The following is a 57,671-nucleotide window of genomic DNA, read 5'->3' on the forward strand; positions in this document are numbered from 1 at the left end:
ATTGCGGTAGGAATTGACAAAGAGGTTCTACAATTTGCCAATACCCGCACTAAACTTATAGATCTTAAAGGCAAACGGGTAGTCCCAGGGATCAACGACTCGCATATCCACTTAATCCGCGGTGGTCTCAACTATAATTTGGAATTACGTTGGGATGGAGTCCCTTCCCTAGCTGATGCTTTACGCATGCTCAGGGAGCAGGTCGACCGCACCCCACACCCGCAATGGGTACGCGTAGTTGGTGGATGGTCCGAGTTTCAATTTGCCGAACGACGGATGCCTACCTTAGCCGAGATCAATGCCATTGCTCCCGAAACACCAGTTTTTATCCTGCATCTCTACGACCGGGCACTTTTAAATGCTGCTGCACTCCGTGCCGTTGGCTATACCAAAGATACACCAGCACCTCCAGGCGGCACTATTGAACGTGATAGCCAAGGCAATCCAACAGGTTTACTCATCGCTTCCCCAAATGCCATGATACTCTATTCAACCCTGGCAAAAGGACCTACACTTCCTTATGAAGAACAAGTCAATTCGACACGTCACTTTATGAAGGAATTAAACCGTTTTGGCATCACCAGTGTCATTGACGCTGGCGGTGGTTTTCAGAATTATCCCGATGACTACAAAGTCATCAGTGACCTCCATCAGGCGGATCAGCTTACCGTCCGGATTGCCTACAACCTATTTACACAAAAGCCAAAACATGAGTACGAGGATTTTCAGCAATGGATAGATACTGTGACACTACGTCAAGGGGACGACATGTACCGTCACAATGGTGCTGGTGAAATGCTGGTCTTTTCGGCAGCAGATTTTGAGGATTTTATACAACCAAGACCCGACCTCAACGAAAATATGGAAGCCGAACTTGAGAAAGTCGTCCGATTATTAGTGAGCAACAGATGGCCCTTTCGCCTACATGCAACTTACAATGAAAGTATCAGTCGCTTCCTAGACGTATTTGAAAAAGTCAACCGCGATATTCCATTCGATGGTCTTGCCTGGATCTTTGATCATGCCGAAACCATTGATGAACGTAATATCGAACGCACAAAAGCACTGGGCGGGGGTATTGCCATCCAAAGTCGTATGGCCTACCAGGGTGAATATTTTGCCGATCGTTATGGCTCTACGGCGACTGAACAAACACCCCCGGTCAAAAAAATGCTCGAAATGTCGGTACCTGTCGGAGGGGGTTCCGATGCAACACGTGTCAGCAGTTACAATCCCTGGGTCTCTATGTATTGGCTGACAGTAGGAAAAACAGTAGGTGGTCTTCAAATCTACCACGACAGCAGATTGGATCGTATGACAGCCTTGCAACTTTACACCCAGGGCAGTGCTTGGTTTTCGCAGGAGCAGCAGCAAAAAGGGGATATCGCTGTAGGGATGTTAGCCGATCTAACAGTGCTTAATAGCGACTATTTCACGGTAGCTGATGAGGCTATTAAAGAGATCGAATCAGAGTTGACCATCGTAGCAGGAAAAATCGTATATGCTGATGGTGATTTCAGTCCGTTCTCCCCACCTCCGATTCCCATCCTCCCCGATTGGTCGCCAACAAAAAGCTATGCTGGCTACTATCGTATTTCCAATTTGGCTCGGCAGGACAATATCAATACTGCGGCCGCACAAAGCAGCGTCATGAATACCGTACATCTTTGTAGTGGTAGCTGTCAAGTACACGCACACAACCACAATCACGCCCGCATGAGCAATATTGCTATTAACAATTATACTGCATTCTGGGGAGCTTTGGGCTGTTCATGTTTTGCATTCTAATCTCTTAGGAAATGACAGAAATACTCCAAAAACTATTTTATACCGATTTGGGCAGCAGCCTTAACAACACGGCAATACTCGTTTTCCGGTTACTGTTCGCCTGGGAATTGCTTACAGTGCATGGCCTCAAGAAGATACAGAAAGGGCCACAGGCTGAGGCTGAGCATATTCCAAACCCCTTACAGCTACCTGAAAAGCTCAATGCAACTGTCGCACAGTTTGCAGATACCATAGTACCTTTCTTTATCGCACTTGGGCTATTCGGAAGACTTGCTATATTACCGACCATTGGCGTTACTGCAGTGGGCTATTTCGTTGTCCATCGGCGCGATTCGCGCACAGTCAGGGATATTCCCTTTATGTATACCCTATGTCTGTTATTGCTTCTTTTGACCGGCCCAGGCACCTACTCCATTGATCATTATATTTATCAACTTTTAACAACTCCTTAAATACATGCAACCACACATCGGAATAAAAGAAACCTATTTAACCGAATCAGCACATATTCTCGCTAAATTGTTAGCAGATGAATACCTGCTATATACCAAAACCCGAAACGCACATTGGAACATCGAAGGCCCGGATTTTTATAATAAACATTTATTTTTTGAGCAACAGTACAATGAACTGAGTGAAATTATAGATGCGCTGGCTGAGCGGATCCGCACCCTAGGCCATTACGCACCAGGGAGTTTAAAACAATTCTTGCAACTGACACAACTCACAGAGGAGAGCAGGCAGGTCAACGATAGTAAAGGATACATCAGCGATTTACTTGTTGATCATGAAAGCATTATTATTTCAATACGCGAAAACATCGACCATCTTGCCCTACAATTAAAAGACATTGGAACAAGCGATTACCTCACAGGAGTAATGGAAAACCATGAGAAAATGGCCTGGATGTTACGTGCACATTTAAAATAAAATTATGGAAAATCAAAACAACGCGCATATCACCACTTTAGTTCTTACACTTGTAGGTGGTTATTGCGATACCGTAACTTTCGTGGCTGCCGACAAAATCTTTTCTGCCCATGTCACGGGCAACTTCATTGTTTTTGCTTATCAACTTATCAATGGAGGTGACACCTCGGCTTGGATCAAGTTAGCCACCTTCCCTGTATTTGTCGCAGCCGTCATGGCCGGTGGATGGTTGACCTCACGTTCACAAAAGAAAAACACCGTTCTTTTTGTGGAAGCCCTGCTACTGGCAATAGCTGGCTTATTGGCGATCCTACTTCCCGTCGAAGAATCCAAAACAGTGATGTATGGACTCGTGATGATCATTGTATTTGCTTTAGGCATGCAAAATGCGTTCGGGAAGTTATTTGCCAAAGCTACACATGGACCTACAACCATGATGACCGGCAATGTGACCCAGGCTTCGCTGGACCTATGTGTGTTGATTGCCAATAAATTCAAAAACCCTGATATCAATGTCAGTTTCGGCAAACAGCTAATTACCCTGTCAGGATTTTTCATTGGATGTTTAGCTGGTGCTTATTTCGGTAAACAACTTGGACTAAGTTCTATTATATTTGCAGGCATAGCGATGCTGATCTGTTATTTTCTTTCCAGAGATAGCGAACGTTAGCCATCAACAAGCTTTAAAACAATAAAGGCGCAAGCGTCGGATAACCCGTCGTTTGCGCCAATTTAATTTCCACCTGGATGAAAATCAAATTTATACTGAGCATATTTCTCTTTTGGATCAACAGTGCTTTTTGTCAGGACGACAGCCTGCTTTATCGGTACATGGACAGTTTATCCCATGAGCAGGAGACCGGACGCAAAGCCCATTTTTTATATGAGGCCGCAAAGTATTATCTGGAAAAGCCCGGTGAATATCAAAAAGACCTCGACAGTGCGCAGTCGCTCAATAAGCGATCTCAAAAACTTCATTTAGCGGCCAACCGCAAAACCGAAGCAGCCATGAACATGCTGCTGGATGCCCGTATACAGGAAGAGATGGGCAAACCATCGCTCGCAAAGGACCAAAAGGAAGCCAGCTTACGTTTTGCCCAAAGTCACCATCTTAATAAGGCCGCCGCTATAATCTACTTATCCATGGCAAACGACATTAAAGATATAGCGTTTGACCAAAAAGAGGGCATTTTTAAACAAGCTTTGCTGCAGGCAGCAAAAACAAAGGATAAGCTGCTTGAATCCAAAATCCTGATGGAGCATTCCAGTTATCTTTCCAGCTATGGTGATTACACTGGGGCTGTAAATACGGCCCATCGCGCTGCCACATTAAAAAAACAAGCAGGGGATCAAAATGTCAGCCAAGAGCTTGTATCCGTAGCCGGCAATCTTCGATTACTCCTACGGCTCAAAGAAGCGCTTAAATATGCTCTTCAGGCGCGCCGTATTGTCGAGAACGAAAATACAAGGACAACACGGGATGATATGGCTGCCGTTTATAATATTGTTGGACTCATCTACTATGATCTTAAATCCAATAAAGAGGCACTTGCTCATTATCAAAAAGCATTTGAAATCGCTAAGGAAAAAGATGATCGCTATGCCATCCATACCATAACCCTTAATCTAGCGACCATATTATCCCGTTTAAACCGTACGGCAGATGCGCTCAGCCTGCTCAATAATGTCACTAAAGATTATATTTCGGATACCTATGCTATACGTTATGCTTATCTGTACACCATGCTTTACAGCAAGACAAAGGATACAAAAAAGGCACGTCCCTATTATCAGCAACTCTTAAAATATTACCATACAGGGAATATCACCGGGCAGGAAAAACATATTATGATGATCGGGATAACAAGCTACCTTTTTGCTGATGGCCAGATCAACGAAATGTACCCATATTTAGCAGAGATTGAGCGTTCTCTGACCAAAGAGACAAGTTTACTGCGTGTATCCGAATTACGCAAACTTCGTTATCTAGCCGACTCCGCCCGCGGAGATTTTAAATCCGCTTTTAATAACTTCGCAGCGTTCAAATCCATCAATGATTCCATCAACAGCGTAGACCGTGCCAAAGAACTTACTGCCTTGCAATTGGACTATGATACAGAAAAAAAAGATCACGACATTGTACTGCTTAAACAAAAAGGACAATTGCAAAAATCCCTACTTGAGCGCGAAGCAATTATTCGAAATGTTTTTATAGGAAGTCTAATTATCCTGATCATCTTTGTAGGATTTTTATATGTCCAAAATACCATCAAAAAAAGAAGTAATGAAAAGCTGACGCTTAAACAGGAGGAAATCAACAGACAGAACGACAAGTTAAGACAATTGATTGCCGAAAAAGAATGGCTTCTTAAAGAGATCCATCACCGTGTCAAAAACAATATGCAGATCATTATCAGCCTGCTAAATACACAATCGGCCTATCTCGAAAATCAAGATGCCATTAGTGCCATACAGAATAGCCAAAACCGTATGCACGCCATGTCCCTGATCCATCAGAAACTGTATCAAACCGACAATCTCTCACGCATTGACATGAAATGGTATATCCAGGAGCTTACAGATTATCTCAAAGATAGCTTCCAGTCCGAGAAATCAATTAAATTTGAAATTCAGGTCGATGAAATTACTCTTGATGTATCCCAAGCTGTACCTGTTGGACTGATACTCAATGAAGCAATCAACAATGCGATCAAACATGCTTTTGATCGACGTGAAGGTATAGTTTTCATTAGTTTCAAGCGGGTTAAAGCAGTACCTTTCGACCTGATTCTCAGTATAGCTGACAATGGCATCGGGCTTCAAAGAGACCTTTCCAATGGTGAAAGTGACTCTTTTGGCATGAACCTCATGCATGGACTGACCTCCCAGCTCGATGGCGAATTTAAACTGGTATCAGACCAGGGGGTTTTTATTACCATCCAATTTCCACAAAAAGAGGGTGAAATTTAAGACAAACTTTATGCAAAAAGGTAACAAGATCTTAATTGTAGAAGACGAATTTATCGTCGCCAACGACCTTAAGATGATTCTCAAAAGAAATGGCTATCAGGTGATTGGTATCGCATCTTCCGTCTTGCAGGCCACCACAATTATCGAAACCCAAAAGCCCGACTGGGTATTATTGGATATTATACTAAAAGGAACTGAAACAGGGATCAACCTCGCTGTACAACTCAACGAGCGACATACGCCATTTCTATTTATATCAGCAAATACTAACCAAGGCATCCTAGAAGCGGTCAAAGAAACAAAGCCTTACGGTTTCTTGACCAAGCCATTCCGGGAAAAGGATCTTTTAATCATGCTCGATATTGCCAAAGAAAGATTTAATACAGAAAAAAAGGACCAGAAACCACTTGTAAAAGCGACCGAAAGTAAGTACGGTGAAGAAGCGATCGTAGGATCGAGCCCAGCCTTAAAGGAAGTCTTATCCCAAGTGAGGCTTGTCGCTCCGACTGACACATCCGTCCTGCTCTTAGGAGAGAGTGGTACAGGCAAAGAAAGGGTTGCACAATCCATTCATCTGCTATCATTGCGCCAACAACAACCTTTAGTTGTCGTCAATTGCGCAGCGATCCCCTTATCATTGATCGAATCTGAACTTTTTGGACATGAGAAGGGTGCTTTTACGGGAGCACAAAACCGACGCATCGGCAAATTTGAACAAGCAAGTGGAGGTACAATTTTTCTGGACGAAATCGGTGAGCTACCATTAGAAGCCCAGACCAAATTGCTCCGCGTCCTTCAGGAACAGGAAATCGACCGCGTTGGCGGTGATCTACCGATTAAAATCAACGTTCGCATTATCGCTGCGACCAACCGCAATCTCGAACAGGAAGTCGCAATGGGAAACTTTAGATTGGACCTCTACTATAGGCTCAATATTTTCCCCATTGCTATCCCACCGCTCCGTGAACGGATCGAAGATATCGAAATCCTGGCCAACCACTTCTTGGCGTTATATGCCGCCAAACTCAAAAAAAATATAACCGGCTTTACGCGCGATGCCATAACACAGATGCAAGCCTATTCATGGCCCGGTAATATCCGTGAGATGCAGCATCTCATCGAAAGAACAACTTTACTCGCAAAAGACCCGCTAATCAATGTGTTGGCGTTTACAGACCACATGGATGGACAAGTCAAAGTTCCAGGTCATCACTCCCCTAAATTAGGATCACTGGAGGAAATGGAACGGGAGCATATCTTACGTGTGCTCGAATCCTGCAATGGCAAGATTTCAGGACCTGGCGGAGCAACGGAGATTTTACAGATCAGTAGTTCTACCTTGTATACCAAAATGAAAAAATACGGTATTAAATCAGACTTTTATTGATAACGAATAATTCATTTACCTCTTCTTCAACTGCTAAACATGACTTCAGCAACAGATGCACAAGCAATATACGAACGTCTACGAAAACGGGAAAGCGAACAACTTTTGCAATTAGCACTCAGCCAAAAAATGGCCCCAATATGTGCAATAGCGGGTTTTGACGCTCTCCAACCAGATCTACAAAATTTTTTGGGCCAAGATAGTTTATTTATCTTTGTTGCTGACAAGAAAGAGTCATGCTATAGTCTGCTTTTACAGTTTAAAAAAGGTGTGCAAATATGCTACAGTAACCTGTGGAGTTGTAAGGAGCGTTTTTTCCAGGATTGCATCAATTCAGGGGAGCCCGTCCAACATAGTCCCGAGGAACTGTCAAAAGCAGGAAGCAGCTACCCCAGCCCTCTTGTTGAATCCATACGAAACGGTAATAAAACAATTGTATCCATGGCATTTCGAATCCATGGTCAATACTGGGCGATATTAAGCCTGGGATACAAAAAGTTAGCTCATATCGATTCCCAACTAGTCTACCGCATCAAAAGCATTATCCCGCAGCTCAACATTACACTAGGAAATATCCTGATCAATGAGCAATCTATGCATTTTACCGAGGTCAAAAATCACATTTCGCAATCCGCTTCCCATTCCCTTTCAACCGTGTCTGGAAATACAAATAACACTTTAAGACCTCAGATTATCGGAAACAGTGTGCATATTACCAGCTTAAAGTCACAGCTCGCGACAGTCGCCGGTTCGGAAATGACCCTGCTGATACAAGGAGAAAGCGGAACAGGTAAAGAAATTGTTGCTCAAAACGTTCATCACCTTTCGGCCCGATCACAGCATCCCTTGATTAAAATTAACTGCGCTGCTATCGCACCTACATTAATCGAAAGCGAGCTTTTTGGTCATGAAAAAGGCAGCTTCAGTGGTGCCGTGAAACGCAAGATTGGTAAGTTCGAGCAAGCTAATCACGGGACACTTTTCCTGGACGAAATTGGCGACCTCCCATTAACTTTACAGGCAAAGTTACTCCGTGTACTACAAGAAAAAGAGTTCGAACGTGTCGGTGGCAATAAAATAATTTCCATCGATGTACGCATCATTTGCGCAACACACAAGGATCTACAGGCAGAAGTGCGGGCTGGTCGCTTTAGGTCAGATCTTTATTACCGTATTAGCGCATTCCCAATTACATTACCTGCTTTGCGCGAACGCCAAGAAGATATTCCCCTATTGGTTCATCATTTTCTTGAAAAACATGCCGGAAAAGCTCCGCCAAAACAAATGGGGAAAAAGATACTAGAACGTCTAAGACTACATTCGTGGCCAGGCAACATTCGTGAACTTGAACATGTCGTGGCACGCGCGATACTTTTGTCAGAAGGTCCAACCATTAAAAACATAACATTATCAGCCGATACAGGTTTTACTGGTCCAAGTAAAACGCCGGATTTTAGTTTACAGACGTTAGCAGACTTTGAAAAAAAATATATACTGTGGGTCTTGCGGAGCAGCAATGGACGTATTTCCGGCACAAATGGCGCTGCGACCATCCTTGGCATTCCTGCTACCACCCTCCAGTCAAAAATGAAAAAGCTTGGTATCAGTAAGAAGTTCATATCCCAAAAAGATTAAACAAAAAGACCATCCCTTAAAAAGAATGGCCTTATTACTATTTAGAAACTATTTTTAGCTGAAAAAGGCGGCTTATTTTGTGATAAAAGCCAGAATATCTTTATTGATCGTTTTTGCTTCGGTTGTAGGCATTCCATGCGGAAACCCTGGATAAGTAATCAAGGTACCATTTTTCACCAATTGAGCTGCTCTTCTACCGGTAATATCAATAGGCACGATCTGATCATCTTCACCATGCAACACTAACACAGGGATTTCAACTTGTTTAAGCTCTTCTGTAAAATCTGTTTCGGAAAAAGCCTTGATACAATCATAATGTGCTTTAATTCCGCCCATCATTCCCTGGCGCCACCAGTTGTCCATCACCCCTTGCTGTACATTAGCTCCTTCTCGGTTATAGCCATAAAAAGCGAGGGTAAAGTCCTGAAAATACTGCTGTCTTCGGGTTGCAGTGTTCAATCTGATTTCATCGAACACTTCCATGGGTACCCCGTCAGGATTGGTTTCACTCTTGGCCATTGTTGGCGTCACTGCGCTGATCAATACTGCCTTAGCAACGCGTGAAGTACCATGATTTGTGATATAGCGAATCACTTCACCACCACCCGTAGAGTGTCCGATATGGATTGCATCTTTTAAATCCAGTGCTTCAGCCAATTGAGCGATATCCGAAGCATAAGTATCCATTTCATTTCCCTGATCAGTCTGTGTAGAGCGTCCATGCCCGCGGCGATCGTGAGCGATCACACGGTATCCTTTTTCTAGGAAATACATCAGCTGTGCATCCCAATCGTCACTTGATAAGGGCCAACCGTGATGGAAAACAATTGGTTGCCCTGTACCCCAATCTTTGTAGTAAATTTCAGTTCCGTCTTGAACTTTAAATGTTGCCATGATGAATAGTTTATATTTTTTAATTTATTGGTTATGATATTACAACAACTTAACCATAAAACACAAAACCCTGTATTTAAGCAATTTAAAACAACAGGTCACAAATTAAAAACAACGATATTTCGTTATTTGCGTACCATTTTGTAGCGGTTATGGTTCGCGAATGGGCAGGATTAGCTCCCGGTCGCCGCGGCCCATATCCATGAAATAATTATACCAATCAATTTTCATGTAGCATCTGGACAAGACCTTCCGCGCCGCCGTCAAATTTTTGACCATTAACAAAAAATGTAGGCGTTCCATTGACACCGCTCATCATGCCGCTTTCAAAATCTCCCTCCACTTTTTCCTCCAAACTTTCTGTTTGCATGTCGCTCTTAAATTGGTCGACATCCAAATTTAGCTGTTCGGCAAGGTCTATAAAGAAACGTGTGCTTAGGATCTGCTGGTTGTCATAGATAGCATCGTGCATCTCCCAAAATTTCCCTTGTAGTGCTGCAGCTTCCGCGGCGAGCGCCGCCGGACGTGCATATTCATGCATTTCTGAAAGCGGAAAATTGCGGAACACAAATCTGATCTGAGATCCTAATTCAGCCATCATCTCTTTCAATATTGGATGAGCAGCCCCGCAATGTGGGCATTGATAATCTCCATATTCGACGATCGTTAAATCCGCACTGTTATTTCCTTGGATATGATCCCTATCGCTGACTTTTGGTTTTAATGACATAATTTCCGCTATTTAAGATTTTCTAATGCTTCTATGATACCATCCGCGCCCGGATTTACTGCTGTTGGCGATAAGTAGCTCCATTGAATAACGCCCTCTTTATCAATCACGAAAAGTGCGCGCTTACATTCTCCTTCATCGTCATCATACACCCCGTATTTTTTGGCGACCTCACCCTTCGCTTCAAAATCCGCTAGCAGCGGAAAATGTAATTTTCTGGACTGCGCAAAAGCCATATGGCACCATTTGCTATCCACCGATATACCCATAATCTCCGCATCATATTTCTTAAAATATTTTAGCATTTCATTATAAAGGGCCATCTGGTCACTGCATACTGGGCTCCAGTCAGCGGGGTAAAAAGCAAGGATCACATTATGTCCTTTAAACTCGGACAATTTGATTTTCTGATCGGGAGTCGCATACAAGGTAAAATCCGGTGCAACATCGTTTTTCTGTAACATACAAACGTATTTAAAATTTAACCATTATCCAGAGTCTCAATTTGGTTTAAGCGATTCTCACTAAAGACTCTTCCTATAAACAAAGTGTTGTAATGGAAAAATTGTTTTATTTACTTCACGAACGATTAAAATTCCCCTCTTTAGCCACTTATCAGCTCTCTCCACAAGTTGTCAACCGAACAGTTGATCACTTATTTAACCATCTACGAATGAGCTTGGTATAATTAGGCATTACCAGATAAACCATTAGAAAAACGATACAACCTGAGATCAGCAATCCATCGGTAAGACGATTTTGAGGAATATGAAAATACCGGAGAACGGGTAGCAGGATCATGGGCATGATCAATGATAGGGGGTAAATTGCAGACCAAGTAACAAGATATTGCTTCCAGCGTCGCGGTATCTTACTGGCCTGCTCTGGCGTTTCAAAAAGAAACTCTAGGCCAGACCTGATCTGATAACGGTCCTTTCGAAATAAGGGGCTGGCCCGTTCAATCATTCTTTTGCGCGTATCGGACTCCATCCAGATTTTTAGGTTGTCCACCGTATCAAACCTGATGATTACCGTATAGACAAATGTTAATTTGGGGATAGGTCGAATGATCTGGAGGTCAATAAACCCTTTCGCATGTTTCGTGAGCGGAACAATTTCCGCGAGCCACTGGTCGTATTCGAGTTGCTTGTTATCCAAAATGTGATGTGTTATTACGACAGACGCGCCCTGGTTTTCCATAATTATTTTTTGTTTAAATTGCACATTCTTATCAAGAGGTCATCCACTTCCTGGCTTTCTTTTTTCTCCACTCGTTATAGTGCGAAATAAAGATTGCACTTCGAAAATACAATTATCGTTAAAAACATCAAAACCACGATTTGGCTACGAAATCCGTGGATCTGCCTACATCATACCAATACCAAATCATCACCTTTGTAACATCAATTTATTTTAAACTAAAAACACAATGAAATCACAAAAAGTATGGTTTGTTACCGGTGCTTCAAAAGGACTTGGTTTAAACTTGGTAAAAGAACTCTTGGCACAAGGTTATCATGTTGTCGCAACTTCACGAACAAAACGAGCACTGGAAGATGAAATCGGTGAAAACGAAAATTTTCTACCACTCGAAGTAGACATCACCGACAATGCAGATGTCAGTCGGGCAGTACTATCGGCAATTGATTATTTCGGGTGTATCGATGTCCTCGTCAACAACGCCGGATACGGGCAAACAGGCACTCTTGAAGAACTCAGCGATTCCGAAACCCGGCGCAATTTTGACGTGAATGTCTTTGGCTCGCTCAATGCTATCCGACATATCGCGCCTCATATGCGCCATCAGCAATCGGGTCATATTTTCAACATTGCGTCCATTGGTGGACTTGCAGGTAATTTCCCAGGTTTTGGAATCTATTGCTCCACAAAATTTGCCGTAGCAGGATTTACAGAAGCGCTGGCAGTCGAAATGCAACCCTTCGGTGTACACACAACCTTGGTTTACCCTGGTTATTTCAGGACGGATTTTTTATCCGACGGATCTATACAAACTGCATCCAATCCTATCCCAGCTTACATAACTGCGAGGGAAAATGAGACCGCACATCTGCAACATATCCATGGCAATCAAGCAAACGATCCGCAAAAAGCTGCTACTTTGCTGATTGAGCTAAGTACATTGGAGCATCCACCAGTACATTTTTTAATGGGTGAAGATGCCTTGGAATTGGCCAAAAACAAAATCAATATGCTGACTGCGGAGATCGAAAGATGGAAAAGCTATACGGTATCCACAGGTTTTGAACAGCCTGTTAAATAGCCGGGAAAAAGTAAATAGTATAAAAAGTAGTAGGCAACATTAAAATAAGTAAATTTACACGTATGGAGAATACATTTCGCTTTCATTCCCTTTCGGAATTTCACAGCTTTTGCGGACTACCTAAACCCGAGCATCCGCTAATCAGTTTGATTGACTATAGTCAAGTGCACTACCCAGTGAATGACAGTAAATTAAATTGGATACAGCATTTTTATTCGATCGGTTTAAAACGAAATGTAAATGCCCGGTTCAATTATGGGCAGCAACAGTATGACTTCGACTCGGGTGTTTTGACTTTTATATCGCCGTTACAATTTCTAAAGGTAGAAATCAATCAAGAGGTCCAAGCGCAACCTAGCGGCTGGATCCTCTTGATTCATCCTGATTTTTTGTGGAACAGCGAGCTTGCCAAGCATATCCATAATTACGATTTTTTCCAGTATGAAGTCAATGAAGCACTTTTTCTCTCAGACAAGGAGGAGGCAGTTATTGTCGACATCCTCCAAAATATCGAAAAAGAATACCAGTCCAATATAGACAAATTTAGCCGTGAGCTGATTCTCAAACAGATCGAACGCTTGCTCATTTATGCTGAGCGATATTACGAACGTCAATTTATTACGCGAAAAAAGTCAACTCAGGAACTGGTTACACGATTTGAGCAGCTGCTCACAGCACAATTTAATCAAGATAGACTCCTCGCTCAAGGTATTCCAACGGTCAGTTTTTTGGCGCAACAGCTCAACTTATCCCCCAATTATCTGGGCAGCGTCCTCCGAGTCTACACGCAACAAAATACGCAGCAGCATATACAACATAAAATGATTGAATATGCCAAAGTTCGTCTGAGCACCAGCTCCATGTCAATCAGCGAAATTGCTTACGAACTTGGATTTGAGCATCCACAATCTTTCAGCAAGGTATTTAAGAAAACTACTCACCAGAGTCCTGTTGAATTTAGGCAGCTGTTTCATTAAATCTCCTCGCAAAAAACAAGTTCATGCGCATCCACCAGTTTTACTTTAGCTTTTTCTCAGCCTAAGTATACTTAAATTCTTACGGTAAAAATCAATACTAGCCGCTGTTTTATTGACCCGAATAATATCCTTTCACGCCGATTCCTATTGTCCAGAAGAATTTGGATTTTTCCAGGTCTTCGAGCAACATATCCACATTATCTTCATACTCACCCTCAGCCTTTATTGCTTCGATGTCTTCCTGGATATCCTCTTCGGTCATCTGTCGCCAGACACCAACTGAACTATTCAGAAAGGTATAGCAGTATCCCGCTTCCGAATCATCAACGGGTCCGCTGTTCTTTTCACTCAGTATATTAAGCAGTTCATCAGCCTCCACCTTAAAAGGGTTCAGCCCATAGATGCTGATCTCCGTTTTTTCCGGAAATGGTCCGTTAATGCTTTCGATAAATTCGAGTTGCCCACGATCATTGAAGTCCAGCCTCAACTCGAGTTCATCATAATAATACTGACCATCCAGTGCATCCGAAGGCGGCCCAAGAATAGTTTGCACCTCCATCTGCCCCGTTCCCAAAGCCACTTCCCCTATATCCTCAATGTCAATCCCGACAAGCGGGATAAGTTCGATCTTTTTCATAACTACCAACCGTTTGCATGTATATCGTATAGAACATAAACTGTTAAATTAAAGTTAGGAAAAAATTGTAAAGAACAGGCCAAAACACAATCCAGATTACAATCCGTTTCATTTTTTCTCTTCGTAAAATTTCTGAATTTTCTTTAGATAGGTGATCGATTTAGGAGGTGAAATACTATCACCATACTCTTCATACACACTATAAACGGCACTATTTTCACCAAGTTCATAAGCCCTGAGCAGATAAAATAATGCTTGATTTCTTGATATACTATCCTTACCTGCAAGCTCAATGCCATCTATCGTACCCTCCCAGGTAAGCATATCATATAGGTTCATATAAGCTTCTGGACATTGATGTTTATTCGCCATCAATAGCGCATAATAATATAATTCAGGATCTTTTAAAACCAGCTGATAGTTCATGGACACTTCATGGTAAGCCTTAAAATCGCCCTCATTAATAGCTTTACGCCAAAGTGAATCGGCCACTTTCTTCGGCAATTCCAGATCTTTAGGATCGTCAATGATTCCCTCTTGTTTTTTTTGATTACAGCTTATTAAAAAAAGGCCAAAAAGAATGACAAACAATCGCAGTAGTTTCCAAATCGACATACATCAAATTTATTCCATAATTAAATTAGCAAAAATATCCAACAATCTGAGGGAATAAATCCGCCTGCAAAAAAAAAGCCTCCATCCGGAGGCTCTCTCATTATATATTATTTGGTGGTTTTTTTCTACCAATTGTCATTGGACTTGCTATCGTTGATGCTCTTTGAGAATTCAGTGATATACTTATTGATGAATACATCTAATCCCTCCTGTAAACTCTTCCTAGCGACTTTGCCACTGCTCCCATACAGCGCATTTTTTGACATAAAGTTGTTTCGGCCATTCAGCGGATATTCGATTCCACCAGGCGACACAAAGTATTTGTAATTAGGCGCAAACCTTACTTTCCCATCCTTGAAGTCCAAGGTAATTTTATAATAAAAATCATAGTACGTTTTAGCAGCCAGATATGTGGTGTAGACAGCTTTCTGCTCCATGGCATCTATCACGATCTGCTCACCTTCGATTTTCGTCGTAACTTTCTCAGGATTATTATAATATGAATTCACATATTTTAGCACCGTTTTATAGAGATCATTCTGTGATCTACCGGCAAAATTCAACACAACATAGTTTTTGGACTCATCGCTAGCATCTACAAAATCCTTCGGTGTTATTTTCATTGATTGCGCCTGCACAAATGCTGCAACGATACAAAACAATAAAACGGCAAAAAACTTCTTACTCATTACTTCTAGTCCTTTTCTCAATTTAAGATTAGCTATATTAATATATATTGCTATGTCAACAGATATTATGCCAAAATCGTTAATCGGCATTTAAATAATCATTTTAATCTTTATCTTTTAAGATAGATGAATAAATCGGCAAGGGATACGCTCTTTAGACCAGACGGGTACCGTCCATATGAAAAAGTTACACTGCTAGCCGAAGGAACAACTTCCCCCACATGGGATGGCCTTGACGTAGATGGTAATCGCTATACGTCAAAGCAGTTTGATGGTAAAGTACAACTACTTTTCTTAAGCGACATCAATTGTCCAGCAAATCAGCTGTCCATTTCTATGCTGAACAAGCTGGCAGATCACTATAAAAACCAAAATGTCCAAGTCATAGGCGTATATCCCGAAAACAAGAATAACCAACAAATACCTGTTATCCAACCCACTAAAGTTCCCGTTACTATATGATGGTGGCTCCATTAAAAAATCATACCACGCTCCCAGCGCTCCCTTTTTCTATATTATTGATCCAAGTGGCAAAATCATAAAAAGTGTTTCTGGGTATTCAACAGACTCACAACAACAGTTTACCGAGATTATTGATACGCTGTTGATCAAGTAGAATCGAATTATGTATTAGCGCAGGCAAATTAAAACATATCCGACATACAGATTGTATAAAAGTTTATGAAAAATACATTTTTTTAAACTGAATTTTCTATTGCTGTCCCTGCTATTTTTTTATCATGCACACAGCAAGATAGACATACAGATGTTGCTAACTTAAATCATTCCGAAAAAAGTGTTACGCACTGCCCACCAATCGTGTCCAAATTTGGGCAGTGCAACGATCTAAGCTTTTACTTTAGGATCAATCCAGTACACCGCAGCGTCAGCATGGCTAAAAAATTCCATGGGTGTCAAGTGGCAATCCATGGTATCCTGCAGTCCCCCATCGGTGTAGCTAACCACTTCTTCGGAAGGTATCACCATTCCGGTCACGATCGCATCTTCGTCAAGGCAATTTAAATCGGACAGCAGTACATTAATATGGTTGGCCGTTACCCATTGTTCCATCTCCTCTTTGCTTACCTGCCGCACACGTTCGGCAAGAAATTTAGCTTCCTCAACTTCTTTTTCGACACTATTCGGGTAAAATAAGCGTAAGAACGCTTCGTACTTATCAAATGATTTCAACCGGATGGCCTCATTACGCAAAAACTGCTTCTCACCCAATTGCCCGTATTCCTGAGCGTATTTTCGCAACTCGATCTGGTGCAATTCGTGGTCGGCACATTTCGCCAGTTCGGATAGCGCATAGACATCCGTACCATGGCCATCATGATTATTCAGATATTCCCAGAGATCACCCTGGACGACTTTGGGTTTCTTATGTTCCAGGACATTATATCCTTCTGCAATCCATTGTTCTATTTGTTCCCTTCTCATACTGTTACTTTTTTAAATGCGTAAAACCCATGACCAAGCCATAGGCGGCGACACCACTGATACCAGTGACGTCCTGTTTATAGTTAAACAAATGCACGATAGGGAAAGTTTCCGATTTAATAGAAAAAGGCCAGGACACCAATAGGAACCTGACCTTTTACAACTAAGTTATCCAAACAATGGATACCTATAGGACAATAAATTAGTGTAAACAGTTTGCCTATTTAGCTATTTTCTTTCGCCCATTCTGCTGTTATCTAATGAATTTAATACACAAAAAGTGTTCTCTATTGCCGGATATCCAAACTCCTTTTGCTTACAGGAAATACACAGGAGCAAGATCAGGTTAAAAATAAACAGTAGTCTTTTCATCATTAATCGTTATCAATTTTCGCGTTTCGGCATGCTTCCTCTGTCTTGCTGTTCTTTGATTTCCCTTCCGCTCAGCTCCATCAACCCCAGATCCGTGTTGTAACTAGATTTATAGCTTTTTGAAAAGATAAACCGGAAATACCTTAAAGTTCCTTCCGCTTGCGCGAAACTCTTTGGATCATAAAAAAAAGATTCCGTTCCCATATCTCGCTCGTCAGGAACATGGAGCGCCCGCCCCGTTTTATCTCTATCAGACCATTCGCCACCATCATAGCGAAAGAAGATGTCGGATTTATAATTTTGATATGTCCCCCGATATACATGTACCTTTTTCTTTTGATCTGTATAGGTTATTTTAAAATTTATGTCATCCACGAATTCAATCTTATTGGAACTCTTGGTCTTTTCTTTGCTGAATATAACACTGATGTCGTTGTACTCCGAGTTTGACTGCGCCCGCTCATAGTTCGCTGTAAAATACCAGGTTGTATGCTGTAGTGGATAAGTCTCCGTAGCTGGGAAAGTACAATGATCGGCAGAAAAATGAAATCTATGTCCGCGGTCGTAGATCAGTAGGTATTTAATGGTATGAAATCGTTTCGTATCGATGACCGTATCCTTTCCGATCATAAATTTATTGATCGGATTTTTAAACGGAAGCTGGTAGGTGTTCTCATCGACCTTCTCAAACCCGCCCTCTTTAGCCGCCAGTCGCTCCCTGAAAACTTTTAGGTCGCCGGTTGTCAGGTAAGTCAGCAACAGTTCATTTTTGTCCCCCAACTGTCTGGCAGATAACAATACCCGCTCCTTATGCTGCGGATGCACAAAGAGCGTATCACTCACCTCCTGAAATCCTGCGGGCACCAGATAGTTCCTGTTTAATCTGGCAATATCGTTTTCTGATACCCCCTCGTCGGTAAAGAGCTGGATGAAATGCATGGGATAGAATTGTTGTGCTGAAAGACTCTTACCCATACAACAAGCGAACAACATGAGTGTAAACAATTTGACTATTTTTCTGTTCATTTTTTGCTTTGATGATCTATTTGAGCACAAAGATAGAGATAGTTCGTATGCCGGCAAGACCGCTTTAATATCCGTTCAGGATCGCTTACAATTCGCTATCCGCTACAAAATATTGCCGTTAGTAGATCTAAACTTTAAAGGTAAACGTAGCCATAAAATAAAACAGCGCGAGCCAGATCAGCAGAAAGATGCTATTGGCAACAAGCATGAGCACACCTAATGTCGTCTGTCTGGATTTTATCGCAAAAACAAGGGCGGTTATAACCAGACCAAATACTAAGACGATCCCCAATTCACCGAGATTAAGCGTACTCAGCTCTTCAATATACGTGAACAACAGAACAGCGCATAACACATGCAGGCAGGTAAAAATCAGACTCAATCTGGAGGTGGACATCGCTTTATTTTATATAACAAATATAATGAATTTGTCGACTATAGATCAATCTCACCAGTGCAATCACATTACCTGTTTGTATGGTCCCCTGTGCTCCCAATTCCTTAGCAGATTCTAAACAATAATCCACAATTTGACTCACATATATTCGTATTGAACAGTATTGTCCTCTAGGCTAGGTTTGATCGTGATAATGCTGTCAATTTATCATGTAAAATTTGACAGTTTTCGTGCAAAAATTTCAGTTTTTCAAGCTCGGTATTTTTTTTGCGGGATATTTTATACAGTCGGCCGACTGACAGATTTAATTTATTGTTATACTTCATTAAAAGGAGGTTACTATGAAACTTGCAAAAAGAAATTGGAACAATTTTTCACTTTTTTCGCCCATGTTTGATAATTTTAACCGTGAGCTTTTAAACTGGGACAACAAAAATTACTCATCGACAAGTACCACCGTTCCTGCGGTCAACATCAGGGAAAACGGAGACACTTTCGAAGTTGAGGTTGCTGCCCCGGGCATGGCCAAAGATGATTTCAAAGTGACGCTCGACGGCAACCTATTGACCATATCTTCGGTTAAGCAGGAACAAAATGAGGAGCACACGGACAACTATACACGTCGGGAGTTCAGCTACCAATCTTTCCAGCGTAGCTTCGAGCTCCAGAAGGAGGTTGTCGATCAGGATAATATTCAGGCACGCTATGAAAACGGTGTACTACGATTGACAATACCAAAAAAAGAAGAAGCCAAACAAAAAGAACCACGGCTGATCGAAATATCCTAAAGATCCAAATAGCAACTTTAACTTGGTTAGTCTCCCACGGGAGGCTAACCTATTTTTTCATTTATGCAGGATATGGAACGCTCAAATTATTATATAGAATTGCAGATGTACTGCCGCGGACATTATATGACCATCGCCAGTTTTGACCGAAGCAGTTGCGAAAAGATTATTCATGAACTATTTGATGAACTACGTGGGGACCGTCAGGCCTCCGATCTCCGGCTTCTGCGCATCAACCTTCTTCTAAATGATAACGAAAATTCAAAAACACAGCTGAGATCGATCCATTGTACGTTGGATGAATTGGCAGAAAACACGAAGATTATCATTAAGAAGACCTTCCGGTCAGTAAACTTCGACTGATGACAGTCCGCTCCGCTATGCAGTGCAAACGATCAGCATACATACTATTTAAGCACATTTTTTTTACAATCGTTTTTTCTTTCAGCCTTGATTTTTATCAAATTGATTTTTAATTTGGGAGCGGTTTTTTCAAAGAGGTATCTGATACCAAAACCGACATTTTTTAAAAGCTAATATTCTATTTAAATATAAATTTTAGTTATTGGATCATGTTAACAGAATTACTAATTACAAAAACAGACCGACGTTTTTCTTTCAAGCCATTTTTTATCGCACTTATTGTGCTGGCAAACAGTTTCTACTTAGCTGGGCAAACCGTGAAACCGCTCAAATCTAGCTTTGAAGCGAGGCTGATCAATATCGAAGCCCCCAGCAATGAACCATTTCGTTATACAACGACCCTAAGCAATGGATCTGCTCAATTGGTCAACTACAACCTTAACGCGCAGCTACCCGAGGGATGGCAGATCAGTTACCGCGTAGAAGGGTCGCAAGTGACCTCTCTTCAGATGCAGCCCAATAAAGCTCAGGAAATCAGCCTTGAAATCAGTTGTCCGATCACTGCCAAGCCCGATAAATATAAAATTCCCGTGCGGGCCATATCCCCGACAGATACACTACAGCTTGAGCTGGAAGCGGTCGTCAAAGGCTCCTATGCACTTGAGCTGACCACCCCTAGTGGCAGACTTAGCGACGAAGTAGTATCCGGCAGCAGCAAGGAGATTTTGCTCAAAGTCAAAAATACAGGCACACTTCCGCTCAATGCATTAGAGCTTAGTTCGCAGCTCCCCAGCAGATGGGAGGCCACCTTCAATCCGTCAAATATCAAACAGCTGGAAGCAGGCAAGTCTATTGACGTTAAAGTCAACTTAAAAGTTCCCGACAAGACCATCGCTGGAGACTATGCTGCCAAATTTGAGATCAAGTCATCCAACGCCAACGCCGACATTTCATTCCGTATGATCGTCAAGACTTCTTTGCTTTCTGGCTGGAGCGGCATGCTGGTCATCCTATTGGCAATTGGTTTGGTGTATTATCTCATCCGCAAATACGGTCGCAGATAAAGTCGGGACAAAAAAGATTATCATTATGAAGGATCCTATCATTCAATTGACGGGCCTGACCAAAAACTATGGCAAAATAACCGCCGTAGACAAGTTGGACCTGCATATTTATCCCGGAGAGATTTTTGGCCTACTCGGTCCCAATGGTGCCGGAAAGACAACCAGCATTCTTATGATGCTAGGCCTGACCGAACCCACCGCTGGTACAGCTTATGTCTGTGGCTATGATGCCACCCGCAATCCAATAGCCGTGAAGCGCAAAGTTGGTTATCTACCAGATAATGTGGGCTTCTACCCGGATATGACAGCTTTGGAAAACTTATGCTTCGTTGCAGAATTAAATGGACTTACAAAATCCTATGCACAAGCTTCGGCCAAAGACATGTTACATGTCGTAGGACTGGAACGGGAAATGCACAAAAAAACGGGAGCTTTTTCCCGCGGGATGAAACAACGTCTAGGATTAGCCGAAGTGCTGATCAAAGCCCCTGAGGTAGCTATTCTCGACGAACCTACACTGGGCATAGATCCCAAGGGCGTCGATGAGTTTCTGGAACTCATTAAGCAGCTTAGTAGAGAACATAGCCTTACAGTACTGCTCTCTTCACACCATCTCCATCAGGTACAACGTGTATGCGATCGGGTCGGTATTTTCGTGGGTGGCAAGCTGCTGATCGAAGGATCTATCGAAAGTCTTGCCCACAACCTGCAGCAGCAGCAAGGTGTCAGTACAGTTATTACTCTTGAGCAGCCCTCGATCGATCGTGCAGCAATTGAACAAGCACTCAACGTGCTGCCGGGAATTCGTAAACTTGTTATCGCAGGACAATCGATCGAGCTGATAACCGACAGCAATACCACTGCAGCAGCCGTACGCATTCTGGTCAACATTGGTGCTGATATCGTCTCGGTCAGCCGCAATGACTACCAGCTTGACGATATTTACAATACATTTTTTGAGAATAGCATAACAACAAATTCTGTCTATGAAAAATCTAACGGTTTATTCAAAAGATATCAATAAGCAGCCATCTATTCCGATGCAGGTGCTGGTCCGCAAAGAAATCGCAGCACATATCCGCAGCTGGCGTTTTATCATACTGATCCTACTCATTGTACTGACCTTCGGCGCCTCCCTCTATGTTTCTTCCATAGGACTTAAAGACGCTGTCAGCAATATGCGTGATCCCGACCAATCCTTTCTGTATCTCAAACTGCTGACCACTACGGATAATTCCATTCCACCTTTTCATATTTTTTTAAATTTTCTGGCTCCTTTGCTCGGTATTGCCCTAGGTTTTGATGCCGTCAATGCAGAATATAACAACGGGACCCTCACCCGTCTGCTTGCGCAACCCATTTATCGCGACAATCTACTATTCGCCAAATTTCTGGCGCCGCTGGTTGTTGTGGGCACCTTATTTATTGCGCTGGTACTGCTGATGATCGGCGGTGGACTCCTTGGTACCGGTGTACGCATCGAGCCACAAGAACTCCTGCGAATCCTCGGATTTACGCTAATCACTGTGCTGTATGTCGCCTTCTGGCTGAGCCTCTCCATCCTACTGTCGATCCGCTTTCGTCAGCCAGCCACTTCAGCACTTACGGCAATCGGCATCTGGTTATTTTTCACTGTCTTTTTTCCAATTTTGGTAAACTTGGCTATACGCCCCTTTTTGCCCAATCCAAATTATATTTCGGAGCAGGAGTACATTGGCTACAATGAGCTGATTTTAAATCTACTTCGGATATCACCGAGCCAGCTCTATACCGATGCAACGACTACCTTGTTAATGCCCTCGGTACGCAGCCTCGGTCCTATTGCCATGGAACAGATGGTCGGTGCCATTCCTTCACCACTCTCCTTTCGGGAAAGCTTTCTGATGGTCTGGCCACAGATAAGTGGGCTCACTGCCGCCATGATGATCTGCTTTGCCTGGTCTTATTACATATTTATGCGAAGGGAAATACGGAGTTGATTGCATCTCTTGAATACAATAAAACAACAAAGGTTGCTCTGCTTTATTGGCAGGCAACCTTTATCAAGTATATAATGAATAAAAAATGGGTACTTAATCTTTATTTTCCTTTTTGTAAGCATAGTAGAAAACAATCGGCAGAATGGAGAATGAAAGAATCATACAGATAATCAACCCACCGACAATCATAATGGCCAATGGTTTTTGGATTTCAGCCCCCATTCCGTTGGACAGTGCTGCAGGCAATAAGCCCATCGCGCCCATAAGCGCAATCATTAAGATCGGCCTGATCCGACTTTTTACGGCTTCGTAAATTGCAGGCATCAAGCCCATTTTATTTAATAGATTTTCTTTCATGACACCGATTAAAACAATCCCGTCGATCGTGGCGACACCAAAGAGAATAATAAAACCAATACCGGCCGAGATCCCAAATGTTGTCCCCGTTACCCACAGGGATACAAACCCACCGATAAATGCAAAAGCAAGCGTCAGGGAGGAGATCAGCGTATCTTTTAGATTTCCAAAATTGGCATAGAGCAAAAGCAAGATCAATAGCAGTGAAACCGGGACCACCTGCATCAACTGTTTGGTAGCGCGCTCCTTACTTTCGAACTCCCCGGCCCAGACAACCTTATAGGATTTGGGCAATTTAACATCAGCGGCGATCTGTTTTTTTGCATCCGCAATGGTACTGCCCAGATCCCGACCTTCGATATTAAATCCAACCCCGATATAGCGGGAATTACCATCGCGATAGATAAAGGCTGGCCCTGTATGATAGTCTATGGTCGCTATTTCCCGCAACGGTACTTTCTGATCGTTCATCGTTGGGATAATGATATTTCCGATCTTTTCAGGGCTATCGCGATACTGCTTCTGAAAGCGGAGACGGACGTCAAAGATGCGTTCATTGTCGTAAAAATGCGTCACAGACTGCCCCCCGATGGTCATCTCGATAACCGATTGTACATCCCTGGTCGATACCCCATATTTAGCCATCTTGGAGTCATGCAGCTGAATCCGCAATTCGGGTAAGCCGATATTTTTAAATACATTCACATCCGTGATCCCATCGACCTTCTGAAGTGATTCGGCAAACTTGTTGGCTTTATTTTCCAGATCCTGGAGGTTCTCACCAAAAATTTTAATCACCAATGGACTTTTCACGCCAGCCACATACTCCTCCACATTGTCCTGAATAGGCTGACTAAAACCAAAATTTATTCCAGGGAAAGTCTGCAAGCTGTCACGCATTTGCGCGATCAATTTTTCCTTGGATATTTTCCGCTTCCACTCCCCCTCTGGCTTCAACTCAATATTAAATTCGATATTGAAAAAACCCGTCGGATCAGTTCCATCATTGGGCCTACCGGTCTGCGTCATAATAAAATCAATCTCGTCAAACTGCTTGATCAATTTTGTTTTCATCGTTTTTGTCAACTTGACGGATTCCTCCAGGTTGACACTATTTGGCAATGTCGCCCGGACATAAATAGCGCCTTCATTGAGTTTTGGCAGAAATTCCGAACCGTAATAGCTAAACCGCACCATACAGATAATCAACGCCAATCCAAAAATCCCCAAGGTCCATTTGGGATGATCAAAAGCTTTCTTAAATCCTTTAAAAATTACCTTGCGGCTTACCCGCGTTATTTTATTTTCATCCTCCTTGATGTTCTTCTTCAGCAGATATTTACACATTGCAGGTACATAGGTCAGACTCAGGACCAAAGAGCCCAGCAGGGCGTAACCTAGGGTAAAGGCCAAAGGTGAAAACATCTTTCCTTCCACCTTTTGAAAAGAAAAAATTGGCGTCAGTGCGACAATCAGGATCAATAAAGCAAAAAAGATATACCCAGCCACCGAGCCTGCACTCTTTTTAATGATGCCCAGCTTGGAGACCTTGTTGAAACGGGTCGTCCCCAGCCGATGTGCCTCCTTTTCCAGGGAGACAAAAACCGTCTCCACGATCACCAGCGTTCCCTCGAGCAATAGACCAAAGTCCAATGCCCCCATGGAAATCAGATTCGCCGGCAAGCCCTGAATTTTCAATAAGATGATCGCAAACAGGAATGCCAATGGAATTACCGAGGCCACAATAAAGGTTGTCTTCCAGTTGTTCAAAAAGATAAAGACAATGATCGAAACCAGGATAACACCCTCGATCAGGTTTTTCGAGACTGTATGCACCGTATTGTTTACCAATTTTGTGCGGTCAATCACCGGTTCAATCTTGACATTTTCCGGTAAGATACGGCCGTTCAATTCCTCAATTTTTTCTTTCAGGCGTGTCACTACTGCCGATGGATTTTCACCCCGGAGCATAATGACGATGCCCTGTACCAGATCATCCTCCTGATTGAGGCCCACCTGTCCGAGTCGGGGCTTGGCACCCAATTCTATTTCAGCGACATGCTTGACCAGAATAGGCGTATTACCTACCACCTTGATCAAAATATTACCAATATCATCTATTTTATCCAGCAGTCCCACGCCACGCACGACATAGGCCTGATTTCCTTTTTGGATTACATCACCACCTACATTGATATTTGAGCGCGATACCGCTTCATATACATCCAGGGGTGAAAGGTTATAGTTGGCCAGTTCTGTTGGATTGATCTTTATTTCATAGATCTTTTCTTCACCACCGAAGCTCACCACGTCCGCCACCCCGGGCACCCCCACAAGCTCCCGTTCGATCACCCAGTCCTGAATAGCAGATACCTCCTTGATCGGCAGGTTGCTTTTGACCACATAGCGAAAGATTTCCCCTGTCGCCCCCGAAGGCGGTTCAATGGAACTTTCAGCCCCTTCCGGCAGCTCAATGGAGCGCATCTTGTTTCCGGCATATTGCTGTGCATAGAAATCTTCTACCCCATCCTCAAACTGCACCGTCACAACGGAGAGCCCAAACAGGGAGATCGACCGTACATCCGTCTTTTTGGGGATGGTGTTCATCTCCTTGGTGACGGGCAGTGTGACGAATTTCTCAATCTCTTCGGCACTTCGTCCCGGCCATTGTGTGATGATCCGAACACGGGTATTGGTCACATCCGGAAATGCTTCGATTGGGGTATGCAGGTAAGCGTAAATTCCACCAAACAATAAAGCCAGCGTAAAAAAAAGCACCACCAGGGAATGTTTCAGTGAAAATGAAACGATATTTTGTACAACCTTCTTCATCCTATCTATTCATCAATTCATCAAATACAATCAGTTCATTTTCTGTCAACACGCGGTCCCCCTCTTCCAAACCCGTTTCGATAAAGGCATAAGCTTCGTTTTCAGACACGATATCAACAGTCCTTACGGATAGATCACAGTCACTTTTGTAGATCACGACATAATTCTTGTTATTATGCAGGATAACCGCGTTTTTAGGGATTGCCAGCAAGTGCTGCTTCTGCCCTGTGGATCCCTTCTCGACCAACACATCCACACTCATGCCGGGTTTCAACCTCAAATCCTTATTGAGCAGCTTGACTCGCGCTTTAACCACCCGTTCTTCGGGATCAAAAAAGTTGGACACCTGATCAATATAGCCTTCAAAATATTCGCCTTTATAGGCCAAGGTTGTGATCCTCACATGAGCGCCATTTTTGACAAAGGGTAAGTTATTTGCGTAAATATTGACGGTCACCCAGACCTCATTCAGGTTACTGATGGACAGTAGATCCATATCGTCACCTACAGTCATACCCGGGCTTACTTTTTTGTCAACGATATACCCAGCTTTGGGTGCACGGATATAAAAAACACCGTTCTCAGCGGATCCGTTCAGCAGTTTCATATTCGCCTTCACGTTCTGGATCCCGATCTGCACAGATTTCAGTTCGCTTTCCATCTCTTCCAGCTCACGCTGGGAAGCCATGCCATCTTTCAGCATGCTACGCAAACTATTCACCTTGCTTTCGGTCAGGCGTCTATTGTTTTCCAGTTCACGGAGTTCCTTTCCCAGATCATTGACCGAAGTTCCTTTGAGCGATATCAGCACCTGCCCTTTCTCCACATAATCACCCATTTTTACAGCGACGGACTCTACCATTCCCTGAATAGGGCTCTTCAGCGCTGCGAGCTCATCCTGGTTATATTGAATTGCGCCGTTTAAGGCGATCTGTTCAGACACATCTCGCCTTTGGATCGAATCAATTTTGATATGGCGTTTGAAATCATCGCTTAGGCAAAAGCCTTTTGTCTCTACAACATGCTTTTCCTCTTTTTGCTCTGCCTGACAGCCCCATAAGAGGCAAATAGACAAAAGCGTCAGTGGCATTAGAAAATTACCTTTCATTAGACGATATCCTTTCCGACTAAATAGGTCAATTCTTCACTATACTGAAGATATTTAGCCCTGCGTTCCAATATTGATTCTTTGTTTTCCATATAATTATTGATAAAGTCTATAAACTCAACGATAGTCAACCTGCGTTCCTGGAAATTTCGGACATAGCGTTCCAGGGCCACATCCAGTTTACCGTCAAATCCTTTATCCATCGTTTTTAGACTAGATTCCAAGTTGCTTAGACGTGCAGAAAGAAAATCGATCTCCCGTTCGATATCAATACGGAACTGCTCGATTTCAACCTTATTTTTTTCCAGTTCCAGCTTGGCAATTTTGATATTCCCTTGGTTTCTATTAAATAGGGGCAGATCCATAGACAGGCCCAGACCAATAAAATCACGCATAATATTCCCGCCCCGATCATAATTCACCGAGACTTCCAGGTTTGGTACACGTTCGGCTTTCTCTATTTCAAGTTGTGCCTGCCCTTTCTTAAATTCATTGTGGATGATTTTATAATCACTGCGATTATCCATGGCCATGATTTTCCATTCGTTTTGCTTATTCGCAATAAAGGCGGGGCTACCGATGGTATCTGCGATGGAAAGTGCCGCTCCTTTCGATCCGAGATAGCGTGCGACATCGTTCATTTTTGCTATTTTCTCCTGCTGGATTTCATTCAGCTTATTCCCAAAAGCAATGGATTCACTCTGGATCCGGAGGTAATCCATTTCGCTGACATTGCCTTCTTTCCACTGGTTTTGGTAAGACTGTGCCAATTTATGGAAGATTCCGACCTGATTGCTGTAGAGACGCTCCTTTTCCTGCAGCACCTGCAATTCCAGACATTGGCTGCGGAGGTCATATTTCAGATTGCGGAGCAACTCCTCAAATTGAAGTTGTGCATTCTCCTTTTCAAGGAGTTGCAGCTGTACCCGTTTTTTTCTTTTGCCGGCCAGTTCAATCGTCTGTTCCAGTTCCATTTGCACCTGTTGATATCGTCCATAGTTTCCGATCAATGCCGGCAGCTCCTCACTAGAAGAGTTTTTCCAGAGGTTGACCTCGCCGATGGAGATCTTGGGGTTGGGCCACAGCTTGGCTTGTAGTACCGCAGCTTCTGCCTGTTTCATCTGAAAACGCTGCGCCATCAAGGAAAGGTTATGTGTCAGGAATACCTGTTCAATCTCTGATTTTTGCAAGCGTTTTTCGGGCATTTCCTGTGCAAATAGTCTGCTATTCAGGCCAAGAAGAATAACTAATGTAATGCGTATTTTTCTCACTCTATTTTGTGTTTCCACAAAACTAAGAGACAGGGATTACAGGCAACTTTAAGGTAAATTAAAGTTTGATTAGAAGAGATTAGAGAATGGTTAGAATTTTGGGAATAGCAGCGATACCGTCGTCCCCAGGTCATTGGAACGAATAGCAAAGTCCACCCCCTGGTCTTTAAAAACGATCTGCGCAAAGGAAAGGCCGATACCACTACCTTTGACAGTACCGACATTCGTCCCGCGGTAGAAGGTCTGCTTCACTGCCTCCAGCTCCGCCTCTGGAATACCGATGCCCTGATCAATGACCTGCAGGGATAGGCGCTCATCGAGGATCGTCATGCGCACCACTACTTCCTGGCCATTGGCATATTTAAGAGCGTTTTCGATCAGATTGGAGATCGACAGGGCCACAAGCATACGATTGCCCCGAAAATTAAAATAATGCGGTTCATCCACCTGTAGCTCGATTTTTAAGGGTACGGCAAATGTCCGCTTAAACTTAGGTACCAGGTCCCAGACCACTTCATCGATCCGAAAGACCTCCATCGATCGCTTCAAGGCTCGATCTTCTGTCAGCAATAGAAAATTTCCGATCAGGTGATTTAGAAAATTTACATGCTCGGTGATTGTTGCTGCCAGCTCCTGATACTCTTCCTGGCTACGGGATTTCGTTCCAAAAACCTCCATAGACCCCAAAATACCGGCAAGGGGTGTACGGAACTCATGGGATACATAGCTCACAAAATTCTTTCGGATGATCATATTTTCACTGATCCGGCGCAGGAGCGCATTGTAGCTTTCGATCAGGTCTTGCAGCTCATCTTTTGTCTTGATAACCGTCAACGGCTCCTGGATGGTATTTAGATCCTTATCTTGGATTTCCTGAATAACATTCCGGATGGGCAGATAGGCATATTTACTCAGCCAGACCGACAACAAGACAATGCTGATCAAGGCAACCAGAAAAACAAGCACGAGAATAAAAAGCAGGCGATTTAGCTGCTGATTAAAGTCCGTATTAGACTCTTTGACAAAGACAAAAAAATCACCCTGATTATCGGGATAATACAGGCCAAAATAAAAGCTATCCTCCGTTTTAAAATAAACTGTTTTTTGAGATTTCAGCTGCGTCAATAAGCTTTTACTGATTTGATTATCGTATTTCAGGCCACCATAGCTCACTTGGCCTTCGGCATTATAGACCGCTACCATGGCGCGCTTGACCAGACTTTCATATTGATTTTTGGACTCCAGATGTTTTAAAGGGCTCTGTTCATCCGCCTCCAGGTAATAGATACCGGCGATTTTTGCGTTTTTTTCCAGCGAACTGATCAGATGCCTTTCGGAAGAATTATAGAATATCCAGTAAATGACCAGCGTTGCAAGTCCAAAAATGATCGTGAAGACCAAGGAAGAAAAAAGTGTCAGTCTGATCTTGAGGTTCATAGTCAGTCCGTTTTGAGCATGTAACCAACCCCTTTGACCGTCCTGATAATGGATGTATCACTTCCGTCGTCCACTTTCCCTCGCAGATAGGAGACGTACACATCCACGACATTGGTATTGTTATCAAAATCAATTCCCCAGACCGCCTGCAGGATCGCGGTACGTGAAAGGGTTTTATTGCGGTTTTCGATCAGGTACTTAAATAGTTTAAATTCTTTAGGCGAAAGATCGACATTTGCACCACCTTTATAGACTTCATAACGATCCAGATCCACTTTGAGATCGCGAATTTCGATGCAGCTATCATTCACATGGCTTGTATTTTTATAGCTGTCGCGGCGTACCAAGGCTTTGATGCGGCTGACGAGTTCCTTAAACGAAAAAGGTTTGACCAGGTAATCATCGGCACCACTTTCCAGGGCATCGACTTTATCTTCAATTTCACCTAGTGCGCTTAGGATCAGAATGGGAATATGGTTTTTGCGGTAACGTAGTGTTTTTGTAAACTGGATCCCATCGATTCCCGGCAGCATAATATCCAGCACCACAATATCCAGGGAATCTGCATTGACCCATTCCCGCGCCGCTTCAGCGGATTCTGCCAAAATGACCTGATGGCCCAACTCTTCCAGCCCTTTCACTACAAAGCTACTAATACGACGATCGTCCTCTACCAAAAGTATCTGCATAAACTGAATTTATTTTTATACGGGATTATAAAAATTATGAATTTCCTAACGGAATCTACAAGTATACGAATTTACAAATTAATCCTTAGACAGGCCACAGCCCTATATTGCCCCATATCGACCGGCCTATCCAGATCTCAGGCAGCAGCCATCTGAGATCAGTTTTTTCGTTGAGGCCTTAGCAGGCAACCTTTACTTCAGACAACGAGCAGTGACCAGCAGTTGGCCGACATGACGCTGTGCATGTTCAGCAGCATGAAATAAGAGACCGATCAGGGTGGTTGGAATCTGCTTTCTCCCCAGGAAACGTTCATCAGTCAACGTTGAGGGATCAGTCACCGATAAGACATCTAAAGCCTGTCGGATCTGCAGCTGTAGGTTTTCGACTAGCGTAGCGACGCTGAGCTCCATATCCACAATACCTTCTTTTTGAAGATAATCAAACTGCTCGGCAGACAAGGATTTGCCTGCTGCATACGTAAACATGCGATCAATCACACCGCGGATATGCAGCAGATGAAATCCAATGCTAGCGTTGCCACAGGGGCGTGCCCAGAGCTGCTCACACGACAGCTGAGCTGTATATTTTGCGCTATCCTCTTCCACTTGTAGCAGCACGTGTGCCACCGGCTGCAAAAGATCCGGAATCCCCGTGATTGGTCCCCGCATCCATACTTCTAAGTTGTCCATACCTGATTCTATAACCTATTTTCGTTTGCTCGTACTCTTTAATGCCCAGGCAACCAATACCGGCTGAAAAAACAAACGGGCAAGCCTTTTTCCATCGCTATCCAGTCCGAACCCATCCCGATGTGCTGTATATTGCGCAATATTGCCCGGAAACACAGCAACAAAAAAGGCCGCTGCAATTTTACCGACTGTAGCACGATGTTTGGCATTTGCCAAAATGAGCGCACCGCCCAGGGCGATTTCGGCAAAACCCGAATATACCACCGTATCATCTTTGGAGATCGGAACCCAATCAGGTACCTGTGCCTGAAATTCTTTCCGGGCAAAGGTCAGATGTCCGATGCCCGCTACCATTAAAAAAGCACCTAAGCCATAGCGTGCAATCTTTTGAATGCAAGATTTTTCCATACTATTTTTTAATAGAAGACAGTATAGGACGAAAATAGTTTGATAAGGGAAGCCCCTTCTTTCCCAAATGTTTCCAGAATCTATCTGAAACTTTACCCTGTGGCATTTTTTGTTTCCGAGCTTAAGACAGCCTGGATGACAAAAAGCAAGCCCACAAGAGGTGTAATAAAATTTAGTAAAATAGCGAATATGAAGAAACTAACTTGGTTAGCAGCTGTACTGATAACAGGCAGCGCATTGACATTCACAGCATGTGACAAAGATGATGCAATGGAAAGCCGTGTCGGCTATGCTGAACTACCCCAGGCGGGCAAAACGATGATTGAATCTCATTTTGGGGCAAGCACAGTAGCCAGCATCACACGAAAAAACAATGCCGATACAGACGGTAGTCTCTATGAAGTCAGATTGAACAACGGCATAGAGATCGATTTAGATAAAGATGGTAATTGGACCGATATTGACGGTAATCATCAAAAATTGCCCAACGCGATTATCCCCACTCCTATATTGAGCTATGTCGTTAAGCAATACCCAGCGCCTTTATTTATCGAAGGTATTGACAAAGAGCCTTATGGTTACCAAATCGATTTGTCCAATGATCTGGATTTAAAATTTAATGCAGATGGTAGTTTCATCGGTCTTGATGACTAAGGCGAACCATCAAAAAAGGGACTTATCAAGCGATAAGTCCCAACCAGTAAAAAACAAACATTGACAAACTATTGCTGGCGATCCCAGCCGCCACCAAGAGATCTATATATCGCTACACTCGCTTTGAGCTGATTCGCTTTCTTCTCAACCAGTTCAAATTTGGATTCCAATGCATCGCGTTGCGTCAGCAACACTTCCATATAATCCGCGCGGGCATACTTAAATAAATCATTGGAGATAGCGATAGATTCTTTTAGCGCATCGACTTCCCGGGTCTTGATCGCAAGGCCACTTTCCAGATTTTTAATTTTTGAAAGCTGGTTAGCGACTTCGATATAAGCAGCTAATATGGTTTGCTCATAATGGTAGACTGCCTGCACCTGTCTTGCGTTGGCATTATAATAGGCCGCTTTGATCGCTCTTTTATTGATCAGGGGAGCAGTAAGCTCGCCGACAAGTGAAGTCAAAAAGGATTCCGGTTTAATCAAATAGGTCGGATCAAACGCCTGCAAGCCCACACCTGCAGCAATATCCAGGGAAGGATAGAAACGCGCTTTCGCGGATTTAATATCCAATTTGGAGGCAGCGAGTTCATATTCTGCCTGCTTGATATCCGGTCTATTTTCCAGCAGATCGGCCGGGATACCCGTGTAGACTGTCTGTGGCACGAGCTGCTCAAAAGCATCCTTGTTGCGCTGCACTGGCTGCGGGAATCTACCGACCAGATAATTGATCCTATTTTCAGTTTCCGTTATCTGCTGCTGGATATCATATTGCATCCCCTGGGTTTTCAGGATCTGTGCCTCGAATCTTTTGATGGCAAGCTTGTTCGACCGCGCGTTCTTTTTCAAGTCATTGACCACTGTTAGCGCATCATTTTGGATCTTCACGTTTTCATTTACCACCAGCAGTTCGTTGTCCAGTGCCAGGAGCTCATAATAAGCATCTGCAATTTCGGAGATGAGATGCGTCACCATAAAGTTTTTGCCTTCTACACTCGCAAAATACCGCTGCAATTGCGCTTTGGTGGCATTGTGTAGTTTACCCCAGATATCCGTTTCCCATTGCGCCTGTACACCGACACCAAAATCAAACAGCGGTTCGGGCATCTCCCGGCCCGGTTCGATTTCGGTATTTTTCTCCATCGCACCGATATTGGTGTAACGGCTCACTTTGTCAACACCGGCACCTACTTTAAGCCCTACAGAAGGTAAATATTCCCCTTTTTTGGCACTGACCTCATTTTTGGCCATCTCGATTTCCTGAAGCACAATATGGAGCTCCTGATTATTTGCGAGTGCCAGACCGATCAGTCCCTGTAGATTGGGATCATTGAAATAACTGTTCCATTTGATTTTCCCAGTATTTGTAGAGTTATTTTCGGCAGTACCATATTTCTCTGGTACAGCCCTATTTTCAGCACGCTGTTGTATTTCCAAAGGTTTGCAGCCCACGAAACTCAGTAAGAAAAGTGCAAAACTTGTATATTGATATAATCTATTTCTATTCATAATGTATCATGTCTTCGCTTAAAGGTGATTCGTCTTCGGCCTGGATCATTTTTCTACCATCCGCCAATTTTGCAAAAATGTAATAGAGTCCCGGAATGACGATAACGCCAAAGATTGTCCCGACGAGCATACCACCTAATGCAGAAGCACCTATGGTATGGTTTCCGATCGCTCCGGCACCACTCGCAAAGACCAGCGGAACAAGTCCGGCGATAAAGGCAAATGAGGTCATCAGGATTGGTCTGAACCGAGCTCTTGATCCTTCTATGGCCGCTTCCAGTATTGAATCTCCGGCCTGGCGGCGCTTGACGGCGAATTCAACGATCAGCACGGCATTTTTACCCAACAGACCGATGATCATGATCAGTCCCACTTGTGCATAAATATCGTTTTCGAGCCCCATCGCTTTCAAGAGGAAAAATGAACCAAATACACCGACCGGTAGCGACAACAAAACCGCAAACGGGATAATAAAACTTTCGTATTGCGCTGCCAACACAAGGTATACGAATACCAGGACCACCAAGAAGACATAAATGGCTTCATTTCCACGCTGTGCTTCATCGTAGGACAAGCCCTCCCAAGCCACTTTATAACCGTGTGGCAATGTTGCCAGTGCTGTCTCATTGATCGCCTGAATGGCGTCAGCCGTTGTATAACCATTTGCCGGAAGCCCGCGCACCGCAGCAGAATTGTACATATTGTAACGTGTGATCTCGTTGGGGCCCTGTGTTTTTTTCAAGGTCATAAATGCCGAATACGGAACCATCTGATCATGATCATTTTTCACATAAAGATTCATAATATCCGAAGGCAATCTTCTGAATTCGGGTGATGACTGTACATAGACTTTGAAGAATTGACCAAAACGGATAAAACCCTGTTCGTAGGTACTACCGATCAGGATATTGAGGTTATCCATGGCTTTACCGATAGAAACCCCTTTTTGCATGGCGGCATTATTGTCAAATACCAGTTCATATTGCGGGTAATTGGCGGCGAAGAAGGTAAATACTCCCGTCAGCTCCTTGCGTTTTTTTAGATTAGCAATAAAAGCTTTGTTTATTTTATCGAAATCCTGGTAATCTGTTGTTCGGTTTAAATCAAGTAAGCGCATCGAGAAACCACCAGAGGATCCAAAACCGGGAACAGCCGGCGGTTCGAAAAACTCTACGGTCGCCCCCAGATTTTTTGATTTTTCTTCAAGTTCTTCCATGATCTCTTTCACACCATGCTCCCGCTCACTCCAAGTCTTGAGGTTGATCAGACAGGTTCCCGCATTTGAACCACGGCCTTCCGTCATGATCTCATAGCCGGCCAGCGAAGATACCGACTCCACACCGTCCACCCCCTGACAGATCTTTTGCAGTTCGCGGGAAAGCTTATTGGTCTGTTCTAGCGTCGATCCCGGTGGCGTCTGAATGATGGCATAGATCGTTCCCTGATCCTCGCTCGGTATAAAACCACCCGGAAGCGTTTTGTTGATCAGGAAAGTCCCCACACAGAAAACGATGAGGATGCCCCAGGTGATGACCCTCCGGCTGGCGATCTTGCGCAGCAAGGAGGCATAAGAGCCCGTTACCCGATCGAAAGTGCGGTTAAACGTATCAAGAGCTTTGGTAAATAGATTTGTTTTTTGGGGTTTTCCATGATTATTTTTCAATAACATCGCTGCAAGCACAGGTGTGAGTGTAAGTGCTACGACGGCCGATATCACAATGGAACTCGCCATGGTAATTGAAAACTGACGGTAAAATGTCCCGACAGGGCCTGTCATAAACGAGATCGGGATAAACACGGCAACCATGACCGCCGTAATAGCGATGATCGCGCCGGCGATTTCAGCCATCACTTCCTTGACGGCATTGTAAGGCGAGATTGCGCTCTCCTCCATCTTGGCGTGGACGGCTTCGATCACGACAATGGCATTGTCCACCACAATACCAATGGCCAGGACAAGTGCAAAAAGTGTAACCAAGTTGATCGACATTCCGAACCACTGAATGACAAAGAATGTACCTATTAGCGATACGGGAACCGCAATAATCGGGATCAGCGTAGAGCGCCAGTCGCCCAGGAAAATAAATACAACGATAGCCACCAGGATAAAGGCATCACGCAAGGTATGCATTACCTGTTCGATCGAGGCATCCAAAAACTGCGATACGTCATAGCTGATCTTATAGTCCACACCCGGCGGGAAATTTCCTTTCATCTCCGCCAGCTTAGCTTTTACATCCTTAATAACATCATTGGCATTGCTACCATAATTCTGTTTGAGTACAATGGAAGCCGAGGGATGTCCATCCAGATTCGAGTAAATATCAAAAAACTCACTGCCCAATTCGACTTTGGCAACATCTTTTAACTTGATATTTTCACCTTCGCCATTTGCGCGAACGATGATATTTTCATATTCCTCGGGTTTATTGTACTGGCCTTTATAGGTCAACACATACTCCAGAGACTGGGCAGCAATACCTGAACTCTGCCCCAATCGTCCCGGTCTACCAATAATACTTTGCTCACCGATAGCCTTCATCACCTCATCGACAGATAAGCTATAGGCACGCATACGGTCGGGATTTAACCAGATCCGCATAGCATAACGTCTGCTCCCCAAGATCTGGGATTTGGCAATACCATGGATCCGGTTGATTTCGGGAATAATGTTTACGGTCGCATAGTTGTACAGGAATTTTTCATCCATACTTTTACTGGTACTGTACAGGTTCACGTACATCAACATACTGGGCTGAATCGGATTGACGATCACCCCTTCCTTTTGCACCAGCTCGGGCAACAGCGGCATCACCTGATCCACTCTCGTTTTGACCAGTACGACCGCATCATTGGGGTCTGTCCCCGGGTCAAAGACCACGTTGACCGTAGCCTCTCCGGCACTGGTCGCATCTGTTGCGATATAACGCATGCCCTGTACCCCATTAATGGCATTCTCTAAGGTAATGAGTGAAGATTTTACAAGCACATCTGCACTTGCCCCCGGGTAGGCGATCGAAACCGCCACTGTGGTGGGGGCGATCTTCGGAAATTGTTCGGTAGGAAGCTGCTTGATTGCCAGTCCACCGATAAATAAGATGACAACCGATATGACAATAGCAAATACCGGCCGATGTATTACTTTTTTAAACATAATGCTGCTTTTTAATTACTCTGCATATAAATCTAGGTTTGACATGACTTTCTCCGGGGTCTGGTACTTTGATTCAATGGTCTGATTTTCCTGTACCATGCGAAGTCCATTCAGTAAAATCTTTTCGTCTTTACTCAAACCCGAAGAGACAACATAGATATGTGGCAGTTCAGCAGCAACCTTTATTTCTCTTGCTTTAACTTTATTATCTTTTGTGATGACATAGACATATTTCTTTTCAAGCTCCTCAAATGTCGCTTTCTGCGGAATCATCAAAGCATTCGTATAGGGCGAGGTGATCACAATATTGCCGGTCTCGCCAAACCGCAATAAACCTTTTGGATTTGGGAAGGTCGCTCTGTAGGCAATATTTCCCGTTTCGTTATTGAAATCCGATTCGATTGTTTCGACAATACCTTCCTGGCCAAATTCCTTTCCGTTGGCCAGGTTCAACCGGACATGCATTGGACTGTTATCCTTTTTAGCCTCCATCTGATTGAGGTATTCTACTTCGGGCACATTGAAGTAAACCCACATTTTGCTATTATCAGATAGCTCCGTAATCAACTCCCCTTCATCCACCAGGCTACCCTTACGTAGATGCAGTTTACCGACAATACCGGAGAAGGGTGCTACGATGTCCGTAAATTTGAGGTGCGTATTCATGGATGCCAGTTCGGCTTTGGCCTTTTCATATTTTGCTTTGGCCATTTCGGTTTCCTGAGGGGCAACAATATCTTTTTCGGAGAGATTTTTGGTATTTTGATATTCGATTTCCGCGTATTTCACCTCAGCTCTTGCGCGATTGACATCGGACTCATAGAGGTTGGGCATAATTTTAAAGAGTGGTTGCCCTTTTTGTACAAACTGCCCCTCGTCCACAAAAATAGATTGAATATAACCTTTTTCCTGGGCGCGTAGCTCGATATGATTGATCGAACGGATCTGGGCGACATAATCTTTATTGACGAGTGTATCTTTTACCAACGGAGTGGTCACGTTGAAAACTGCTGCTTCTTTTTTTTCCTTTTTCTCGGACTGGCAGCTTGTAGATAGCATAATAAGGCACAGGTTGATATACATGAAATTTTTCATGACGATGATCATAGATTTTTATAATAATTTTCGAAAAATTAAACAATAGTGTGACAGGCATCCAAATTACCTTGAAAGCCATTTTTGATATTTTCTAAAAAAAATTACTTAAAAATCACAGCCTGAAGACGCTGTAATGGATATAAAGGGCGTTTTTTTGTGGGTTAAGATTTTCGACATTGGCCAACGAGACTGCGGTGCGCGTGTTGTGGAAATAGGGGTGGATGTTGGCATTCAGATTGCCAAAATTATTCTTGGAAAGCGCAAATAAATTTGGCGAGTCAGTGTCGCTTCCGGTATCATCATTTTCACCGTCTTTTTCAGCAAAATAAGCCCTGAGTTTTTCGTGGCGCCGATGTTTACTTTTACGGATGATATCGTTATCCTGTTGTGCGCCCTTTACCTGTCGATTGAAGTGTTCGACAGCATGTCGGTTGGTCAATGCAGAAGATTCTGTTGTTGCTGCATAATGCCAGCCTAAACTGACAAGTATTGCGCACCATACGCCGAACAGATATTGACGGAATCTTCCTTGCATCGTTAAAGCAAATGTAATTAAACTTTAAAAAGCTTGCAAGGAATTTTTATACAGAAGTTTCAAAGATTACACCCCATCATTACAAAGTATTTAAAATTAACTGTTTAAAATTAAAATAATCACATTAACAGAAATTTATGTAAACACTTTAATTTGACAGCCGCTCTAGTGTTTTAAGGCAGAAGCATCTCACATGCATGTTTAACGCTAACGCGGGACGAGGCATTCCCGCTTTTGCCAGAATGCCTCGTCCACATGCATCAGTTTAATTTCTTTTGTAGGATTTATTTTGATTCCTTCTTCCTGCACAGTTTTTTTTGGCCTGCCGCGCTGCCTTTAAATCGAAAGATTGAGCTCCGCGATGTCCCCCAACACTTGAGTATCATTTAGATCAACACTTTTTGCTGTGCGCGCCACCTGATACAGGCCCGCAATAGGTAAAACAGCGGTAAAATCTTTTGGGCTCCCTTGTTTAAAGTTGAGCACTCCAGAGATACTGATAAGAACACCTTTTAGATCCTCAATCTTTGCACCTTTCTTTACGACCTTAAAACGGACAGATACATTTTTTGGAGCAGCGGCTCCCTCCAATGAGACCAGTAGAATATGTTCGAGATTGACATCCAATGCCGAATGCAAAGGTTTCACCTTTTTTATAACGACACTTTTTAATGTATCATTGGTACGTTCGGTATTGAAAATAAAGACGCCACTTTTTACATTTCGATCGCCGCTATATTGTCCGGGGTGTTCCTGAACCATATAATCGACAGCGATCTTGACATTTTCGTTAAACCGTCGCGCTAATTGTTTTTTTCTCCAAAAAAAAGCTCCCAAAAAAATGAACAGAATAAGTAGGATACCCGTAGCCATAAAAAATGTTTTTAATATTAAAATAGATAGTTGACTCAAAAGTAGCGGTTTTTTTCCTCTTAGAAAAAGTACAGACCGCTCTTAACCAGATTTATAGGACAAAAAAAATAGAATTGTAATATATCAACTACAACTTATTCGCAAAAATGCATTTCCAAAAAAATGACATTATAAACAGGCAGGAATCAGCAGATCTTTTCCGCGGCTACTAAATAAAACTGTCCATCAAATTATTTAACGCAGATATCCCATCAAACAACACGAATTGTAAACAAAGTCTCGCGGATATAAATAGATAAAAAAATGCCCGGTCTGAATGCCCATATTTGCACCCATACAAAAACAGAAAGATCCACATGAAAAAATATATTATCGTTTTCAGCTTCTCCCTACTCGCCCTTACTGCTGTTGCGCAGAAGAAAAAGAAAGCAAAATTTCCAGAACCTAAGCGAGTAGAATTGGTCCCAGTGGTTGAAGCAAATCCGGTTAACGAAAGCGCAGAAAACCCTGCCAACTTTGCTGCGCCGATGCCGACGACCAGTGCACCTACTATTCGGGCCACGACAACCAACGGAAAGGAAATACGCTTCGGGAATATAGACGAATTAGCACATACAGATCTATCAACCTTGAAAGAACTGTCTTTTAGCACCATGGTCTCCGGCAGAACGCTGGAGAGTAACGTCCTACAAAAGGTCATGAACGAAGGCACACAATTGGAAGTTTTGACAATCGAAAATTTCGCGCTGGATGCTTTTCCAGAAATCAAAGCGCCCAATCATCGATTGAAAAAGCTAACATTAACTCAAAATAAGTTAACGAAGCTGCCGGCCAGTATTTCCAATCTGACCGCACTGGAAGATTTCAGTAGCCTTAATCCCTTGACAGCATTGCCGACATCATTTGCACAGCTCAAAAATCTACAGCAGCTCGGGCTGAACAGCTACATGTTTACGGCCTTTCCAAAGGAAATCTTTAGCCTCAATAAACTGTCTGTGTTATACCTATCACGCAATTACAAAAGTAAACCGGAACAGACGGAGCTGCCCGATCTGTTTCAGCAGCTACCTGAATTGAAAGAGCTCGGTATAGAAAATGCAGGACTATCTGCCCTACCAAAATCTATTGCTACACTTAAAAAATTGGAAAAAGCTAATTTTTCCTACAACAAATTTACTTCTTTTCCCGAAGTACTGGCAGCAAATTCCAAACTGACCTATATCCCCTTTACCAATAATCCCTTGCAATGGGAGCCCTTTTTGGCTTCCGTCAAAAAAATAAAATTCGGTGGGCTGTTTTTCTTGGAGGAAACAGGTCTTACCAAAAAACAATACGAAGAGATTCAGGATATCCTGACCAAAACAGATGTCTATTATGACGGCATGAATGACTAAAATTCATAAGATCCGCCAACAATACATTTAGGCAGTCTGGTCAAAAGTCAGGCTGCCACCATTCTAATACGATCCAAATAGATGAATAATTCAAACGAAAGTTACTTAAAAGAAACAAGGAGATTTAGCGAAAAAATTGCGTTTAAATTTCTGATGCCTCTTTTATACCTTATTTTCTTTATCACGAGTCCACTGGTCACCATTATTCTTACACTGGTTTTATCACCGCTGTTATTTATCCTTTTTTTCAACCGTAAAATCTTCAGTAGAAAATTCCTCTATTTTTCCTTTGCTGTCTACCTGACAATGTCCTTTATCTATTCCTGTTTACCCAGATACCAATACCAGAGTTTCCGTCTTTTTCATCCCAAATGGACAGAGGTATCCGGTAAAATTATTGATTATAAAATCAGTTGGACGCCAACAACGAAGCAAAGTGCGGCTTCATCCTATGCGTCCATTACCTACGCGTACGAAGTTGGCGGTAAAGAGCAGCGCGTATATGCATCGAAAGCCGTTACCCGATATCCCGGCAATGTATGGAATACAGATGCTGATATCGCAGGCCACAATTTAGCATTAAAGCAGACAGTAGAAGCTTATGTGAACAGCAAAAATTACAAGATATTAGTCAACGAACAGGCGGACTCCGCATTATTTATTCCTTTGGATTATTTTACCTTTTGGAGTTCATTTTATTTCCAACTCATCGTCATTATTCTGAAAATCGGACTTACAATAGGCATTGTTGTTGTGCTACCTTATCGACTGCTTCTCGCTTATGCGTATGTAATTGAATATATAAAGAGAAAAAAACGACATTAGAACAGCTTCCATTCTAAAAATCGGACTTACATAGGCTTTGTTGTTTCGTTGCCTTTTACCTATGCATATGTACTTGAGCGGATCAAAAAAGCATAGCCTACAGCATATCATAAAATTAAGCCAATTTAATCAAACCGTATCCTAACCGCACAAGGAATACAAGTTGAAACAGGAAGGTTTAATATTGTATAAATTTGTATTTTTTTACCAATTAAATTATCTGCAACAGCTTTTAACAGCTTCATGTTTTGATTCGCATTTTTCATATCATCGATATCAGATTTTACGACCTGTCCATTTTGCGAAATTGTAAGATGATAAAATAAATTAATTGTTCCATACGGATTATGAAAGACATAGTCTAAATCTTTATATTTTATGCTCATATTACAATTATATTTCTGAACTTTTAAATGTTTAGTATCAAATACAATTTGATTCTTAATGAAGTCAACGATCTTGTTCTTTAGCTGGCGGGACAATATCATAGAAAAATCCTCATTGGAAATTTGTTCAACTTTTGGACCTAACTTTGCATCTTTCATCATTTCTCCCATTGAAAAATATCCCCTTATATCGTTTTTAGGACTTTCTTTATTTTTCCTAGCAGTGGTCCACATTGGATAAGTTTGTCCTCCAATATAACTTATTTTCGAATTATACGGATTTTTCTGATAATCTCGCCAATCCATAAAAATGGTATCATTACTTTTTTGACCAAAGAATTTCACGATATGAACACTGTCCATTAGACCTATCTTATATAAATAAATTGCATTTGATTCTTGAACGACTGCAACAAGAAATGAGCTATCTGGGTTCCTCATGTAGGTTCCATTTGCAGGAACCTTATGCGAGATTCTAGCAGTTGACTGCTGTCGCTTAGTTTCAGAGCTACAGCCAAAAAGAATAAAAATAACCCAAAACGCAACTTTTATATATGACCTATTTGTATTTAATGCTCTCATTCCAAAAAAACAAAGTAAATAGTTTATTATCAGACGGAGTTGTCATGTGGTCTCCACTACTATGATGCAAAAATTAATAAAATTCACACGAAGTCTCTGCAAAAATATTGATGCCCCCGGTTGATTCCAACACGACTATCTAAGTCTATTTTTCTCCCGATTCAAAAGTTTAGCATATTTTCCTATATTTATGCCATGCTCCAAGAGCTCCTGTTATGTCAATTGCTTAATACATCTTAAATCACTTGGAAAATTTGCAGACATCTCTACCATATGATATTGAATCGCTTTTTCAGCAGTATTACAAACAACTCTGTCTATTTGCAAACAATATACTGAATGACGAAGCGTTGGCCGAAGATATTGTCCAGAGCTTTTTCGCCGGTCTCTGTGAGGGACGGAATGCCCTGCCCGAAGATAAAGGTGCACGCAAGGGCTATCTTTTTATTGCCGTCCGAAACAACTGCCTCAAACAGATCCGAAGTGAAAAAGTAAAAAGTAAGTACTTCGATCAGCTCGACAAGGACATGATCGAAGAACAAACGATCATGGATGCTATGATGCAGGCCGAAGTTATCAACCAGCTGATGGAAGCGATCAACCAATTGCCGCAGGGCTGTAAGCAGGTGCTGCACATGGCCATTTTTGAAAAGCTCTCCAACGATGAAATTGCCAATAACCTGACCATTTCCATTAATACCGTCAAAAGTCAGAAAAAAAGAGCGATACAGCTTCTACGCGAGCGTCTGGATAGCCGGATGCTAGCACTCCTATTATTTTTACTACCTGACTAACAACACCTTACACTTTTCTCTATTTTTCCTTCCATCCTTTTACATCCCTTGTGGCTCTTTTAATCAAACAACCGATTGAAGAACATGAAGGATCACCAATTTATACTAGTAGATTACTTAGTAAAGCACTTTAGTGGGACACTAAGTCACACCGATATACAGTCCCTTCAAAAGATCTTTGAAGATGATCCTACCTTGCGCGATCAATGGGAGAAATATACCAGTCAAGGCGTCAAATCCAGCGATGCCCAGTTTTGGAATAGCCTTGACCTCAATCAGGCAAGAGCTAAAATCTTAACCCACGAACCTGCCAAATCCGCAATCCGATCAGTCGGCATTCGCAGCATCCGAAACCTAAAAATCTATGTGGGTATAGCCGCCAGCTTGCTCGTCATTATTGGCATCACGCTGTTCTTAAATACAATACATCAGGATAAACAGATTGTTGCCGATCAAGTATATCAGTATAAAAATGATGTATTACCCGGAGGGCAGAAAGCCACACTGACACTTTCTAACGGTAAGACGGTAGAACTATCCCAGGAGCAAGCGACCTTAAAGGAACAGCATGGTGAACAGCTCCAGATTAGCGATGGACAACTGCATTACAAACAAAACAGCGAGCTGGCAGAACTTGCTACCCTAAAAAATACCTTGACAGTTCCGGCATCCGGTTTCTACCGGATGGTGCTGCCCGATGGCACCAAAGTCTGGGTCAATTCGGCTTCCGAGTTGAGCTACCCTTTGGCCTTCGGCAAATCGATCCGACAGGTAGAACTGCGCGGTGAAGCTTACTTTGAAGTGGCGCACGAAAAAAATCGACCATTTATTGTCCGTACTGCCCATGGTGATATTAAAGTCTTAGGCACCGCTTTCAATCTAACGGCATACAACAGTAGCTCATCCAATGTCACACTGATCAATGGCAGTATTCAGCTGACCAATAGAAACAAGACAACAAAACAGCTAATCCCAGGGCAGAAAGCGGAATTCGATGGCAGTGACATGCGCATCTCCAAAGCGAATATTGAAAAGGAAACCGCTTGGCAGCAGGGCTACTTCTATTTCGAGCATGACCAGATACAGGATATTATGGAGCAACTGGCGCGATGGTATGATATCAAAGTCATTTACCAGGGTCAGATCACCAAGAAAACCTTTGGTGGAAGCATCAGTCGAAGCGTCAGCCTGGCCGAAGCCCTGGAATTAATAAAACGTGGTGCCGGAGTTGAATTCGTCATTGACCAAAAAACCGTCACCGTAAAGAATAAGAATTAAAAGACAAGTAATTATTAAAGGAGGACCTACCTATGATCTAAATATTTACTTAACCAAACTTAGCGGTACCGCGTCAGTCGACGCTAACCAAAGGTACCTGAGTACCTGAATTAAAACCAAAAAACCAACCCTATTGCTGAATATATGAATTACTTTATCAAATGTAAAGATTACTTGTTCGGGAGTCGAATGACCGAACCCAGCTTTACACCCCTCATTTCAAAAAAGGTCAAAGCCACCTTGTTTTTAGGATTACTATTTACCTATGGTGTATATGGTAAATCAGAAGCACAGCAGGTCACCATGCATGTCAACAAAGGCGATCTGAAAACTGTCTTTCAAGAAATCAAAAAACAAACTGGCTATCATTTCTTTTATGACGAAAGCCTCTTTAATGGCTTAAAGATGGTGAGCGTCAATGCCAACAATCAAAAGCTGGAAACTCTCCTTAAGGAACTATCGGACGAACTGCCGGTTGCGTTTGAGATCCACAAAAAACATATTGTCGTGCTGCCCAGCGCACCCAAAAATACCGTCCAGGTGCAACAGCAACAACAATACAGCATTAAAGGCAGATTGACTGCCAGAAAAGACGGAGCCCCTATTGAAAATGCAACGATAAGTTTAAATGGAACTACGACCAGAACATCTTCGGATAGCAAGGGTAACTTTTCACTTAAATCTACATCTGCAGAAGGCAGCCTAACGATTTCCCACCTATCCTTCAAACCGCAGACCGTAAAATTCAGCAGTGCTACTGCCAGCAGCTTAACGATATCACTGGAAGAAAACGACAGCGCGCTGGAAGAGGTTGTTGTTGTCGGCTTCGGTACACAAAAGAAAGTCAATTTAACAGGGGCCATTTCACATGTCGGTAAGGAGGCTTTCGAAAATCGGCCGGTTGCCAATATCGGTCAGGCTTTACAGGGCCTTGTTCCCAACCTGAACATTACTTTTGGAAATGGTTCACCAAACAGTACGCCCGGATTTAACCTGAGAGGCGGTACCTCCATGAACTATAATGCAAATACACAGGTCTTTGAATCCGTCAATGGCGATCCTTTGATCATCATCGACGGCGTAGAAAGTACGACCGGTGCCCTGAATCAGCTCAATCCGAATGACATCATGGACATGTCTTTTGTCAAAGACGCCTCTGCGGCTGCGATCTATGGTACCAAAGCGGCCTATGGGGTCATCCTGGTCCGTACCAAACGGGGAGAGTTTAATCAAAAAGGCAAAATAGCGTACAACTTCGACTCCAATTTTGATACGCCATCGGGGCTTCCTGATATCCTCAACGCCTATGAGATCCAAAAATCAGGTATGGACAGGACATTATGGACAAATGGCAAACCCGGTACGGCAGATGAAAAAAAACTGGAGATGATCCAAAAGTATATGGATAATCCCACGCCAGAAAATGCTTGGTATCAGGAGGGAAACAGCATCATTTGGGTAGCCAATGTCAACCCATTTGAAGAAGCAGTCAAAAAATGGACGCCGATGCAAAAACATACCCTCAATCTCAGTGGTGGTGCAGAGTCCATTAACTACTATATTTCCGGCGGCTTACAGAATCAGTCGGGTATGTACAAGATCAACACTGATAAGCTGAAACGCTACAATGCCCTGATGAATATCAATGCCAAGGTGAATAGCTGGTTCAGTGTTTTTGGAAAGATAGGTTTTGATCAGACTAATTTCAATAGCCCCTATATCGTTGGTGGTAAAGGAAGTATATGGTCTGCCATGATGGGCGAAACGAACAAAAATATCAATATGCCCATCCAGACCGGGCCGAATGATCCTCTGCCAAATACCTATACCGATAATATCCTGGCCTGGCTGAGCTATGGGGCCAACAACCAGTCCACGGATAGAAGGGTATCGCTATTGATCTCGCCCGAATTTACCTTAATACCAAATACACTGAAATTAAAAGCAGACCTCAGTTATCAGCCGCAATCTTACAGCCTGAACCGCTACAGTCCCAAGTTCAACCAAGTCGTGGACTCCTGGCAATTAACCTCCCAACAGGCCGAAGCTGCGGAAAATCGGGCTTATTTTGACAACAATAACACCAATAAATATCTGGTCAACATCTATGCTGATTATAAGAAGACCTGGGCCGGGAAACACAATTTCTCCACTGTCGTGGGGTATAATCAGGAACAGACCAAATTTAATCAGATCACCAATACCTTCCGAAAGTTGATTTCTCCAGATATACAGAACCCTGATGCTGCTGAGGATCCATCTTTGCATACAGTATCCCGGAATGCGTATACGCTTGCTGGACGCGCCCTATTCGGACGAGTGAATTACAACTTCGCTGAAAAATATTTCTTTGAGAGCAATCTGCGCTATGACGGCAGTGCCAAGTTTACTGAAGAAGATCGTTTTGTGACTTTTCCTTCCTTCTCTGCCGGCTGGCGGATCTCGCAGGAGAATTTTATGGAAGGTACAAAAAGTTGGCTCAACGAACTTAAGCTGCGCGGAAGCTGGGGAAAACTGGGCAATCAGCCCTCATCCATCTATCCGTATCAGGCAACCATGGGTACCGGAAAGGCTCCTTACCTGATCAATGGCCAACAGATCGTCTATATCAATCCGCCGGGACTGGTATCTCCCTACCTGACCTTCGAGAAAGCCAGAACCTGGAATATCGGATTGGATGGTACATTTCTCAAAAACCGCCTCGATGTTACTTTTGAGTATTATAATCGTAAAACAACAGATATCCTGACCGATGGCAGTGCTGCCTTCCCAACAGTTTTGGGCACTACTGCACCATTGGAGAACTCGGGAATACTCGAGACAAAGGGATTCGAACTTTCTTTCCTTTGGAAGCAGACCATTAACAGTGAGCTACGCTATCGTGTAGGCCTTAACCTATCCGACTACCTAACCAAAGTACAGCATTATGCTGCCAATACCACCATGATGATTGCAAACCCTCAAGGTAGAGAGGTGATGTATGACGGTAAAACAATCGGTGAAATATGGGGATACCGTACTGGTGGAATACTGCAGGAAAGTGATTTTGTCGGACGAAACGAATCAAATGGCAACTGGATCTACAATGGAGCTAATCAGGGCAACGTTTTTCCGGGTTATATCTGGTATCAGGATCTTGGCGGCCCTGAAGGGATTCCAGACGGTAAAATAGATGCCGGATTGAACACCCTGGCCAATCCGGGTGACCGTGTCGTCATCGGAAATTCCACACCACGTTATCGCTTTGGGATCACTGGAAATGTCCAGTATAAAAATTTCGATCTTGATTTCTTGTTCCAGGGCGTACTCAAGCGGGATGTCTGGACCAGCTTACCTTCTTACTGGGGCGGTGGCGCCGGGTCAAAATGGATGTACGAACGTTCCTGGACACCTGAGCGTACCGATGCGGAGTTTCCGATGTATGGCTCTTCGGTAAACGTGCAGGACCGGTACCTGATCAACGGGGCCTACCTCAGACTGAAACAGGCGGTATTGGGCTATACCTTGCCCAATCAGCTGACCAAACGATTTGGCGTCGAGCGATTACGTTTCACACTTGCCGGTTACAATATTTTTGAAGTCACAAAAATACCGACAATTTTTGATGTCGATCAGATCTCTGCCGATTATCCACAAAAGCGGTCTATTGCTTTTGGTGCTCAAATTGTCTTCTAACTAAACTATTATGAAAAAGAACATATTCAGATTCATCGTCATGGCTGCCGCAACATCCCTGTTGTTGACCCAATCCTGTAACGATAAATTTTTACAGCTAAGTCCCGAAACCGATCTATCGCGGGACAACTCATTACGTACTGAAACGGAATTGACACTCTACCTGAATAACCTCTATAGCCGATATATTCTAGGGCATGGTACGGGCTGGGCAGATGCCAAAGTCAACCCCAATGTTGTCGGCGGCAGCCATCTGCTGGCCAGCGATTTTATGACCGACAATATGGTCCGCTATGGCAATATTAACAGTATGCTGGACAATACCTTTATTCCGCAAAATGCAGGCACCTCAGTCGACTGGACATGGGAAAACCTGCGCTCGGTCAATTATTTTATCCAAAACTACCGCAATGCATTGCCCGCTGTGAATAATGACATTACCCGACTGAACAAATATCTCGGGGAGGCGTATTTCTTTAAATCCATGGATTATTACCGCAAGCTTATGCTGTTTGGTGATGTACCCTGGCTTTCAAGCGATTTCAACATCGACAGTAAGGAATTGTTCAACCCTAGGGATAAGCGCACCGTGGTCGCCGATTCCTTAATCAAGACTATCGATATGGCCATTGCGGGACTAGAAGGCGTCACCGGCCGTCCCGATGGGCGCATCAATCAGGATATGGCACTATTTTTAAAAGCAAGAATAGGCCTGTTCGAGGGCTCCTTTCGCACCTATCACAACGAGTTATCCTTGCAAAGTACAGCAAAATCTTTCCTAGAAGCTTCTGTAGATGCCTGTGAAAAAATCATAGCCACCGGTCGCTATCAATTGTATGCTACGGGTGAAACACCTTACTGGAAACTGTTTACATTCAAGAAAGATCCAAACTCCGACGGCAACAAAGAGGCTATTTTAGCCAAGGTATATGATGGTACTGTGGTGGGCCATGCCACCCAACGGTATTGGGACCAGAACAATAGTGTTTCGGGAGCACGGCCGGCAGGTGGGGCCACACGTGGGCTTATTGACGAATACCTCTGTATTGATGGGAAGCCGATCTATTCTTCGGGATCAGCCGGCAACTATACCGCCAATCCGCTATTCAAGGGCTACGATGGCCTATGGTCCGAACTTGAAAACCGCGATCCGCGCCTAAAGCAGACCATTAATTACCCTGGTGAAAACCGCTCCCTGTTTAACAGAACGGATGGGACCACCAACCTCGAAAAAAATGGGATCACCTATCCCCGACTGTCCTATAATGTCGGTGGCGGCACGACAGTAACGGGCTACCTTCCCATTAAACACTGGATGGGCGACCGGACCGAAAATGAAGCGACAACAAACGGCCAGCAAACGGCTATCGAATTCCGCTACGGCGAAGTACTGCTGATGTTGGCCGAAGCAAAAGCAATATTAGGTACGCTGACCCAGAATGATCTGGATCGCACGATCAATCTGTTGCGCCAGCGCGCAGGATTTGACTTTGCAAAATATCCTGGCAGCAAATTAGAGCTTGGCAACCCGCCTGCAGACCCTAGGCTCGATGAGATCTACGCCACAAAACTGGATTATGCCGTTAGCCCCATCATCCGTGAGATCAGGCGTGAACGTCGTGTAGAAATGGTCTTGGAAGACCGCCGTTACGAAGACCTGATGCGCTGGAAAGCCGGTAACCTGATGACCGTTCCCCTACGTGGAATGAAATTTACAGCCGAAAAAGGAAAACTATACGATGGTACACATACCGCCAAACCGATTATTGCCTTAAAAGAAGAAGTCAATAAAGATATCTTTTTGGATAACAACGGATTTATTATCGCCTATCCAAGGAGTGCGAACATCAGCAATGGTACTGCGCTATGGGCAGATTACCGCTATTATTGGCCCCTGCCTTTATATGATTTAGCTTTAAATGGTAGTCAACTGGTTCAGAATCCAGGATGGTTGGGCGCAAAATAAGGAGGATAAAAAAAATAATATCATGAAACCATCATGATTTATTCAAACCGAGTGAAACGAGTTCATGAATACAACTAAAAAACAAATCATGAATGAATAATCGCACTGGGGAAAGAATAAATCTGATAGCTTCATCACAATTGAAAAACAAACCGAGTGAAACGAGCTCATTTATACCGATGAGATTAACACTTATAAATAATTTATACAGATGAAAATTAGATCAAATATATACCTTTTGCTAAGCTGCCTGTGCGGAAGTTTAGTTTTGCATTCCTGCAAAAAAGATCTTGGTCCGATCAAAGACAATTTAACCGTTCGGGAAGCTATACTTTCGGGAGGATTTATGCAGATCCCCATTAAAATCGGAACACCGCTGCAGATCAATCTGGCAGTCAATCCCGGAAATCGTACCGTAACAGACGCGACCTATAGCAACAAACATCCCGAAATTGCCACTTATAGCAATACAGGTCTGGTTACTGGCTTAGCCGTCGGCAAAGACACCGTCACCATCCGTTCCGGCGAATTGAATGTCTGGTATATTGTCAATGTCACGAACTAATAGCAGACAGTCGGTCAAAAAAATGGTAGAGGTGACCATCGTTAATTTTTGTTTAGTTTGACTATCAGGCCGGATGGCCTGATAGTCTTCTTTTAGTGACCCGGAATATCCCAGCCAAAAACCAACGATAGACAAGCGATAGTAAATAGCAGGTATCAAAGCGATCATGAATGATCGCCTGAAGTTTTTCAATTCGGACTTCTCAAAAAAGCAATTCCAAAACATGAAAAAAATAACGATAAAAGATATTGCCAAGGCCATGGGGTACTCCATAGGTACCATATCCAAAGCGCTCTCAAACAGTCATGAAATCAGCCCGGTAACTAAAGTTGAAATCCAAAAATTTGCCAATGAGCATGGCTATCAATCCAATCAATATGCTAAACTATTGCGTAAGGGGCGAACAAATATTATCGGTATGATTGTTCCTTCGATCGGCAATCCGTTTTTCTCGCAGATTCTCGAAGGCATTGAAAGAGAGATGTCCGAAACGACTTATAACCTGATCATTATGCAGAGTGCGGACGACCCCAAGCTTGAATTGAAACATTTAGAAATGTTGTCAAAAAAGGGGGCAGACGCTGTCGTCATTGCCGCTACAGGGAATAATATTTCGTTAAAATATCTGCAAAATTTAAAAGATCACGGTATCCCTATTGTCCTTATTGACCGGACCAATTATGCTATAAATACTTATAAAATCGGAATAGATAATTTTAAAGTGGTTTACCAGGGAATTTCTCAGCTCATCCATCAAGGCAAAAGAAAAATTCTCTTTATTTCCAATCTATCGCCAGGAACATCAACGGAGCGCCGGCGCGGTTATATTCAATGTCTGCGGGATTTTGACATAGCTTATAATTCAGATTATCTCCTATCGATAGAAACCAATAGCGGAAGAATGGAGGTGCTGGAACGATTAAAAAGTCACATTACACATCTCGTTAATTCAAGTAACCCACCCGAAGCAATTTTTACCGCATCAGATCAACTCACCTATTTAACGTTAGAGGCTTTACAGGTAACCGGAATCGCCGTACCAAATCCCTTGCCCCTTATTGGTTTTGCTAATTTTCAATACACAAATATTTTTCAACCGTCATTGTCAAGCATTGTACAGCCTTCGCATGAAATCGGCTCTCAGGCTTTCGCTATTCTCAATAAAATTTTGGACAGTTCGGATAACGCGATTACAACATCCTATCAAAACATTGAATTACAAGCATCTATCCTGGCACGCAAGTCCTCTGAATAAGTACATCAATTGAAACGTTTTCGTAAGTTACGCAAACGTTTGACTTAAACGCAAATTACTATAAATCAAAATATATTTTCTACTATAGATATGTGTTTTGGTTAGCCCTAACTAACCAATACACATTAACAGTTATAGATTATTTATTTAAAAAATTATGAGAAAACAAACAAAAAAATGGATGCAAATCATTCAGAGAATTGCATTGTCCACCACAGTTCTATCACTTTTTTTCGCCTGCTCAAAACCATTGTCAGAGCAAAATACCACAGAAATCCGACGGACAAAGGCGTCCTCGAACGGTGTTATCGATACGTCCCTGTCCAATCTTAAATTTGTCACCAATCCGGTCAATCTCAATATCATTATGTTTGTACCCACAGACAATCCAGCCTTACCCGGCTACAGAACGCGTCTTTCACAGCTGTTTGTCCATTTCCAGGACTGGCTACATAATGAAATGGGACGCTATGGCTATAGCAATTATCTGGGTCTGGCAAAAGATTCTACAGGTCTGGTCAACATTATTGAAATTCCGGCAGCGGGAGCTCAAGCGGACTACCCCTACAGCTCAGCTATTTCAGCCGGTAAAATTATAAATGAGATCAATGCCTACAAAACCAGCCATCCGGGCCAATTTTCATCCAACAATCACTATTTGGTACTTTTGCCTGCAAGAACAGACGGCGATGGCAGCCAGCCATTCTATGGCTATGGAAAATACTGCTTTGCCGTGGACAATTCCTCCATGTCGGTCAATGGAATTCCAAACCCAAGTTCAAACTACCTCGGCGGTATGCTACATGAGCTGGGCCATGGATTAAACCTACCCCACAACCGTGCTAAATATGTCAGTGAAGAACCTACATTGGGCACATCACTGATGGGAAGCGGCAATGTCAGCTTTAGTAAGGGGCAGCCTACTTTCCTAACCGGCTCCGATGCCGCAATTCTCAGCAGAAATGAAGTTTTTCAATCAGCAGTAGCGACAGCCAGTCCTTACCAGGCCCCCAGTTATTCCATACAACCTCAATTTGCAATTGACAACAGTCAGCAAAAAATCTTTATTACTGGAAATTATACTTCCAATTTACCTGTGAGTGAGATATTAGTCTATATGGATCCCAACGCGAACAACGAAGGTACCGGGGCCAACAAAGATTACAATGCCGTCACCTGGAAATTTACCCCCGTTTCCTCTGGAGTTATCCAAGGAACCATAGACCTCAATGAGCTTTACTACAAAGGCAATACACCTTACGAACTTAAGGTAAAATTATTATTGCAAAATGGCTACACCACTTCCAATGTTTACGACTTCAACTATGTCAACGGGCTTATGACGACCAACCAGGATTCGGTATATACCTATTCCAATGCATCCTATGCGGGTGTGAAAGGCAGCTTTGGCAAAGGGCAATATACCACTTCGGATTTATTGACAAAAGGTGTGACCGACAATAGTATCTCTTCCATTAAAGTTGGAGCAAATGTTAAAGTCACGCTATACAACGGAAATAATTTTACGGGCGATAGCCTCGTCGTAACATCTTCGTCTACCTATCTCTCGACTTTCAACGATAAAGTTTCATCCATGAAAGTACAAAACCGTTAGAGAGGGCCGAGCGCTACGATGAATACTTTCATTTTTAGAAACATAAAAACAATCCTGCTTTTGCTATTTGCTCTGGCAGGATTGAACCTGTTCGGCCAGCCCACACCATGGTTTACCGACGGTAAATTTGGTCTGTTTCTGCACTGGGGGCTATATTCCCAGACGGCAGGCGACTGGAACGGTCATCCCACCAAAGGGGGGGAACATTTTATGCTCTATGAGCGGATCCCCGTCAAGACCTATGCAAAGATCGCAGACCAATTTAACCCGACCGCCTTTGATACCGACCGCTGGGTGCAGATGGCCCATGATGCCGGGATGAGATACATTGTGATTACCGCCAAGCATCACGACGGTTTTGCGATGTACAATTCGGCCGTCAGTGATTATAATATCGTCAAGAGAACCCCATGGGCCAAAGATCCAATGCTGGCGCTCGCGGCGGCCTGCAAGAAATACGGGTTAAAGCTCTGCTTCTATTATTCCCTGGGCCGCGATTGGGCAGATCCCGATGTACCGACCAACTGGCCCACCAAAGCCGGCCGTAGCAATACCTGGGACTATCCCAATGAAGATGCTAAAGACCTGAACAAGTATGTTGAGAACAAGGTCAAACCGCAGCTTCGCGAACTGCTGACACAGTACGGTCCCATCGGTATTATCTGGTTTGATACACCCGAGCTGATTACCAAAAAACAGAGTCAGGAGATCCGGGATCTGATCCATTCCATCCAGCCCGAATGCATTATCAACAGCCGGATCGGCAACGGCCTTGGCGATTATGCCGTCGTCGAGCAAACGCTAGTTTCAACAGCACGCAAGAACTGGGAAGCCTGTATTACGATGAGTGAAAACTGGGGGTACAACAGGCATGATCAGAAATGGAAAAGCCCCGAACTGCTGATTCGCAATCTCATTGAGGTCGTCAGCAAAGGAGGCAATCTGCTGCTCAATGTCGGTCCTAAAGGCGATGGCAGCTGGCCTGTCGAAAGCCAGGAAAACCTACAAGCTATAGGTGCCTGGATGAAGGTCAACGGCGAAGCCCTATACGGTAGCAGCGTCTGGAACGGGCGGAAAGAAATCGCAGCAGTGCAAACAGCAAAAAAGGAGTCCGACAAAGATAAAGGTGGCATGAAGGACGCTGTCAATGATGCAACCCCGAAAGAAATTGTATCAGACTATCGTTTTACCCAGAAGGGGAATGTTGTCTATCTCTTTGTACGGAGCCCATCAACGGCGACGATTGACATTCCAGAGCTTGCCAAAAACAAACTTGCGATCAGCGCGATCAACCTCCTCGGCAGTCCATCGAAGGTCAAATGGACACATGGCAAAGATGTCCTACAGCTGTCTTTACCGACAGTCAAAGACAAAAATATACCGATTTATGTCTATAAAGTCGATGCGAAGTAGCGTTTCCCTGATCTTACCGCCGTCAATTAGCCTGTTAGGTAAAACCAAAGGCAGCCAATCTTTAGGAGATAGGCTGCCTTTTTAACATAGATGCAATTCGATCAAAACTACCAAGGACTAAACCGTCGCAGCCCTTTGATCGTTATAGATGATAGGGAAAAATCCTTCGCAACTTTTAATTGGAAGACATAATCACAAATAATTGCAACGCATAATTACAAATTTCAAATTTATTGGATCACACCTCCCAAAGTCGGATCGACACCAACTCTCGGGTTGCTTAAGCCTGTTTTAAATGCGCCTATAGCCTCCTGTCCATTGGTAAAGCGCCAATCTGTTTCCTTATTGATATTAAACCATACGAAACTTCTTATTTTGGGAAACTGTGTTTCTAGCTGGGCAAACATATCGTTGATCCATGTCGCTTTATCGCCGCCCGTCGATGAACAGCCCATTTCAGCAATAAAAATCGGTTTGCTGGGATAAGTCGTAGTTAACTTATGATAAAGTGGACCGAAAACCTGCGCAAAAGACTGCCAGGAAGACCAGCTTTGGGAGGTCCCAAAATTGTAACCAACTTCGGTATTCATTTGTGGATTATGCACCCCAATTCAAAACTTCTTCACTGAAAATCAATGCACCTATAAATTCATCTGAAATATTATTTTGCCTAAATAACTTTCGCAAGGAGGATATCAACTGCAATTTAAGATGGAAGCCAGCACCTCATCCCGTAGATTTCGGGCGATCGGAATTTTGTAATCTCCGATATGCAACTGATTACCTTCTATGATTGCTATCCTACTTTTATTGACAAGATAGGATCGGTGACAGGCGATAAAGTGGTGAGCTGGCAGCGTGCTCATCATCTGTTGGAGGCTGCAATACGTCACTTCACGCGAATCTATCGTCTGCACGATCACATAGTTGCCCATACTCTGCACGAATAGAATATCGTGAAGAAAAATCTTCTTTAACTGTTTATCCACCTTCAGAAAAATATGCGCATCGGGAGAAGTTGCCAACATACCTGCCGATGGAGCAGCGGTGCTGAGCACATCTAATGCCCGATTGGCGGCCTTAAAGAAGCGTTCAAAGGGCACTGGCTTTAACAGATAATCGACAATTTCCAGCTCATAGCCGCGCAATGCATACTTTTCGTAGGCAGACACAACGATTATCTTGGGCGGATTGCTTAAGCTGGCTATATAATCTAAGCCCGATATCTCCGGCATCTCAATATCAAGAAAGATAAGATCAAGGGGATGCGAACGCAGATATTGGCTCAACTCGATCGCATCTTCACATTCAACAACAAGCTTCAGAAAATCTATTTTTTCGATGTATGATGCGATTCCTTTGCGCGCAAAAGGTTCGTCGTCAACTATAGCACATTTGATCTCCCTCATAAACGATTATATATCAAGTATTAACTCAGCAAAAAAATGCGTTGTGTCGGCATGCGTATTCAAGGTATGTCGCTGCGGATAGAGCAATGCCAACCTCTTTTTCAGATTGGTAAGTCCTGCCCCCGACTCAGCTATCCTAGCCCGGGGAATTACTGGCTCAACAGCAGCTGTCCCGGATAAACTGTTTGAAATGCTAAAGCATATTTTAGTTGTTTGACGTTTGAGACAGATCGCTATCTCGTACTGCCCACGCACATATTTGAAGGCATTTTCTATCAAAGGCTGAAAAAGTAAAGGATGGATGCTGACACCTGTCCAATCCTCGTCAATGTCTTTACGCACGCTCAATCTTGCCGTCAACCGCTGCTGTTGAAACGCAATATAAGATTTTAAAAATGCAAGTTCCTGCTCCATGGATACCTTTTCATCCACCGTATAAATCTGGTAGCGCAACAGTTCCGAAAGCTGTTCGACACTTTTTTTTGCCAATGTATTTGATTCATCAATTTGAAAATAGACCGTGTTGAGTGCATTGAATAGAAAATGTGGATGGTATTGAGTTTTCAATAATTGCAATTCGGTATTTAGCTTGTCAGCTTTGATTTGTTCAACATAGATACGATTGTCGGCTATATTCCTGTCGCTACGCTCATTCCGCAAAAACATGTAGTAAAGCAGAAACAAGGGAACATAAATCGCATTAACCAATATATAATCAATATAACCATCCCCCATATAGATCCAACCCAGGTGTTCGGACACGAAGACCGTTGGATTCAATATCCCCATGATTTGCGCAATGGCAATGATATACTCGATCGTTACATTTGCTGTAACAACGGGCTTTGCCGCAAAGATCCGAGCAAGTCTACGCCGCCACAGCAGTGTTATGACGTAACAAAAAATCACCGAGATGAGCAGTCCCACCGAAT

The 57,671-nt window shown here is 43.2% G+C and carries 52 protein-coding genes (2 of these 52 running past the window's edge); 26 read left to right on the forward strand and 26 right to left on the reverse strand.

Annotated features, from left to right (window positions below):
• The 7 genes from LC454_RS22810 to LC454_RS22840 form a co-directional block, all read left to right on the forward strand.
• Positions 1–1,788: the 3' portion of an amidohydrolase gene (locus LC454_RS22810; RefSeq protein WP_223584753.1), read on the forward strand. It extends 96 nt beyond the left edge of the window; 1,788 of the gene's 1,884 nt are visible here — the last part of the coding sequence; its start codon lies off the left edge, out of view; the stop codon is at positions 1,786–1,788.
• Between the two features lie 11 nt (positions 1,789–1,799).
• Complete coding sequence (locus LC454_RS22815) at positions 1,800–2,240, forward strand: DoxX family protein (RefSeq protein WP_223584754.1); 441 nt, start codon at positions 1,800–1,802, stop codon at positions 2,238–2,240.
• Between the two features lie 4 nt (positions 2,241–2,244).
• Positions 2,245–2,718, forward strand: coding sequence for a Dps family protein (locus LC454_RS22820; RefSeq protein WP_223584755.1), 474 nt, complete (start codon positions 2,245–2,247; stop codon positions 2,716–2,718).
• A gap of 4 nt (positions 2,719–2,722) precedes the next feature.
• Entirely contained in the window at positions 2,723–3,388 is a 666-nt protein-coding gene (locus LC454_RS22825; RefSeq protein WP_223584756.1) for a YoaK family protein, read from the forward strand.
• A 77-nt stretch (positions 3,389–3,465) separates the two neighbouring features.
• A complete protein-coding gene (locus LC454_RS22830; RefSeq protein ID WP_223584757.1) occupies positions 3,466–5,688 on the forward strand; it encodes a histidine kinase dimerization/phosphoacceptor domain -containing protein in 2,223 nt (740 codons plus the stop codon).
• A 10-nt stretch (positions 5,689–5,698) separates the two neighbouring features.
• Positions 5,699–7,075: a sigma-54-dependent transcriptional regulator gene (locus tag LC454_RS22835; protein WP_223584758.1), complete on the forward strand. Its 1,377-nt coding sequence runs from the start codon at positions 5,699–5,701 to the stop codon at positions 7,073–7,075.
• Between the two features lie 39 nt (positions 7,076–7,114).
• Complete coding sequence (locus LC454_RS22840; RefSeq protein ID WP_223584759.1) at positions 7,115–8,710, forward strand: sigma-54 interaction domain-containing protein; 1,596 nt, start codon at positions 7,115–7,117, stop codon at positions 8,708–8,710.
• 72 nt (positions 8,711–8,782) lie between these two features.
• Here the strand turns inward: LC454_RS22840 and LC454_RS22845 are convergent, their stop codons facing one another.
• The 4 genes from LC454_RS22845 to LC454_RS22860 all read right to left on the reverse strand — a co-directional run bounded on the left by LC454_RS22845 (position 8,783) and on the right by LC454_RS22860 (position 11,534).
• Entirely contained in the window at positions 8,783–9,604 is an 822-nt protein-coding gene (locus LC454_RS22845) for an alpha/beta fold hydrolase (protein WP_223584760.1), read from the reverse strand.
• A 220-nt stretch (positions 9,605–9,824) separates the two neighbouring features.
• Entirely contained in the window at positions 9,825–10,334 is a 510-nt protein-coding gene (locus LC454_RS22850) for a DsbA family protein (RefSeq protein WP_223584761.1), read from the reverse strand.
• Positions 10,335–10,342: 8 nt separating this feature from the next.
• Positions 10,343–10,798 (reverse strand): redoxin domain-containing protein, encoded by a 456-nt coding sequence (locus LC454_RS22855; RefSeq protein WP_223584762.1) that lies wholly within the window; start codon positions 10,796–10,798, stop codon positions 10,343–10,345.
• Positions 10,799–10,985: 187 nt separating this feature from the next.
• Positions 10,986–11,534 carry a hypothetical protein gene (locus LC454_RS22860; protein ID WP_223584763.1) on the reverse strand — a complete coding sequence of 183 codons (549 nt, stop codon included), beginning with the start codon at positions 11,532–11,534 and terminating at the stop codon, positions 10,986–10,988.
• A gap of 229 nt (positions 11,535–11,763) precedes the next feature.
• Between LC454_RS22860 and LC454_RS22865 the strand changes: the two genes are divergently transcribed.
• Both LC454_RS22865 and LC454_RS22870 read left to right on the forward strand, forming a co-directional pair.
• Positions 11,764–12,615 carry an SDR family NAD(P)-dependent oxidoreductase gene (locus LC454_RS22865; RefSeq protein ID WP_223584764.1) on the forward strand — a complete coding sequence of 284 codons (852 nt, stop codon included), beginning with the start codon at positions 11,764–11,766 and terminating at the stop codon, positions 12,613–12,615.
• A gap of 62 nt (positions 12,616–12,677) precedes the next feature.
• Positions 12,678–13,592, forward strand: coding sequence for a helix-turn-helix domain-containing protein (locus LC454_RS22870; protein ID WP_223584765.1), 915 nt, complete (start codon positions 12,678–12,680; stop codon positions 13,590–13,592).
• Between the two features lie 109 nt (positions 13,593–13,701).
• Here the strand turns inward: LC454_RS22870 and LC454_RS22875 are convergent, their stop codons facing one another.
• The 3 genes from LC454_RS22875 to LC454_RS22885 form a co-directional block, all read right to left on the reverse strand.
• Complete coding sequence (locus tag LC454_RS22875) at positions 13,702–14,229, reverse strand: hypothetical protein (protein ID WP_223584766.1); 528 nt, start codon at positions 14,227–14,229, stop codon at positions 13,702–13,704.
• A gap of 108 nt (positions 14,230–14,337) precedes the next feature.
• Entirely contained in the window at positions 14,338–14,844 is a 507-nt protein-coding gene (locus LC454_RS22880; protein WP_223584767.1) for a hypothetical protein, read from the reverse strand.
• A 125-nt stretch (positions 14,845–14,969) separates the two neighbouring features.
• Positions 14,970–15,533: a DUF4468 domain-containing protein gene (locus LC454_RS22885; protein WP_223584768.1), complete on the reverse strand. Its 564-nt coding sequence runs from the start codon at positions 15,531–15,533 to the stop codon at positions 14,970–14,972.
• A 126-nt stretch (positions 15,534–15,659) separates the two neighbouring features.
• Here LC454_RS22885 and LC454_RS22890 point away from each other — a divergent pair, with 126 nt between their 5' ends.
• Complete coding sequence (locus LC454_RS22890) at positions 15,660–15,995, forward strand: redoxin domain-containing protein (RefSeq protein ID WP_223584769.1); 336 nt, start codon at positions 15,660–15,662, stop codon at positions 15,993–15,995.
• 384 nt (positions 15,996–16,379) lie between these two features.
• Here LC454_RS22890 and LC454_RS22895 read toward each other — a convergent pair whose 3' ends face one another.
• The 3 genes from LC454_RS22895 to LC454_RS22905 form a co-directional block, all read right to left on the reverse strand.
• Entirely contained in the window at positions 16,380–16,976 is a 597-nt protein-coding gene (locus tag LC454_RS22895; RefSeq protein WP_223584770.1) for a hypothetical protein, read from the reverse strand.
• Between the two features lie 384 nt (positions 16,977–17,360).
• Complete coding sequence (locus LC454_RS22900) at positions 17,361–18,374, reverse strand: hypothetical protein (RefSeq protein WP_223584771.1); 1,014 nt, start codon at positions 18,372–18,374, stop codon at positions 17,361–17,363.
• A gap of 127 nt (positions 18,375–18,501) precedes the next feature.
• Entirely contained in the window at positions 18,502–18,771 is a 270-nt protein-coding gene (locus LC454_RS22905; protein WP_223584772.1) for a hypothetical protein, read from the reverse strand.
• 341 nt (positions 18,772–19,112) lie between these two features.
• Here LC454_RS22905 and LC454_RS22910 point away from each other — a divergent pair, with 341 nt between their 5' ends.
• From LC454_RS22910 to LC454_RS22930, 5 genes are all read left to right on the forward strand, one after another.
• Complete coding sequence (locus LC454_RS22910; RefSeq protein WP_223584773.1) at positions 19,113–19,559, forward strand: Hsp20/alpha crystallin family protein; 447 nt, start codon at positions 19,113–19,115, stop codon at positions 19,557–19,559.
• Positions 19,560–19,631: 72 nt separating this feature from the next.
• Positions 19,632–19,922 (forward strand): hypothetical protein, encoded by a 291-nt coding sequence (locus LC454_RS22915; RefSeq protein ID WP_223584774.1) that lies wholly within the window; start codon positions 19,632–19,634, stop codon positions 19,920–19,922.
• A 209-nt stretch (positions 19,923–20,131) separates the two neighbouring features.
• Positions 20,132–20,986 (forward strand): NEW3 domain-containing protein, encoded by an 855-nt coding sequence (locus LC454_RS22920; protein ID WP_223584775.1) that lies wholly within the window; start codon positions 20,132–20,134, stop codon positions 20,984–20,986.
• A 25-nt stretch (positions 20,987–21,011) separates the two neighbouring features.
• Positions 21,012–22,010 (forward strand): ABC transporter ATP-binding protein, encoded by a 999-nt coding sequence (locus tag LC454_RS22925; RefSeq protein ID WP_223584776.1) that lies wholly within the window; start codon positions 21,012–21,014, stop codon positions 22,008–22,010.
• Positions 21,973–22,965, forward strand: a complete 993-nt coding sequence (locus tag LC454_RS22930) for an ABC transporter permease (RefSeq protein WP_223584777.1) — start codon at positions 21,973–21,975, stop codon at positions 22,963–22,965. Before LC454_RS22925 ends, LC454_RS22930 begins: the two co-directional genes overlap by 38 nt.
• A 93-nt stretch (positions 22,966–23,058) precedes the next feature.
• Here the strand turns inward: LC454_RS22930 and LC454_RS22935 are convergent, their stop codons facing one another.
• The 7 genes from LC454_RS22935 to LC454_RS22965 all read right to left on the reverse strand — a co-directional run bounded on the left by LC454_RS22935 (position 23,059) and on the right by LC454_RS22965 (position 31,757).
• On the reverse strand, positions 23,059–26,154 hold the full coding sequence (locus tag LC454_RS22935) for an efflux RND transporter permease subunit (protein ID WP_223584778.1): 3,096 nt from the start codon (positions 26,152–26,154) through the stop codon (positions 23,059–23,061).
• Position 26,155: 1 nt separating this feature from the next.
• Positions 26,156–27,262: an efflux RND transporter periplasmic adaptor subunit gene (locus LC454_RS22940; protein WP_223584779.1), complete on the reverse strand. Its 1,107-nt coding sequence runs from the start codon at positions 27,260–27,262 to the stop codon at positions 26,156–26,158.
• The gene (locus LC454_RS22945; RefSeq protein WP_223584780.1) at positions 27,262–28,533 is read right to left on the reverse strand and encodes a TolC family protein; all 1,272 of its coding nucleotides are present in this window, start codon (positions 28,531–28,533) and stop codon (positions 27,262–27,264) included. Before LC454_RS22945 ends, LC454_RS22940 begins: the two co-directional genes overlap by 1 nt.
• Positions 28,534–28,623: 90 nt before the next feature.
• Positions 28,624–29,970: a sensor histidine kinase gene (locus tag LC454_RS22950; protein ID WP_223584781.1), complete on the reverse strand. Its 1,347-nt coding sequence runs from the start codon at positions 29,968–29,970 to the stop codon at positions 28,624–28,626.
• 2 nt (positions 29,971–29,972) lie between these two features.
• Positions 29,973–30,659, reverse strand: a complete 687-nt coding sequence (locus LC454_RS22955) for a response regulator transcription factor (protein WP_223584782.1) — start codon at positions 30,657–30,659, stop codon at positions 29,973–29,975.
• A gap of 192 nt (positions 30,660–30,851) precedes the next feature.
• On the reverse strand, positions 30,852–31,349 hold the full coding sequence (locus LC454_RS22960) for a DinB family protein (RefSeq protein ID WP_223584783.1): 498 nt from the start codon (positions 31,347–31,349) through the stop codon (positions 30,852–30,854).
• A gap of 15 nt (positions 31,350–31,364) precedes the next feature.
• Positions 31,365–31,757: a hypothetical protein gene (locus LC454_RS22965; RefSeq protein ID WP_223584784.1), complete on the reverse strand. Its 393-nt coding sequence runs from the start codon at positions 31,755–31,757 to the stop codon at positions 31,365–31,367.
• 189 nt (positions 31,758–31,946) lie between these two features.
• On the opposite strand from LC454_RS22965, the gene LC454_RS22970 reads away from it, so the two are divergent.
• Positions 31,947–32,411: a PepSY-like domain-containing protein gene (locus tag LC454_RS22970; RefSeq protein WP_223584785.1), complete on the forward strand. Its 465-nt coding sequence runs from the start codon at positions 31,947–31,949 to the stop codon at positions 32,409–32,411.
• 68 nt (positions 32,412–32,479) lie between these two features.
• On the opposite strand, the gene LC454_RS22975 is transcribed toward LC454_RS22970, so the two are convergent.
• The 5 genes from LC454_RS22975 to LC454_RS22995 form a co-directional block, all read right to left on the reverse strand.
• Positions 32,480–33,922, reverse strand: coding sequence for a TolC family protein (locus LC454_RS22975; RefSeq protein ID WP_223584786.1), 1,443 nt, complete (start codon positions 33,920–33,922; stop codon positions 32,480–32,482).
• Complete coding sequence (locus tag LC454_RS22980; RefSeq protein WP_223584787.1) at positions 33,915–37,076, reverse strand: efflux RND transporter permease subunit; 3,162 nt, start codon at positions 37,074–37,076, stop codon at positions 33,915–33,917. The genes LC454_RS22975 and LC454_RS22980 overlap by 8 nt, the downstream gene beginning before the upstream one ends.
• 15 nt (positions 37,077–37,091) lie before the next feature.
• Positions 37,092–38,171 carry an efflux RND transporter periplasmic adaptor subunit gene (locus LC454_RS22985; RefSeq protein WP_208642557.1) on the reverse strand — a complete coding sequence of 360 codons (1,080 nt, stop codon included), beginning with the start codon at positions 38,169–38,171 and terminating at the stop codon, positions 37,092–37,094.
• Between the two features lie 115 nt (positions 38,172–38,286).
• Positions 38,287–38,709: a hypothetical protein gene (locus LC454_RS22990; RefSeq protein WP_223584788.1), complete on the reverse strand. Its 423-nt coding sequence runs from the start codon at positions 38,707–38,709 to the stop codon at positions 38,287–38,289.
• 336 nt (positions 38,710–39,045) lie between these two features.
• Positions 39,046–39,582, reverse strand: coding sequence for a hypothetical protein (locus LC454_RS22995; RefSeq protein ID WP_223584789.1), 537 nt, complete (start codon positions 39,580–39,582; stop codon positions 39,046–39,048).
• A gap of 356 nt (positions 39,583–39,938) precedes the next feature.
• Here LC454_RS22995 and LC454_RS23000 point away from each other — a divergent pair, with 356 nt between their 5' ends.
• On the forward strand, positions 39,939–40,976 hold the full coding sequence (locus tag LC454_RS23000; protein WP_223584790.1) for a leucine-rich repeat domain-containing protein: 1,038 nt from the start codon (positions 39,939–39,941) through the stop codon (positions 40,974–40,976).
• Between the two features lie 81 nt (positions 40,977–41,057).
• Entirely contained in the window at positions 41,058–41,801 is a 744-nt protein-coding gene (locus LC454_RS23005) for a hypothetical protein (RefSeq protein WP_223584791.1), read from the forward strand.
• 125 nt (positions 41,802–41,926) lie between these two features.
• Here LC454_RS23005 and LC454_RS23010 read toward each other — a convergent pair whose 3' ends face one another.
• Positions 41,927–42,769: a hypothetical protein gene (locus tag LC454_RS23010; RefSeq protein WP_223584792.1), complete on the reverse strand. Its 843-nt coding sequence runs from the start codon at positions 42,767–42,769 to the stop codon at positions 41,927–41,929.
• A 245-nt stretch (positions 42,770–43,014) separates the two neighbouring features.
• Here LC454_RS23010 and LC454_RS23015 point away from each other — a divergent pair, with 245 nt between their 5' ends.
• From LC454_RS23015 to LC454_RS23050, 8 genes are all read left to right on the forward strand, one after another.
• Positions 43,015–43,563, forward strand: coding sequence for an RNA polymerase sigma-70 factor (locus tag LC454_RS23015; RefSeq protein WP_223584793.1), 549 nt, complete (start codon positions 43,015–43,017; stop codon positions 43,561–43,563).
• Between the two features lie 84 nt (positions 43,564–43,647).
• A complete protein-coding gene (locus LC454_RS23020; RefSeq protein WP_223584794.1) occupies positions 43,648–44,841 on the forward strand; it encodes a FecR family protein in 1,194 nt (397 codons plus the stop codon).
• A gap of 144 nt (positions 44,842–44,985) precedes the next feature.
• Positions 44,986–48,516 (forward strand): SusC/RagA family TonB-linked outer membrane protein, encoded by a 3,531-nt coding sequence (locus tag LC454_RS23025; RefSeq protein ID WP_223584795.1) that lies wholly within the window; start codon positions 44,986–44,988, stop codon positions 48,514–48,516.
• A 10-nt stretch (positions 48,517–48,526) separates the two neighbouring features.
• A complete protein-coding gene (locus LC454_RS23030) occupies positions 48,527–50,482 on the forward strand; it encodes a RagB/SusD family nutrient uptake outer membrane protein (RefSeq protein ID WP_223584796.1) in 1,956 nt (651 codons plus the stop codon).
• Positions 50,483–50,693: 211 nt separating this feature from the next.
• On the forward strand, positions 50,694–51,047 hold the full coding sequence (locus tag LC454_RS23035; protein ID WP_223584797.1) for an Ig-like domain-containing protein: 354 nt from the start codon (positions 50,694–50,696) through the stop codon (positions 51,045–51,047).
• Between the two features lie 223 nt (positions 51,048–51,270).
• Complete coding sequence (locus tag LC454_RS23040) at positions 51,271–52,302, forward strand: LacI family DNA-binding transcriptional regulator (RefSeq protein WP_223584798.1); 1,032 nt, start codon at positions 51,271–51,273, stop codon at positions 52,300–52,302.
• A 157-nt stretch (positions 52,303–52,459) separates the two neighbouring features.
• Positions 52,460–53,917, forward strand: a complete 1,458-nt coding sequence (locus LC454_RS23045) for a hypothetical protein (protein WP_223584799.1) — start codon at positions 52,460–52,462, stop codon at positions 53,915–53,917.
• Between the two features lie 18 nt (positions 53,918–53,935).
• Positions 53,936–55,330: an alpha-L-fucosidase gene (locus LC454_RS23050; RefSeq protein ID WP_223584800.1), complete on the forward strand. Its 1,395-nt coding sequence runs from the start codon at positions 53,936–53,938 to the stop codon at positions 55,328–55,330.
• A gap of 230 nt (positions 55,331–55,560) precedes the next feature.
• Here the strand turns inward: LC454_RS23050 and LC454_RS23055 are convergent, their stop codons facing one another.
• The 3 genes from LC454_RS23055 to LC454_RS23065 all read right to left on the reverse strand — a co-directional run.
• Positions 55,561–55,920 (reverse strand): hypothetical protein, encoded by a 360-nt coding sequence (locus LC454_RS23055; protein WP_223584801.1) that lies wholly within the window; start codon positions 55,918–55,920, stop codon positions 55,561–55,563.
• A gap of 105 nt (positions 55,921–56,025) precedes the next feature.
• A complete protein-coding gene (locus LC454_RS23060) occupies positions 56,026–56,739 on the reverse strand; it encodes a LytR/AlgR family response regulator transcription factor (protein WP_223584802.1) in 714 nt (237 codons plus the stop codon).
• A 6-nt stretch (positions 56,740–56,745) separates the two neighbouring features.
• Positions 56,746–57,671, reverse strand: the 3' portion of a protein-coding gene (locus LC454_RS23065) for a sensor histidine kinase (RefSeq protein ID WP_223584803.1). Its footprint extends 187 nt past the window's final position; the window shows 926 of its 1,113 coding nt (coding positions 188–1,113); its start codon lies beyond the right edge, outside the window — the gene reads right to left on this strand; the stop codon is at positions 56,746–56,748.

Origin of the sequence: Sphingobacterium sp. GVS05A (assembly GCF_019969845.1) — a bacterium.
In the GTDB taxonomy this organism is placed as follows: domain Bacteria; phylum Bacteroidota; class Bacteroidia; order Sphingobacteriales; family Sphingobacteriaceae; genus Sphingobacterium.

Coding starts and splice junctions, on each gene's coding strand:
- LC454_RS22815 (WP_223584754.1), top strand. CDS start 1,800: ATGACAGAAATACTCCAAAAACTATTTTATACCGATTTGGGCAGCAGC.
- LC454_RS22820 (WP_223584755.1), top strand. CDS start 2,245: ATGCAACCACACATCGGAATAAAAGAAACCTATTTAACCGAATCAGCA.
- LC454_RS22825 (WP_223584756.1), top strand. CDS start 2,723: ATGGAAAATCAAAACAACGCGCATATCACCACTTTAGTTCTTACACTT.
- LC454_RS22830 (WP_223584757.1), top strand. CDS start 3,466: ATGAAAATCAAATTTATACTGAGCATATTTCTCTTTTGGATCAACAGT.
- LC454_RS22835 (WP_223584758.1), top strand. CDS start 5,699: ATGCAAAAAGGTAACAAGATCTTAATTGTAGAAGACGAATTTATCGTC.
- LC454_RS22840 (WP_223584759.1), top strand. CDS start 7,115: ATGACTTCAGCAACAGATGCACAAGCAATATACGAACGTCTACGAAAA.
- LC454_RS22845 (WP_223584760.1), bottom strand. CDS start 9,604: ATGGCAACATTTAAAGTTCAAGACGGAACTGAAATTTACTACAAAGAT.
- LC454_RS22850 (WP_223584761.1), bottom strand. CDS start 10,334: ATGTCATTAAAACCAAAAGTCAGCGATAGGGATCATATCCAAGGAAAT.
- LC454_RS22855 (WP_223584762.1), bottom strand. CDS start 10,798: ATGTTACAGAAAAACGATGTTGCACCGGATTTTACCTTGTATGCGACT.
- LC454_RS22860 (WP_223584763.1), bottom strand. CDS start 11,534: ATGGAAAACCAGGGCGCGTCTGTCGTAATAACACATCACATTTTGGAT.
- LC454_RS22865 (WP_223584764.1), top strand. CDS start 11,764: ATGAAATCACAAAAAGTATGGTTTGTTACCGGTGCTTCAAAAGGACTT.
- LC454_RS22870 (WP_223584765.1), top strand. CDS start 12,678: ATGGAGAATACATTTCGCTTTCATTCCCTTTCGGAATTTCACAGCTTT.
- LC454_RS22875 (WP_223584766.1), bottom strand. CDS start 14,229: ATGAAAAAGATCGAACTTATCCCGCTTGTCGGGATTGACATTGAGGAT.
- LC454_RS22880 (WP_223584767.1), bottom strand. CDS start 14,844: ATGTCGATTTGGAAACTACTGCGATTGTTTGTCATTCTTTTTGGCCTT.
- LC454_RS22885 (WP_223584768.1), bottom strand. CDS start 15,533: ATGAGTAAGAAGTTTTTTGCCGTTTTATTGTTTTGTATCGTTGCAGCA.
- LC454_RS22890 (WP_223584769.1), top strand. CDS start 15,660: ATGAATAAATCGGCAAGGGATACGCTCTTTAGACCAGACGGGTACCGT.
- LC454_RS22895 (WP_223584770.1), bottom strand. CDS start 16,976: ATGAGAAGGGAACAAATAGAACAATGGATTGCAGAAGGATATAATGTC.
- LC454_RS22900 (WP_223584771.1), bottom strand. CDS start 18,374: ATGAACAGAAAAATAGTCAAATTGTTTACACTCATGTTGTTCGCTTGT.
- LC454_RS22905 (WP_223584772.1), bottom strand. CDS start 18,771: ATGTCCACCTCCAGATTGAGTCTGATTTTTACCTGCCTGCATGTGTTA.
- LC454_RS22910 (WP_223584773.1), top strand. CDS start 19,113: ATGAAACTTGCAAAAAGAAATTGGAACAATTTTTCACTTTTTTCGCCC.
- LC454_RS22915 (WP_223584774.1), top strand. CDS start 19,632: ATGGAACGCTCAAATTATTATATAGAATTGCAGATGTACTGCCGCGGA.
- LC454_RS22920 (WP_223584775.1), top strand. CDS start 20,132: ATGTTAACAGAATTACTAATTACAAAAACAGACCGACGTTTTTCTTTC.
- LC454_RS22925 (WP_223584776.1), top strand. CDS start 21,012: ATGAAGGATCCTATCATTCAATTGACGGGCCTGACCAAAAACTATGGC.
- LC454_RS22930 (WP_223584777.1), top strand. CDS start 21,973: ATGAAAAATCTAACGGTTTATTCAAAAGATATCAATAAGCAGCCATCT.
- LC454_RS22935 (WP_223584778.1), bottom strand. CDS start 26,154: ATGAAGAAGGTTGTACAAAATATCGTTTCATTTTCACTGAAACATTCC.
- LC454_RS22940 (WP_223584779.1), bottom strand. CDS start 27,262: ATGAAAGGTAATTTTCTAATGCCACTGACGCTTTTGTCTATTTGCCTC.
- LC454_RS22950 (WP_223584781.1), bottom strand. CDS start 29,970: ATGAACCTCAAGATCAGACTGACACTTTTTTCTTCCTTGGTCTTCACG.
- LC454_RS22955 (WP_223584782.1), bottom strand. CDS start 30,659: ATGCAGATACTTTTGGTAGAGGACGATCGTCGTATTAGTAGCTTTGTA.
- LC454_RS22960 (WP_223584783.1), bottom strand. CDS start 31,349: ATGGACAACTTAGAAGTATGGATGCGGGGACCAATCACGGGGATTCCG.
- LC454_RS22965 (WP_223584784.1), bottom strand. CDS start 31,757: ATGGAAAAATCTTGCATTCAAAAGATTGCACGCTATGGCTTAGGTGCT.
- LC454_RS22970 (WP_223584785.1), top strand. CDS start 31,947: ATGAAGAAACTAACTTGGTTAGCAGCTGTACTGATAACAGGCAGCGCA.
- LC454_RS22975 (WP_223584786.1), bottom strand. CDS start 33,922: ATGAATAGAAATAGATTATATCAATATACAAGTTTTGCACTTTTCTTA.
- LC454_RS22980 (WP_223584787.1), bottom strand. CDS start 37,076: ATGTTTAAAAAAGTAATACATCGGCCGGTATTTGCTATTGTCATATCG.
- LC454_RS22985 (WP_208642557.1), bottom strand. CDS start 38,171: ATGAAAAATTTCATGTATATCAACCTGTGCCTTATTATGCTATCTACA.
- LC454_RS22990 (WP_223584788.1), bottom strand. CDS start 38,709: ATGCAAGGAAGATTCCGTCAATATCTGTTCGGCGTATGGTGCGCAATA.
- LC454_RS22995 (WP_223584789.1), bottom strand. CDS start 39,582: ATGGCTACGGGTATCCTACTTATTCTGTTCATTTTTTTGGGAGCTTTT.
- LC454_RS23000 (WP_223584790.1), top strand. CDS start 39,939: ATGAAAAAATATATTATCGTTTTCAGCTTCTCCCTACTCGCCCTTACT.
- LC454_RS23005 (WP_223584791.1), top strand. CDS start 41,058: ATGAATAATTCAAACGAAAGTTACTTAAAAGAAACAAGGAGATTTAGC.
- LC454_RS23010 (WP_223584792.1), bottom strand. CDS start 42,769: ATGAGAGCATTAAATACAAATAGGTCATATATAAAAGTTGCGTTTTGG.
- LC454_RS23020 (WP_223584794.1), top strand. CDS start 43,648: ATGAAGGATCACCAATTTATACTAGTAGATTACTTAGTAAAGCACTTT.
- LC454_RS23025 (WP_223584795.1), top strand. CDS start 44,986: ATGAATTACTTTATCAAATGTAAAGATTACTTGTTCGGGAGTCGAATG.
- LC454_RS23030 (WP_223584796.1), top strand. CDS start 48,527: ATGAAAAAGAACATATTCAGATTCATCGTCATGGCTGCCGCAACATCC.
- LC454_RS23035 (WP_223584797.1), top strand. CDS start 50,694: ATGAAAATTAGATCAAATATATACCTTTTGCTAAGCTGCCTGTGCGGA.
- LC454_RS23040 (WP_223584798.1), top strand. CDS start 51,271: ATGAAAAAAATAACGATAAAAGATATTGCCAAGGCCATGGGGTACTCC.
- LC454_RS23045 (WP_223584799.1), top strand. CDS start 52,460: ATGAGAAAACAAACAAAAAAATGGATGCAAATCATTCAGAGAATTGCA.
- LC454_RS23050 (WP_223584800.1), top strand. CDS start 53,936: ATGAATACTTTCATTTTTAGAAACATAAAAACAATCCTGCTTTTGCTA.
- LC454_RS23055 (WP_223584801.1), bottom strand. CDS start 55,920: ATGAATACCGAAGTTGGTTACAATTTTGGGACCTCCCAAAGCTGGTCT.
- LC454_RS23060 (WP_223584802.1), bottom strand. CDS start 56,739: ATGAGGGAGATCAAATGTGCTATAGTTGACGACGAACCTTTTGCGCGC.